This is a genomic window from Zhihengliuella halotolerans (genome assembly GCF_004217565.1).
GTDB classification, from domain to species: Bacteria; Actinomycetota; Actinomycetes; order Actinomycetales; family Micrococcaceae; genus Zhihengliuella; species Zhihengliuella halotolerans.
Genome location: NZ_SHLA01000001.1, coordinates 230,687 through 287,412, shown reverse-complemented (window position 1 = coordinate 287,412; position 56,726 = coordinate 230,687). Strand labels below are relative to the sequence as shown.

The following is a 56,726-nucleotide window of genomic DNA, read 5'->3' as shown; positions in this document are numbered from 1 at the left end:
CGCGGGGAGTATCCGCCCGGGTCCTTCGAGATGCCTGGCATCACGACCCAGTCCCAGCCGGCGGGGCACGGATACCCCGTCGCCGACCGTTCGCCCGTGATCAGCAGGCCGGACACGCGATGCCCGGTGACGGCTGGCAGTTCGCGTGAAAGCGCGTGGGCGATCGCGAGGTTGCGCCTCGTGTGACCGAGCCCGACGGAATCGTGCGAGTACAAGACGACCCTGAGGCCGGGTCTCTGATCCGGTGCGGCCATGGTTTGCTCCCCTCTTCCTCCCCCGGGGTCCATGGTGCAGGTCCTCGATGAGCGGAGCATGAGGTCGGAATGAGAAGGCTCTCATCCAGCCGCCAGCCAGCCGCGTGCGTGCGGTTCGTCCCTAGCCGGCGACGTATTCGGCGAGGTGGCGGCCCGTGAGCGACGATTCGTGGCGGACGAGGTCGGCGGGTGTGCCCTCGAAGACGACCGTGCCGCCGTCGTGCCCGGCGCCGGGGCCGAGGTCGATCACCCAGTCGGCATGCGCCATGACGGCCTGATGGTGCTCGATCACGATCACGGTCCGTCCGGCGTCCACGAGCCGGTCCAGCAGCCCCAGCAGGTTCTCGACGTCCGCGAGGTGCAGGCCGGTGGTGGGCTCGTCGAGGACGTAGACGTCGCCGTTCTCCCCCATCTGGTTGGCCAGCCGGATGCGCTGGCGCTCGCCGCCGGAGAGCGTGGACAGCGGCTGCCCGAGCTTGAGGTAACCGAGCCCGACATCGTGCAGGCGGCCCAGGATCTTCGCGGCCGCCGGGAGTTTGGCGTCGAGCGAGGTGAAGAAGTCGCGCGCCTGGTCCACGGGCAGGTCCAGGACCTCGGTGATGTCCTTGCCGCCGAGCGTGTACTGCAGCACCTCCGCCATGAAACGCTTGCCGCCGCAGTCCTCGCACGGGGTCTCGACCGTGTCCATGAAGCCGAGCTCGGTGACGATCACGCCGGCGCCTTTGCAGCTCGGGCAGGCGCCGGCAGAGTTCGCGCTGAACAGTGCGGGCTTGACGCCGTTGGCCTTGGCGAAAGCCTTCCGGATCGGCTCGAGCAGCCCTGTGTAGGTGGCCGGGTTGGAGCGGCGGGATCCCTTGATGGCGGTCTGGTCGATCGCGACCACCCCCTCGAGCGGGGAGACGTACTGGTGGATCAGTGAGCTCTTGCCGGATCCGGCGACGCCGGTCACCACCGTGAGGACGCCGCGCGGGACGTCCACGTCGACATCGCGCAGGTTGTTGGCGGTGGCGCCGCGGATCTGGAGGCTGCCGGCGGGCTCGCGGACGGTGTCCTTGAGCCGGACCCGGTAGTCCAGGTGCTGCCCGGTCACCGTTCCGCTGGCCTTGAGCCCGGCCAGGTCGCCCTCGAAGCAGATCTCGCCGCCGTGGCTTCCCGCGCCCGGCCCGAGATCCACGAGGTGGTCGGCGATCGCGATCACCTCCGGCTTGTGTTCGACGACCATGACGGTGTTGCCCTTGTCCCGCAGGCGGCGCAGCAGGGAGTTCATCCGCTCGATGTCGTGCGGGTGCAGGCCCGTCGTCGGCTCGTCGAAGACGTAGGTGACGTCCGTCAGCGGGGATCCGAGGTGGCGGAGCATCTTGATGCGCTGCGCCTCGCCCCCGGAGAGCGTGCCCGAGGGCCGGTTCAGGCTCAGGTATCCGAGGCCCAGGGTCACGAACGAGTCCAGCATGTCGCCGAGCCTCGTCAGCAGGGGCCCGGCCGCGGGCAGGTCGAGCCCGCGCACCCAGCCGGCGAGGTCGGAGACCTGCATCCGGCTGGCATCGGCGATCGAGACGCCGTCGATCAGGCTGCTCCGCGCCGCCTCCGTCAGCCGCGTCCCGTCGCACGCCGGGCAGGAGGTGAAGGCTGCGACGCGCTCCACGAAGGCGCGGATGTGCGGCTGCAGTGAGTCCACATCCTTGGAGAGCATGGACTTGGTGATCTTGGGGATCAAGCCCTCGTACGTCATGTTCATGTCCAGCGCGCGGATCTTGGTGGCCTCTTTGTAGAGGAAGTCCTGGCGCTGCTGCTCCGTGAACGTCGAGACCGGCTGATCCGCCGGGAAGAACCCGGACTCGGCGAAGCCCTTCACCATCCAGCCGTCGGGGGTGTAGCCCGGGACCTTGATGGCGCCGTCGAGGAGCGATTTGGACTCGTCGACGACGGCGGCCAGGTCGACGTCCGAGACAGTCCCGCGGCCCTCGCACTCCGGGCACATGCCGCCCAGATAGACAGCGTCCTTGACGATCTTCTTCTCGCCCTTGGCGCTGGTCATCACGCCGCTGGCCTTCTGCGTCGGGATGTTGAACGAGAAGGCGGTGGGGCCGCCGATGTGCGGGTCCCCCAGCCGGCTGAACAGGATGCGCAGCATCGCGTCCGCGTCCGTCACCGTCCCGACCGTCGAGCGGGGGTTGGCGCCGAGTCGCTCCTGGCCGACCGTGATCGCCGTCGTCAGCCCCTCGAGGAGCTCGACGTCCGGGCGGGGCACGGACGGCATGAATCCCTGAACGAACGCACTGTAGGTTTCGTTGATCATGCGCTGGGACTCGGCGGCGATGGTCGAGAAGACCAGGGAGGACTTGCCGGATCCGGAGACTCCCGTGAAGACCGTCAGCCGACGCTTCGGGACGTCCAGGTCGACGCCACGCAGGTTGTTCTCGCGGGCGCCGCGGACGCGGATCGTGTCGTGCGTGTCGGCGGCGTGGCCGGCGGATTCCGATTCAGTGCGGCTCATGCAGTCATTGTGCACCATGGTCGTTAAATGGCGCAGGCGCCCACGCTGGTGCGTGGGCGCCTGCCGGCGGGGATCCGCCGTGGGAGGACTAGTTGCTGCGGTCCTCGAAGTTGCGTCCGGTGCGCGGCTTGCGCGAACCGGCGCCGGCGCCGTGATCCTTGCGGAAGCCGCCGGTCTTGCGGGGGCCGTCCTTGCGGAAGCCGCCCGACTTGCCCTTGTAGCCGCCGCCACCGCCACCGCCGCCTTCGCCTTCGCGGCGGGGCTTGCGGCCGGAGTCGAGCTCGAGCTGGATCAGCTCGCCGCCGATGCGGGTGCGCGAGAGAGCGCGCCACTGATCCTTGGACAGGTCGGCCGGCAGCTCGACGAGCGAGTGATCGCTGCGGATGTCGATGCCGCCGATCTCGGTGGCCGTGAAGCCGCCCTCGTTCGCCAAGGCGCCGACGATCGAGCCCGGCATGACGCGCTGGCGACGGCCGACGGCGATGCGGTACGTCGCGTTGCCCTCGGTGAGCGCACGTGTCGGGCCGCGGGAGCCGAAGCCGTCCTTGGCGCCCTTGGACATGCGGACCTGCTTCGCCGGCGGGGTCGGCAGCTCCTCCATGAGCAGCGGGCGGCCGCCCTGGGCCATGTGCGCCAGTGCGGCGGCGGCCTCGACGGCGGTCACGTCGTTGTCCTCGACGTACTTCTCGACGAGGTTGCGGAAGACGCTCAGGTCCTCCGACTCGCGCGTGGCCGTGATGCGCTGCGCGAACTTGTCGAGGCGCTTGTCGTTGACGATGTCGACGCTCGGCAGCTGCATGAGCTCGACCGGCTGGCGGGTCGCCTTCTCGATGGCCCGCAGCAGGTACTTCTCGCGCGGGGTCATGAAGAGGATCGCGTCACCGGTGCGGCCAGCGCGGCCGGTGCGGCCGATGCGGTGCACGTACGACTCGGTGTCGTGCGGGATGTCGTAGTTGATGACGTGGCTGATGCGCTCGACGTCGAGGCCGCGGGCCGCGACGTCGGTGGCGACCAGGATGTCGATCTTGCCGCCGCGCAGGTTCTCGACGGTGCGCTCGCGCTGCTGCTGCGGGATGTCGCCGTTGATCGCGGCCGCGGTGAAACCGCGGGCCTTGAGCTTGTCGGCGAGGTCCTCCGTAGCCATCTTGGTGCGCACGAAGGTGATGACGCCGTCGTGCTCCTCCGACTCGAGGATGCGGGTCATGGCGTCGAGCTTGTGCGGGCCCATGACCTGCGCGTAGCGCTGGCGGATGTTCTTGCCGGTCGAAGTGCTCGACTTGACGGTCACTTCCTGCGGGTTGCGCAGGTACTGCTTGGAGATGCGGCGGATCGAGCCCGGCATCGTGGCCGAGAACAGCACGACCTGCTTGTTCTCCGGGGTGGCCTCGAGGATCTTGTCGACCTCTTCGGCGAAGCCCATGCGCAGCATCTCGTCGGCCTCGTCGAGGACGACGTACTGCAGGTCGGAGAGGTCGAGGGAGCCCTTGTTGATGTGGTCGATGACGCGACCCGGGGTGCCGACGACGACCTGTGCGCCGCGGCGGAGGCCGTTCAGCTGCGGGCCGTACGGCGAGCCGCCGTAGACCGGCAGGACGGTGACGTCCTCCATGTGCTTGGTGTAGGAGCTGAATGCCTCGGCGACCTGGAGCGCGAGCTCGCGAGTCGGAGCGAGGACCAGGACCTGGGTGTTGCGGGTCGGGCCGTTGAGATCGGCCAGCTCCGCCATCCGCGACAGGGCGGGGACGGCGAACGCGGCGGTCTTGCCGGTGCCCGTCTGGGCGACGCCGACGACGTCGTTGCCTGCGAGGAGGAGCGGGATGGTGGCGGCCTGGATCGGCGACGGCTTCTCGTAGCCGACGTCGCTCAGCGCGGCGAGGACACGGCCGTCAATGCCGAGTTCGGCGAACGTGACGGTGTTCTCTTCGTCGGTCGCGTCGTTGTTGGTGGAGTTGTTGGGCACGTCGGAAGACTGCTGCTCAGAAGACACTGAGTAAAACCTCGTTCATTAGGGGAGGCGGTGCAACCGGACGGCCCCGTTGGGCGGTCCCGGCAGTGATGCACCGCGGCACATTCGGACTCGATCACTTCGGCCCGGCGACTCCCCTATGGCACTGTCCCGCGAGGCTGCAACACTCGAGATTCAACTCAGGCAGCGAGCGGATAACACACACGACACGGAAAGGCTCTTGCCTCAAAAATTGGGCAGGATGCGAGGGAAACCGGAATCAGTGAACACTCCATTGTAGCCCGTCCGCGGCAGTCGTGGGGCGACGGGGGTTGTGCGCTTGGGCACAGGGCCGGCTCGCCGTGCGCAGTGCGCCCTTAGCGCGCGAGCACGCGCTCGATCTCGCGGACGACCTTGGCTGTCAGCTCCCACTCCCCGGCCTGCTGGCCATCGCGCAGGGCCGCGGCCTGGGCGGGCGTCGGACCGACGAAGAGCTCGCGCACCGTGACCCCGTGGCGCGGACGATGCATGACGGCGACCGCGTCACCCGCCGCGATCCGGCCCTTGCGCACCACGCGTAGGTAGCAGCCGGTGTCCGCCTGCTCGGTGAAGCGGCGCACCCAGCGTTCCTCCCCCATGCGGCGGGCGAAGGTGGCGCACGGCGTCCGCGGGATCGTGACCTCGAATTCGGCCTCCCCGACGACCCACCGCTCGCCGATCACCGCGTCGGTGACGGCCAGACCGCTGACGCGCAGGTTCTCGCCGAACAGTCCGGCCGGGATCTCGCGGCCGAGGCGCTCGCCCCAGGCGTCGGCCTCCTCCTGCGCATACGCGTAGACGGCCTGCTCCTCGCCGCCGTGGTGCTCGCGGTCGGCCTGCACGTCAGCGTAGACACCGAGCCGGTTCACCTTCACGGCGGAGGCAACGGGCCGCTTGTCGATCGCCGTGACGCCTACCGAGCCGGCGTCCGGCTCCAGCTGGTGCACGCGGCACACGGCGTTGAGGCGACCCACCGCGAGTGGTGCGCCCGCAGCGGCGCCGGCCGCAGCGGCGCCGGCCGCCGTCGTCGTGCTGGAGGTTGCCGTGCCCGTGCTCGAATCCGTCATACCGACAGGCTACCCAAACGCGGCGCGGCTTCGGCGGTAGGCTCGAATCGTGAACAAGAAGCGCGAGACGACCCCGCCGACCACCTCCGACGGCTCCGGCACCCCCGGTCGCCGGTTCGGGGCGTGGGCTTCGCTTCCGGGCACCGTCAAGGCCGCGGTCTGGTGGTGGGGTGCGATGACAGTGATCGTGCTCGGCTTCTCGATCGCGGCGTTCGGCAACTTCGGACTCGTCCCCGGCGGCGGGGACCGCGTCGGACTGCTCATGATCGGCATCCTGCTCGCCGCGCTGACCCTCATGATCGGCTGGGGCACCGGCCGGCTGTGGCTCGGTCATCTTGCCGGGCGCGCGCTGCTGACGACCTTCGGGCTGATCGGCGGCCTGCCGCTGCTGCTGCGCGGGCCGCGCCTGATGCTGCCCGCACTGGGACTCCTGATCGGCGTCGTGCTGCTGTGGCTGCCGGCGTCACAGCGGTACTTCAAGCCCCAGGCCAAGGCCGCCCGCTTGGCCCGCAAACGCATGAAGCCGTAACCGCCCGCTGCTGACGCGGGCCGGTGGGACGAGTAGGGTCGGGATCACACCAATCTGAAAGGACTGCTGAATGAGCTCCTTCTCCATCGTCAACGCCCACGTCCTCCCGATCGAGGGCGCCCCGTTCGACGGGACCGTCGTGGTCGAGGACGGCAAGATCACCGCGGCCGGCCCCGATATCGAACCCGTCGGCGAAGTCATCGACGCCGCCGGCCAATGGCTGCTGCCCGGCCTCATCGACGCCCACGTGCACCTCGGCATGCACCCCGAGGGCGAGGTCGGCTCCACCGCCGACGTCAACGAGGCGACCGATCCGGTGACCGCTGCCGTGCGGGCGATCGACGCCGTCGACCCCTTCGACCCCGGCTTCGACGACGCCCTCGCCGGAGGCGTGACCACCGTGAACGTGAACCCGGGATCGGGGAACCCCATCGGCGGCCTGGCCGTCGCAATGCACACCCACGGGCGCCGGATCGATGAGATGGTCCTGCGCTCCCCCAGCGGGCTGAAGTCGGCCCTCGGCGAGAACCCCAAGCGGATCTACGGCGAGAAGAAGCAGACCCCCTCGACCCGGCTCGGGACCGCGATGGTCATCCGCCAGGCGTTCATCGAGGCGCAGAACTACCTCACCAAGCAGGAGAGCGACGGGGCCGGCGAGCGCGACCCCAAGCTCGAGGCCCTGGCGATGGTCCTGCGCCGCGAGATCCCCTGGCGCCAGCATGCGCACCGCGCGGACGATATCGCGACGGCGCTTCGCATCGCCGACGAGTTCGGCTACGACCTGGTGCTGGACCACGGCACCGAGGCCCACGTCCTCGCCGACGTGCTCGCCGAGCGCGGCACGCCGGTGCTCATCGGGCCCCTGTTCACGACGAAGTCCAAGGTCGAGCTGCGGGCGCGTTCGCTCGCAAACCCGGGGAAACTGGCGGCCGCGGGCGTCGAGATCTCGATCATCACCGACCACCCGGTGGTGCCGATCGACTTCCTGGTCCACCAGGCGACGCTGTCCGTGAAGGAGGGGCTGGACCCGGTGACGGCGCTGCGCGCACTCACCATCAACCCCGCCCGCGTACTCGGCCTGGCCGAGAGGATCGGTTCGATCGAGGTGGGCAAGGACGCGGACCTGGTGCTCTGGTCCGGGGACCCGCTCGATGTCATGCAGCGCGCCACGCGCGTGTTCATCGGCGGCAAGACCGTCATGCAGTACGACGACGCGGCGCGCGCCCCGCGGGTACTCGCCCGCTCCGCCGCTTAGGCGTCTCGCGCCGCCACCAGCGGAACGCCCCGTGAGACGACGTCGTTCAGCGCGGGCTGATCGGACGATTCCTCACGGGGCGTCGTCGCGCTGGCGACGACGACGGCCGCCGGAGGGGTCGAACGTTTCTCCGGAGAGCGGCGCGTAGGCGTACAGCCGGGACTTCGACCCGACACCGGGGCGCCACCGGGGATACAGGTCATCCGCCGCCTCGGCTTCCAGCGCCTCGAAGGCGGCGACGACGGCGGGCGTCCCCGGCCCATCAGCGACTAGGAGGACTTTACGGCGGCGCAGAATAGCGCGGCCCGGCCGCCGCGGAGCGTCCACCTCAACGCTGTAGCCCGACCCGAGATGCTCCGCGACGCGAAGCGACAGGCCAATCAGCAGGCGCTGCTCATCAGCCTCCGCGACTGGGTCATGTGCGCGCAGACCGTCCATCTCTGCGCTCGCACGGCCTTCCCAGCGCGCCTCCCAGTCCATCAACTCGACAATGAGCTCAGCTGGCAGTGCAGTGTCGACGTAGTCGACGGGGTGCGGCCACCACAGCAGGGTCCCAGCCCATCCAGGGAAGCACCGCAGACGTGGCCGCGCAGGCTCGCCCGCATCTGGCCGTCCGGTGACCTGACGACGCACGACGCGCTTGAACTGCAATCTGGTCACAGGCGCGGACTACGCCAGTTTTGCGAAGGCCTGCTCGAGGTCGGCGATCAGGTCCTCGGCGTCCTCGATGCCGACGGACAGGCGCAGCAGATTCTCCGGCACGGCGAGCTCGGTGCCCTTCACGGACGCGTGCGTCATCTCCGAGGGATAGTTCATGAGCGACTCGATGCCGCCGAGCGACTCGGCCAGGGTGAAGACACGCGTCGCCTCAGCCACGGTGCGCGCGGCCGCAGGGCCGCCGACGAACTGGACGGAGACCATGCCCCCGAACCGCTTCATCTGCCGCTTGGCGAGCTCGTGGCCCGGGTGCTCCTCGAGCCCCGGGTAGAGGACCTTCTCCACCTCGGGCCGGCCCAGCAGCCACGCCGCGACCTTCTCCGCGTTGTCGGAGTGGCGGTCCATGCGCACGCCGAGCGTCTTGAGGCCGCGGGTCGTCAGGAAGGCGTCCATCGGCCCGTTCACGCCGCCGACGGCGAACTGCATGAAGCCGATCTTCTCGGCCAGCTCATCGTCGGAGGTGACGACGGCGCCGCCCACGACGTCGGAATGCCCGCCGATGTACTTGGTGGTCGAGTGCACCACGACGTCCGCACCCATCGTCAGCGGCTGCTGGAGGTAGGGCGAGGCGAACGTGTTGTCCACGACGAGCAGCGCGCCCGCCGCGTGGCTGATCTCGGCGATCGCGGCGACGTCGGCGATCTTCATCATGGGGTTCGACGGCGTTTCGAGCCAGACGAGCTTCGCGCCGTGCGCGGCCACTGCGCCCCTGACGGCCTCCGCGTCCCCCATGTCGACGGCCGTGTGGGTGATGCCCCAGTCCCCGAAGACGCGGCTGATCAGCCGGTAGGTGCCGCCGTAGGCGTCGTTGCCGAGCACGATGTGATCGCCCGGGCGCAGGACCGCGCGGATGATCGCGTCCTCGGCGGCGAGCCCGGAGCCGAACGTCAGGCCGTGTCGGCCGGATTCGAGGGCGGCCAGCTGCTCCTGCAGCGAGTCGCGGGTCGGGTTGGTGCCGCGGCCGTACTCGTAGCCGTTGCGCAGCCCGCCGATGCCGTCTTGGGCGTACGTCGTCGAGAAGTGCACGGGCGGCACGACGGCGCCGGTGTGCGGCTCGAAGGCCTGGCCGGCGTGGATGGCGCGCGTGTTGAATCCGGAGGTGTTCTCGGTGCTCATCGAAGTCCTTTGCGTGCGTCGTGTTCGGGGATCAGGAGGTGCGGGTCGCGGCGTCGACGAGGTCGGCCCGCGTGAGCACGCCGACCACGTCCCCGTCCTGCGTGACGACGACGGCCGGTTCTGTTGTCAACGCCGCGCGGGCCGCGTCGATTCCCTGCCGGGCCCCGAGCATCGCCGGGAGCGGCTCGAGGTGCTCGCGCACGGGGGCCTCGAGCCCGGCGGCCCCCGAGAGCACGACCTCCGACAACCCGTGGTCGGTCACGAACCCGAGGACTTCGCCCAGCCGCACTGAGGATTCGGGACTCTCGGGCACGGCGGAGAGCACGGGCAGCGCCGGCAGCCCGGTCGACCGGAGGAAGGAGAGCGCCCCGCCCACGGTCGCGTCGGCCCCCACGTGCGCGAGCTCGCGCCGGCCGCCGGCCGCGGAGGCGAGCAGGTCGGCGACCCGGGGGCCGCCGTCGTGCGCCTCCTCCGGCAGGAAGCCATGCCGGGTCATCCACCCGTCGTTGAAGATCTTGGCGAGGTAGCCGCGGCCGCCGTCGGGCAGGATCACGACGACGACGTCGTCGGCCGTGAGGTGCTCGGCCGCGCGCAGGGCGGCGGCGACGGCCATGCCGGAGGAGCCGCCGACGAGCAGTCCCTCCTCGCGGGCGAGGCGGCGCGTCATCGCGAACGACTCTGCGTCGCTGACCGAGAGGACCTCGTCAGCGACGGCCGGGTCGTAGTTGGCCGGCCACATGTCCTCGCCGACGCCCTCGACGAAGAAGGGCCGGCCGGAGCCGCCGGAGTAGACGGAGCCGTCCGGGTCGACGCCGATGATCCGCACGGGCCCGGACGCGCGGTCGGCGGAGATCTCCTTGAGGTAGCGCCCGGTGCCGGTGATGGTGCCCCCGGTGCCGGCGCCGATGACGGCGTGCGTGACGCGGCCGTCGGTGTCGCGCCAGATCTCCGGCCCCGTCGAGGCGTAGTGGCTCGCGGGCGCGGCGGGGTTGGAGAACTGGTCCGGCTTGTAGGCGCCGGGGATTTCGCGGGCCAGTCGGTCGGAGACTCCGTAATATGACTCGGGAGATTCGGGGGGAACGGACGAGGCCGTGACCACCACTTCGGCGCCGTACGCGCGCAACACGTCGCGTTTCTCCTCGCCGACCTTGTCGGGCGTGACGAAGACCGTCCGGTACCCCTTCTGCTGCGCGACCATAGCCAGACCCACGCCGGTGTTGCCGGACGTCGGCTCCACGACGGTCCCGCCGGGCGCGAGATTCCCGGCCTTCTCGGCGTCCTCGATCATCCGCAGCGAGATGCGGTCCTTGATGGAACCGCCGGGGTTCAGGTACTCGAGTTTGACCAGAATCGTGGCCTCGATGCCTTCGGTGACCCGGTTGAGCTTGACCAGCGGGGTGTTGCCGATCAGGTCCAGGACGGTGTTCGCGTATTTCATGCCTTCGACTCTACCGGCGTAACGTGACGGTTCATTAAGGATTGTTAACCTGAGTTCATGCTGGCGGCCCCGCACTGGCGGGCAGGCCGAGCGGAATGCGTCGGGCGGGGGCATCATGGTGGGCATGACCGGATCCCTGCGCGCGCCCGCGGCCGAGGGCGAATGGCGTCCGCAGGGCCCGTATTCGCTGCCGCAGACGCTCGGCGTCGTCCAGCGCGGCACGCACGACCCCACGATCCGCGTCGCCGGGCCCGCGGCCTGGCTCTGCTTCCGGCACGACGGCGGCCCGGTCACCCTGCGCCTGGACCTCGCCAGCGCGCGCGGCTCCACCACGGAACCGGTGCCCGCGGTGCTGCGGTGGCGGGCCTGGGGCGAAGGCGCGCAGCACGCGGGGTTCGCGGACGCCGTCGTTCGGCTCGCGGGCGGCGACGACGATTGGGCGGAGTTCGACGCGGCGGACTTCGCTGCCTCCCTGCCGCCGCGCGTGCGGCGGGCCCGGAGGGATCACCCAGGCCTGCGGCTGCCGGCGACGGGGCGTGTCTTCGACGCGCTCATGCCGGCCGTCCTCGAACAGAAGGTCACCACGATCGAAGCCCTCTTCGCGTGGCGGTACATCGCCGGCCGTTTCGGGGACGAACCGCCGTCTCCGGCGGTGGCGCACGGCGGCGATTCGGTGCTGCCGGAGGGCATGCGCCTGCCGCCGACGCCGCACCAGCTGCGACGGATCCCCTCATGGGACTGGCACGCGGCGCGCGTCGACTCCGCCCGGAGCCGGACCCTACTGCGGGCCGCCGAATCGGCGCCGGGCCTGGCCCGGCTCGCGGAGCAGAAACTGGAGGCGCGGCCAGGCGTCGCGCTCCAGTCGCTGCCGGGCATCGGACCCTGGACTGCCGCAGAGGTACTCCAGCGCAGCCACGGCGACCCCGACTCGGTGTCAGTCGGCGACTACCACTTGGCCGGATTCGTGGGCGAGGCGCTAACGGGAAAGCGGACCGACGACGCCGGCATGCTCGACCTCCTGCGCCCGTGGCACGGCCACCGGCAGCGGGTCGTGCGCCTACTCGCCGCCTCGGGGTTCCGCAAGCAGGCGCGCGGGCCGCGGCTGGCCCCGCGCGACTACCGTCGGATCTAGGATCGCAGCCGGGGCTACTGGCCCTGCTGCTCCGGTTCGGCCTCCTGCGCTGCGACCTTCGCGTGCACTTCGTCTATGTCGAGCGCCTTGACGGCCTCGACGAGCTCGGTCAGCTGCGGGGCACCGACGGCGCCCGGCTGCGCGTACACGAGCACCTTCTGCCGGAAAGCCATGAGGGTCGGGATCGAACTGATACCGGCCGCGGCAGCCAGCGAGCGCTCGGCTTCGGTGTCGACCTTCGCAAACGTGATGTCGGGGTTCTCCTCGGAGACCTTCTCGTACACGGGCGCGAACTGCTTGCACGGGCCGCACCATTCGGCCCAGAAGTCGACGAGGACGATCTCGTTGTCCTCGAGCGTCTGCGGGAAGTCTGCTTCGGTGATATCTACGGTAGCCATGTCCCTACCGTAGCCGTGCCCGCCGCCGAGTGCTCGTCCCGCGAACGCGGTGTGGACAACCAATGCGGAGCGCGCCGTTTGTCCACAGATCGCCTCGCGCCGGTTCCTGCAGCGCCGTTGTGGGCCTAACGTCCTCGGAAACGAGCCGGCCAGCCCGGACCGACCAAGGAGGAACCTTGACGCAGTGTTCGCTGTTGATGATCATCGAAGACCACGACCTGCCCGCGGCCGTCGAGCATTGCGCCGACCTCGCCGACGACTACCGGCGCAGCTTCGCGCCGGGTCCGCTTGTCGCCCGTCAGGAGCTGTACGCGTTCGGTGCGGCCGGGCGCATCCAGGAGAAGATCCGGCCGCCGCGCCGACGAAACTCGAGCGACGCCGCCGACACGGAACTGGGGCCCGTGCACGCGATCTGGGTCTCCGGCCGCTGGCTGAGCCCCGGGTCGTGCCCGCCGGCCCCGGCGGAGGACAACGGTGCGACCGCCTGGCAGTGGACTCACTACGACGCCGTCACGGGAGCCTCGCCGGCAGCCTGGCTCGTGCTGTGGGACCTGGAGCTGGCCGAAGAACTCGCCGCCTGAAGCTGCGCCGCCGGCTCGCCTAGAGGCCCGTCTGGTCCACCCCGTACGTGGCCTGCTTCTGAGTGAAGCCTTCGAAGAGCAGCTGGTCGATCAGCCCCTGGCGGGAGAACGCCATGAAGTCGAGATAGTTCTCAGCGGACTCTGCAGCCTGTTCGTTCCAGTCGACCTCGACCCGGTCGACGGCCCACGTCGCATCGCCGGTCGAGTAGTCCTCGAACTTAAGTTGCTCGATCAGGCCCGTGCGCGAGAAGGCCGCGAAGTCGAGATAGTTCTGGGCGGACCGCAGCGCGTTCCGCTGGCTGACCGTCCCGGCCTCAGCTTCGGCCTCGGCCTCGGCTTCAGCCTTCGCCTTCTTTTCCGCCTTCGCCTTGGCCTCCGCTTCGGCTTCCGCCTCTGCTTCCTTCTTCGCCTGGGCTTCCGCTTCGGCTTCCGCCTGGGCTTCCGCTTCCGCCTCTGCGGCGGCTGCCTCCGCCCGCTCGTCGGACTCGGTGGCCTCCTTCTCCTCCTCGGCCGCAGCCTCGGCCGACGCGTTTTCGTCGAAGAGGGTCACGGACTCCTCCGCGTGGCTGCCGGGAGCGGAATCGACGGACGTCGGATCGGCACCACCGCAGCCCGCGAGACCCACGGCGACGAACACCATGGCAGCGCCCGCCAAGAACGGGACGCGCCTCCTGCGAGGCGTCAGTCCCCGGTGCGCCTGTTTCCCTTGAAGTTCCGGACGTTGCGCGGAGTCCTCAGCCATGAGAACCGCCTCCTCGAATCGCTTCACGATGTGGCTGACCAGATTCAAGGTGCGTTGCTGCGGACGTCCGCAATGCCCGGCAAGAACTGCAGCTCCCCAAAGCCGCTCACGTCCTGCGAGCCTACGCCGACGATCGCCGGAGCGGAAGGCTTCCCGGGCATGCGAAAAGGGCCCGAATCCCTCGCTGACGAGGTATTCGGACCCTTTTCGTTCGGTGGCAGATGAGGGATTCGAACCCCCGTAGGCATTGCCAGCTGATTTACAGTCAGCCCCCTTTGGCCGCTCGGGTAATCTGCCGAACGTTCCCTGCGGAACGAAAAAATACTCTACAGAACTTTCCCTCAAGAATCGAATCGAGCACTTCCCGGTAGGCTGGACGAAAGACATCCACCAACCCAGGAGGTACATCGATGGCTAGCGATTCTACGTTCGACGTCGTCAGCAAGGTCGACAAGCAGGAGGTCTCGAACGCGCTCGTCCAGGCGCAGAAGGAGATCGCACAGCGCTACGACTTCAAGGGCGTCGGCGCGGAGATCGACTACAGCGGAGAGTCGATCCTGATGAAGGCTTCCACCGAGGAGCGCGTCAAGACCGTGCTCGACGTCTTCCAGTCCAAGCTCGTCAAGCGCGGCATCTCGCTCAAGTCCCTCGACGCCGGCGAGCCGTTCGCATCCGGCAAGGAGTACCGGATGGAGGCCACCATCAAGGAGGGCATCGCCCAGGACGTGGCCAAGAAGATCAACAAGCTGATCCGCGACGAGGCGCCCAAGGGTGTGAAGTCGACCATCCAGGGCGACGAACTCCGGGTCTCCTCCAAGTCCCGCGACGACCTGCAGGCGACCATGTCGCTGCTCAAGGGCTTCGAGGACGCTGACCTCCAGTTCGTGAACCTGCGCTGAGTCCCGGACGCACTCCGGTACGACGACGGCCACCCCACCTGACGCAGGTGAGGTGGCCGTCGTCGTACCGGGGCCGGTCGGCCGCGGATCAGTAGCCGAGCGGGCGTCCGGCCATCCGCTCGAGCCGGGCGATGCGGTCGTCCATCGGCGGGTGCGTTGCGAAGAGCTTCTTGGCCCCACCCAGGAACGGGTTGGCGATCATCAGGTGCGACGTGTTCACGAGCCGCTGGTCCTCGGGCAGCGGTGCCCGCTGCACACCCATCTCCAGCTTGCGCAGGGCGGACGCGAGCGCGAGCGGATCTCCCGTCAACTGCGCGCCGTCCTCGTCGGCGTCGTACTCGCGGGTCCGGCTGACGGCCATCTGAATCAGCGAAGCGGCCAGCGGTGCCAGCAGGGCCATGGCGATCATGGCGATCGGGTTCGCGTTGCGGCGATCCCCGCCGCCGAAGAACAGCATGAACTGGGCGACCGACGTCACGACGCCGGCCACGGCCGCCGCTACGGACGAGGTGAGGATGTCGCGGTTGTAGACGTGCATGAGCTCGTGGCCGAGCACCCCGCGCAGCTCGCGCTCGTCCAGAAGCTGGAGGATGCCCTCCGTGCAGCAGACCGCCGCGTTCTCCGGGTTGCGCCCCGTCGCGAACGCGTTGGGCGCCATCGTCGGAGAGACGTACAGGCGCGGCATGGGCTTCTGGGCGGAGATCGAGAGTTCCCGGACGATCCGGTACATCTGCGGCTGCTGGGCCTCCGTCACCGGGTAGGCCTGCATCGCGCGGATGGCGAGCTTGTCCGAGTTCCAGTACCCGTAGGCCGTGGTCCCGACCCCGATCAGCGCGAAGAGCCAGATGAACATCGACTGACCCGTGCCAGAAGCGATGAGCGAGCCGATGAGCAGGAGCAGGCCGAACATGGCCCCCAGCAGGAGCGCCGTCTTCAGTCCGTTGTTGTGTTTATGCACAGTCTCAGTTTACCGGCGCTTGGCGCCCCGGATGCCGGATTCGCCACCGGCGCAGAGCATGCACACCCTCTGCACAGCCGGCGCTCAGCCGCCCCGCCGCCGGACGGGCTCAGAACCGGATCGCGTCGACGATCCGCACCCGCGCGGCGACGAGGGCGGGCAGCACACCCGTCAGGGCGCCGACGGCGACGGAGATGCCGAGGCCGAGCAGGGCAGCCTCGAGCGGGAAGCCGGGCATCTCGTCGATCCCGCCGAGCGGCAGGGCCTCCGCCACCCAGGGGCTCGAGATGATCGCGATCGAGAGCATGACCCCGACGAGCCCGGCCAGCGCGGTGGCGACGACGCTCTCCATCATGACCGAGAAGAAGACTCGGCCCGTCGTGGCGCCGAAACTGCGCCGGATGCCGACTTCCCGGACCCGCTGCTTCATCGTCACCATCGCCACGTTGAGCAGGCTGAGCGAGCCCAGCAGCAGAATGATGGCGGCGATCGCGCTCACGGCGAGCGCCATCTGGTTCAGCGATTCCTCCTGGCCCCACGCCATGTAGTCCTGGCGGAACGCGTCGACCTGCAGCCCCGGGACCTCCGCCTGCATTGCGCGCGCGAACGACATGGCCAGCTCCTCCGAGCCCTCGATCGGGACCCACAACCGGAACTCGGCGCCCTCCAGCGGGGCCTCGACGCCGAACCACCGCTGGTACGTGTCCGGCAGCATCCAGAGGCTGCCGGCCTCCCCGTACCCGTGGCGCGGGACGGAACCGACGACGGTCGCCGTGACGGTCGACGCGGACTCGAGGTCGATGGTTAGCGGCAGCTGCGCGCCCTCGAGGCCGAGCTCCTTCAGCAGCGTCTCGTCGACGACGACGGCCGGCGACATGTTGCGTGAGTCCTCGGCCTCGAGCCACCTCCCCTGCTGCGTGACGAGCCGGTGCATTGGCGCGTACTCCGGGTCGACCACGCTGAGTTCCGGGGTGACGGAGACGTCTTCGCGCCCCGCACGGATCCCCCATGCGCTTCCGACCATGGACGAGTACGTGACGTCGAAGCGCTCTGCAGTCGTCTCGAACGCCGAACGCGTACCCTCCGACACCCCGCCGGGGCCGATGGCGGACGGGTCGTAGGCGTTGACCACGATCAGGGCCGGCCGCCCCTCGCTCTCGAAGTTCTCCTTGACGACCTGCTGGGCGATGCCCGCCCCGGCCAGGGCCGTCGTCAGCGACGCGACGGCGACCGTGACCCCGATGAGGGAGAGCAGCACGCGCAGCCGGTGGATGCGCAGCTCCTGCCATGCCTCGACGATGGCGGCGATGAAGCCGGTGAAAAGTCTTCCGATTCTGTTCACAGCGCGGCCTCCACTTCGAGCGGGTGCAGCCGGCCGCCGTCGAGCTGGAACTGGGCGCGCGCCAGCGCGGCGACGTTGCTGTCGTGCGTGATGGTGATGAGGGCGGAACCGTCCTCGCCGGTCGCGGCGTCGAGCAGCTCCATCACGGCCCGCCCGGTCGCGACGTCGAGCGCGCCAGTCGGTTCGTCAGCGAGCACGACGCGCGGCCGCCGCACGAGCGCACGAGCGATGGCGACGCGCTGCTGCTCGCCCCCAGAGAGAGTTTGCGGCATTGAGTCGAGCCGGTCGCCGAGGCCGACCCGCTCAAGCGACTCGGTCGCGAGCCGCCGCCGCTGCCAGAAGTCGCGTCCGGTCGAATACATGAGCGGCGCCATGACGTTCTCCAGTGCAGTGCGTCCCGGCAGCAGGTTGAACTGCTGGAAGACGAATCCGAGGTCGCGGCCGCGGATGCGTGCGGCACGCCGGGCACTCAGTCGCGAGGCGTCCGTACCGGACCACGTGAGCGTGCCAGAAGTGGGCGTGTCGAGCAGTCCAAGGATGTTCAGCAGGGTAGATTTTCCCGTCCCGGAGCGGCCGACGATGGCGATGTGATCGCCCTCGCTGACCGTGAGGTCGATGCCCGAGAGGATCTGCAGTTCGCTGTCGTCGGGCAGCTGGACGCTGCGCGTCACTGCCTCGAGCTTCAGGAGCTCAGCGCCGCTCATTCGTAGTAGCCCATCTCCTCGAACCCGGGCTCAAGCTCCGGGTCCGAGCCAGGCACGAAGCGCAGGACCTGGTCGCCGGGCTTGAGACCCGAGGTGACCTGGACCATCTTGCCGTCGGTGACGCCAAGGTCGACGTCGCGCTCCGTCTCGTTCCCGCTGTCATCCACGCTCCAGACGGTGCCGGCGCCGACGAGGCCGCGCACGGCGGTCACAGGCACGACGACGGCGTCGTCGACCGTGCCGGCGTCGATCTCCATGGACATGCTGAGGCCGTCGAAGACAGTGACGTGTCCCGGCACGCGGCAGCTCACAGAACTGCCGTTCTCGCCGCCGGGCTCCTCGCCCATCATCTCCTCTTCGGCCGTCGGCTCCGGGGGCTTCTCGGAGGCGGCGTCGCTGAAGACGAGGCGGTCGCAGCCGAACGGTTCGGGTCCCCCCTCGATGGTCACGACCGCCGACAGCGAGGCGTCGAGCAGCCGGTAGCGGTCGAGTGGGTTGATCGTGCCCGTCGCAGTGAAGGTCTCCGGCTGAATCGTGGCGAGCTCGTCGTCCTTGGCCACCTCGTCTCCGAGGTGGATCGCGAAATCGGCGAGCTTGCCGTCGGCCGGCGCGTAGACGTCGGTGTAGGTCACCCGCGGCTCCGGGGCCGCGGGCACCAGCACGACGTCGTCCTCATCGCCGAGCGGCGCCTCGTCCGCCGGTTCCGGGAGCACCTCGCTGCGCACCTGCAGGATCCGCTCGCCCTTTACGACGCGGTCGCCCACAGCCACGAAGGCGTAGTTGACCTCACCATCGGCGGGCGCGAGCGCCTTCTCCGCGGAATCAAGCGTAATCGTCCCGTCGATGGCGAGGCTGTTCTCCACCGTTCCCGTCTCCACCGAGACCGCCTCCACCGGGATCTGCCCCGTGGGGTACAACGCATCGTCGGCGGCTCCGACCGCGCCGTCGAAGAAGGCGAGCTTCACAAGGCTCACGGCGATCAGGAGGCCGATCGCCAACCACAGGACCGCGACGACTGTGCGGCGCACGGCACGACTGCTACTCATTCAGGTACTCGTTTCGCAAGGATCAATTCCGGTGTTTGAACTCGCGATTCTGGCGGGAAAGGCCTAATCACCGCCCAGAAGTCGCCAGACGATCCTACGTGTACGGGTACACCGTGATACATCATCCCGAGGGATGATGTATCAAATCCCGCGGGCGGTTTAGGCCCGGCGGGAAGACAGCCGGTGCTCGGCCCAAATCCCGACGCCCACAAGGGCGGCGCCCGCAACGGCGAGCGCGATGGCCGGCCAGAGGCTACCGGGTTCGACGGCGACGATGTTGCGGGCCTCGTCCTGCCACGGCCACAGGGCGCGCAGACCTCCGGCCATGAGGCCCGTGACGACGACCATCGTCACGTGGTGGCGCGTGCGCAGAAGGCGCCGCAGGCCCAGGACGATCACCACGCCACCGGTGGCGGCGCCGACGAGGAACAGGCCGAGGTAGCCGAAGTCGCGGTTATTCACGGCCTCCAGCGTCGGCTCGTACATCCCCAGTGCTAGGAGCAGGAACGATCCGGAGAGACCAGGCAGGGCCAGCGCACAGACGGCGATCGCCGCGCACCCCATGATCGTCAGCGGGGTGATCTCCAGCGGCGCCGACGGCAGGCTCACCGCAATCGCGGTCACGACGCCGGCGACACCGAAGTACAGCCAGTCGCGCACACGCCAGTCCCCGGCCATACGGATGGGGATGAGCAGCGAGACGAGCACCATGCCGAAGAACGCGGCCCGCATGAGCGTCGGGTGGTTCTCGACGAGGGACTCCATCACATGCGACATGGTCAGAATCGCCGCCCCCATGCCGATCACGAGCGGAAGGATCAGGAGCCAGTCGACCTCGCGCAGCCGGTTCAGGCCGCGGCGGCGCACCTCGGCGCCGCGGAACAGCCCCGTGGCGAGGAGGAAGAACCCGGCGATCGCCGCCGAGGCCGACGCGATGAGGCGCTCGTAGATCATGACGACGAGCGCGACCGTGCCGCCGCTGACGCCCGGCATGACCTCAACGGCGCCGATCAGGCCGCCGCGCAGGACGTTGGCGACGACCTGAGGCACCGCGGCGCGGCGCTCGAGCGAAGGAGTCTGCTTGGGAGTGGTCACGGCACCCTCGCTTTCAACCGGTCGCTGACTCATGCGTCGGCGTTCGCTACGGCCGGGCTTTGCTGGGAGACGCGGACCATCTCTTCGCGGGGGACAACCTTGATGCGCTCGCGGGTGATCTCGCCGGCGTCGGTCGCCAGCGTGCCCGCGGCCTCGCCGAGGGCGCGCTCGTGCGCGTCGAGGGCCAGCCAGCCCTCCCACGTCGTGTACTCGATGCCGCGGCCCTGAAGGAAGTCGAGGATCGCCTGCTCGTCGGGTTCGGAGGCAGCCGGCAGTTCGGTGCGGTCCTCGAGGAGGTTGCCGACCGTCTCTAGGGCGTCGCCCTTAGTGTGGCCGATGAGGCCGATGGGGCCGCGCTTGATCCAGCCCGTCGTGTAGATCCCGGGCACCGGGGCGCCGTCCGCGTCCAGGACGCGGCCGCCGTCGTTCACGATGACGCCGCGCTTGGCGTCGAACTCCAGCTCGGGCAGTTCGGAGCCGAAGTAGCCAATGGCCCGGTAGACGGCCTGCAGCGGGTACTCGACGATCTCGCCGGTGCCGCGGACGTTGGCGGTGCCGTCGAGCTCGTTGCGCTCGAAGCGCATGCCGGTCACGCGGCCGTCCTCGCCGACAATCTCGACCGGAGTGTGCAGGAAGTGAAGGTGCAGACGGCGGCTGGCCGGGGCGTGCTCCGGATTCTCCTCGCGGTCCTCCTGCTCGACAAGCCAGTTCGTGAGCGTGGAGACCATCGTCTTGACCTGGTTGTTGGTCTTGATCGCCTCGTCGGAGGCGGCGTCGAAGTCGAAGTCCTCCGGGTAGAGCACGATGTCGACATCGCGGCTGTGGGAGAGCTCGCGCAGCTCGAGCGGGGTGAACTTCACCTGGGCGGGGCCGCGGCGCCCGAACACGTGCACGTCGGTGACGGGCGAGGATTTCAGGCCCGAGTAGACGTTGTCCGGGATTTCCGTGGACAGCAGGTCGTCGGCGTGCTTGGAGAGAACGCGGGCGACATCGAGGGCGACGTTGCCGTTGCCGATGACGGCGACCTGCTCGGCGTCTAGCGGCCACTCACGCGGCACGTCGGGGTGCCCGTCGTACCAGGAGACGAAGTCGGCGGCCCCGTAGGACCCTTCGAGCTCGACGCCGGGCACGTTCATTGCGGCGTCCTTGATGGCGCCGGTGGAGAAGATGACCGCGTCGTACATCGCGCGGATGTCGGAGAGCAGCAGGTCGCGGCCGTAGGTCACGTTGCCGATGAAGCGGATGTCACCGCGGTCGAGCACTTTGTGCAGCGCTTTGACGATGCCCTTGATGCGCGGGTGGTCCGGGGCCACGCCGTAGCGGATCAGCCCGTAGGGCGCCGGGTAGGCGTCGAAGAGGTCGATCGAGACCTCGAAGTCGCGCTCGGCCTTGGTCAGGATGTCCGCAGCGTAGACGCCGGCGGGGCCGGCGCCGATGATGGCGACGCGCAGCGGGCGGTTGGCCGGAGCGGCGTCGACGGCCGCGGTCTCGACCTCAGCAGGGTTGGACACGTGGTTTCCTTCCGGAGGGTTCGCGGGCACGCGGGAGTATTAGCGCACGGCACACTAGTCTAATTGCCAGTACGACGCCGTCTACACCTATGTGCCCGCGCTCACCTTACCGGCAGGTTGCGGGGCCGAACGGGATTCAGATGCTGTCGATGATGTTGCCGACCTTGCGGCCGGCGCCGACCGCCGTGACCTGGTTCTGCTCGAGGAGCTTCCGGATGCGCTGGACGAGCGCCAGCGTGTCCTGGCCGGCGGACATCCACGCCTTCTCCTTCGCGTCGTAGCCCTCGCGGTTGTTGGCGTCATCCCAGTTGTCCTGGACGAACTTCGCCTGCTGCTCGCGGTCGCCGATGATGGATTCGATCCGGCCCGCGATGCGCAGGACGGTCCCCTCCATCTGCGCCGCGCTGGCGGTATCGAACTGAATGACGTCGCTGTTGCCCTTGCCCATGTCCTGTGTCCTTTGCCTGGTGTCTGTCGTTCGCTGGTTCGCCGTGCGGCGGGCCTAGCGGCCGCCGAGGTTGAAGCCGGTGTTGCCGGAGGTAGCCGAGGCGACGGAGGCTGCGTCGCGGCCCTCGCCCTCCATCTCGGCGTCCATGTCCAGGTAGGCCTTCGCGGTTTCGGCCTGGCCGGAGGAGATCGACGCGAGGGCTGCGATGAGCTCGCCCTGAACGCGGGATCCTTCGTTGATGACCTGTACGAATTCGGCGGCTGCGGCGCCCTTGAACGTGGTCTGCAGCTCCTCCACACCGTCGAGCATCTCCTCGACCAGCTTGATGAGCGTGAGGCCGGAGTCCTCCGACTGCTTCGACGCGTCGGCCACCGAGCCGACGCTCATGCGTCCCTTGAAGTCACCCATGGGGTCTCCTCTGTGTTCGATATGTTGCGCGGCGAAACCTCGTGGTCCGCTCGCTGTCACCCGCCTGCCGGGCGTATCTCCATCCAACGGCGCAAGGAGGCCCGGGTCAAGGCCGGCGGATGGGGAGAACTACCCATCATGGCGGAAATTCACGCCGTCTTCACCCCCGACCTGACATGATGGACCGCAACGAGCACACCCGCCCAGCACGCCCGAGGCACCGAGAGAGGACCGCATGTCATCGGAGTTCGACGCGCAACTCATCGAGTCCGTCACCGTCCGCCGCGCTCGGCTGACGGATGCGCTCCTCTACGGGAGCAACCCGACGGAGCGGCGCTGGAAGTCGCCGCTGAAGCTCTTCCTCGTGAGCATCGTGATCGCCGCCCTCGTCGCGGCCGTCTGCGTCGGCGTCTCCTTCATCACGAACATCTTCGCGCAGCAGGCCGCGGAGAAGGAGAAACTCCGGGCCGCCGTCGAACTCGTCATCGACGCCCCGTGGGCGCTGGAAGCCTGAGGCAGGACATGAGCCAAACGATCGCAACAAGCACCTACACCCGCGTCACTCTGGCCGGCGAGCACCGGCGCCTGGACCTGCTGCTGCCCTCGACGGCCGAAGTCGGGACGCTGATGCCGCAGATCCTGCGGCTGCTCGGCGACGCCCCGGGCGAGCGCGTGGCCTCCAAAGTCCTGCTCACGGACACGGGTGAGCCGCTGCCGGCCAACTCTTCACTCGCCGCCGCCGGCATCGTCGACGGGTCGACGCTGAGCCTGTTCAGCAACGACGAGGCACCGCCGCCCGCAGTCGTCTACGACGTCACGGACGCGGTGGTCAACGAGGCCGAGTCCGTCGGCGGAGCGTGGCGGGATCGCGACGTCGTGATCGGCTCCGGCGTCGCCGCCGGACTCGCCACCGTCTTCGGCGCCTGGCTGCTGACGAGCGAGTATGCCGGAGCGGGCATGTGGTGGATCCTGCTCGCGTGCGGCTCCGGCATGTTGGCCACGGGCGCGGCACTGGTGGCGGCCTCGCGTCCGATCGCGGCCACGCTCCAGGTCACCGGGGCGGCCCTGGCCGTCGTCGGCCTGTGGCACTGGGAGTGGCTTCCGGCCTACGGGTTCGCGCTCCTCGCCGCCGCCGTCGTGGTGGTGCTCATCGCGGCGCTGGCCGGCGTTTCCTACCGGCCGGGAGCCGTCCTGACGACGGCAGGGGTCGCGGGAGCGCTCGCCGCCGTTTGGGCGGGCGCGTTCCCACTGGCCGGCTGGGCGACCGCCGAGTCGGCCCCGTCCGGGCCCGCCGTCGCGGCCATCGGCGCGCTCGGCTCCGTCGTGGTGCTCGGGCTGCTGCCGTCGATCGCGCTGTCCGCGTCGGGCCTCGCCGGGCTCGACGACGCCCGCGCCGAGGGCGCCACGATCATGCGGTACGACGCCGTCGCCGCCATTCACGGCGCCCACGGCGCCCTGCGCTACTCGACGGTGGCGGCCGCAGTCTCGTCCGGTCTGGGCCTCTGGTTCCTGGCCGAGTCCGGGCGACCGGAATGGACGATGCCGCTGCTGCTGTGCCTGACGGTCGCGACGGTGCTGCGCGCGCGGGCCTTCCCGCTGGCCATTGAACGCTACAGCCTCTACGCGGCCGGGGCCGCCGGCGTCGTCTCCGGGTGCCTGCACCTCATCGACGTCGCGGGCCCGCTCGCGTGGATCGTCCCGATCGCCGTGCTCGCCGCCGCCGTCGGCGCCGGGCTGGGCCTGACCGTCCGGCTGCCCGAGCACACCCAAGCCCGGCTGCGGCAGCTCGGCGGGCGGATCGAGTCCCTCGCCGTCGTCGCCACGATCCCCTTGATCGTCGGCTACTGCGGCGTCTTCGCCCTGCTGTTGAAGTCCTTCTAGAGACGAGGAAGCGACCGATGACGTCGACGAACGACCCCCGCACCGGCCCCGAGGCGCAGCAGCTGCGCGTCGTCGACCCGTGGGCCCCGGCGCCCTCGCGCGCTTCCCGGCGCGCCGAACGCGACCCGGCACCGCGGCGGCCCGCCCCGCCCGCCGGCGGCCGCGTGGACCCCGCCGTCGGACAGGCGCTGGGCTTCGACCTGCTGCGCCTCTCGCACGTCTCCGGCGCCTCGGGCGGTCTCGGGCGCACCCTGCGCCGGATCTTCGGCTCCGACACCTCCGCCGCGGACCTCGCGGCCTCCGCGGCCGAGGCCCAGGCACCCGTCACGACGGGGCGACGCATCGCGGTCTTCTCGACGCGCGGCGGGGCCGGCACGACGACCGCCGCCGCCCTGCTGGCCCGCCTCTACTCCGCGGTCCGCCAGGACACGGTCGCGGCACTCGACCTCGCGCTCGGCCACGGCACGCTCGGCCTGCGCCTCGGCGTGGACGCCCAGGCGACCGCGGCGACGTTCGCCCAGCTCGTTCCCGAGACCACCGGGGGGCGCCTGCCGAGTGCGCACGACATGCGCGCGATGCTCGCCCCGGTGCGCGAAAACCTGCTCGCCACCGCAAGCGCGGGTGCCGCCGACGGCCCGCCCCCGGCCGGGTCCCTCGTACGCGAGACATGTGCGAGCGTCTCCCGCTACTTCCCCATCACCCTGCTCGACTGCCCCGCCGGCGTGAACCAGCCGACGACGGCCGCGGCACTCGCCGACGCCCACGCCGCGCTGTGGGTGGTTCCGGCGACGATGAGCGGCATTGAGGATGCCGTCGCCCAGCTCTCCGGCCCCTACCTGCGCCGGCTCGTCGCCGCCGGCCGCGTCGTCGTGCTGGTCACGCAGCTGGACCGGCGTTCCCCGCTGCCGGCGACGCAGCAGGCCGAGCGGCTTCGCGCGCTCGGCTACGAGGCGCACGCCCTCGACTACGACGCCCACTTGGCAGCCGGCGCCCGCCTGGGTCTCTCCCGGCTCGGCACCGAGCGCCGGATGGGCGTCGCCCACCTGGGCGGTCGGCTGCTCACGGTCGCCAACGAAGCGCAGTCCCGCCTCGGCGGCCAAGGTGCGGGCGAGCGCCGATGAGCCAGCGCATCGTCCACCGCCCGGCACGCACGACCCCTCCCCTGCGCGAGTTCCGCCCGTTCTCGATCGATGCACCCCCGCCCGTCGAGGGCGAGACGCAGGGCATGAACCTGATGGCGATCGTCCCGATGCTCGGCGGCGCCGTCTCCATGACCGTGATGATGATGTTCCGCAACTCGCCGTTCGCGGCAGTCGGGGCGATGATGATGGTGCTCACCGTCGTCGTCGGCATCGCGATGATGTTCTCCCAGCGGGGCAAGGCGCTCAAGCAGCGGCGCCAGGCCCGCGACCTCTACCTGCGCTACCTCGAGCGCACGCGCGTGAAGCTGCGCGCCGACGAGCACGAGGCGCTCGCGACGGCGCGCACGGCCAGCCCGGACCCGGCCGCCCTGTTCGACGTCGTCCGCGACCCGCTGCGGCTGTGGGAGCGCCGGCGCTCGAGTGAGGACTTCCTCGACGTCCGCCTCGGCACCGGTGAACGCCCGTGCCGGCGGCTCGCAGTCGCCGAGGCCACCGCCCCGGGCCAGCTCGAGGACTCGTTCATGGCCGCCGAGGCCGAGATCCTGCGCCGGCGCTACGCGAAGAGTCCGTCCATGCCGGTCGCCGTTCCCCTGAACGCCGTCGGCAACGTCTCCGTCGTCGGATCCCGGGATTTCGCTCTCGCCGTGTCCCGCAACCTGCTCGTCTCCGCCGCCGCCCTGCACTCGCCCGAGGACCTCGAGCTGGGCCTGTCGGTTCCGCGCGACGCCGAGAACGACTGGTCCTGGGCGCAGTGGCTGCCGCACCTCGCCGACCAGCGCCAGGCAACCGAGACCGGCCCCGTGCGGCGGATCGGCCGCAGCCTCGACGACCTGGCCGACGTCATGGCCTCGGACCTGCAGCACCGGACGAAAATCGCGGCCGAGGCCCGCAAGTCCGAATCGGGGGCGCTGTCGGTGCTCTCGCGGCTCGTGCTCGTCTCCGACTCGCACGGCAAGCAGGCGGAGGACTTCCCCCTCGTCGACCGCTACCTCACCCCGCAGGGACTCGGCATGACGGTCGTGCACCTCGTCGCCACGCGCGGGGACGAACCGTCCGAGATCGGCATCCGCATCACCGAGACCGAGGACGGGTTCCGGCTCGAGGACTACCGGCAGGACCCTGCAGCACCCGTGACGACCTCGGGCGGGCTCGACGACCTGCCCGTCGCCACCGCCTCCGCCCTGGCCCGCGAGCTGGCCCCGCTGCGCCTCTCCGCCGATTCGCTCGAGCACGGCGGCGGGGGCGAGGGCGCCCAGTCGTTCATCGAAATGCTGGGCCTGACCCCGGCGCTCGACCGCGCCGACGTCGAACGCACGTGGCGCCCGCGCTCCGACGCCGACTTCCTGCGCGTCCCCCTCGGCCCCGACGACCGCGGCCGTCCGGCGACGCTGGACCTCAAGGAGGCCGCCCAGTTCGGCATGGGCCCGCACGGGCTGTGCGTCGGCGCGACCGGCTCCGGCAAGTCCGAGATGCTGCGCTCGATGGTCTTCGGCCTGCTCGCCACCCACTCCCCCGACGTGCTGGCCATGGTCCTCGTCGACTTCAAGGGCGGCGCCACGTTCGCCCCCTTCGAGGGCGCACCCCAGGTCACGGGCATCATCACGAACCTCTCCGACGACCTCTCGCTCGTCGAGCGCGTCTACGCGAGCCTCAACGGCGAGATCCTCCGCCGCCAGGAGGTCCTCAAGGCCGCCGGCAACATCGCCAACATCACCGACTACCAGGTCCACCGCGCCGAGCGCCTGGCCCGCGGCGAGCACATGGACCCGCTGCCGCACCTGGTGATCATCATCGACGAGTTCGGCGAGCTGCTCACCGCACGCCCCGACTTCATCGACCTGTTCCTCTCCATCGGCCGCATCGGCCGCTCGATCGGCGTGCACCTGCTGCTGTCCTCGCAGCGCGTCGAGGGCGGCAAGCTCAAGGGCCTGGAGACCTACCTGTCCTACCGCATCGGCCTGCGCACGCTCTCCGAAGCCGAGTCGAAGACCGTGCTCGACACCGGCGACGCCTTCCACCTCCCGCCCGTGCCCGGCTACGGTTACCTCAAGGTCGACACGACCGTGTACACCCGCTTCAAGTCCGGGTACGTCTCGGGGGCCGTCGAGGCCGAGCGCACCACGGACGACGCGCCGGCCGCCGGCGCGAGCGCCGACGTCGTGCCCCTGCGCTTTTTCGCGACGGACTCCGCGGATGCGGCCACCGGGGACGACGACGGCGCCCCGAAGAAGTCGGCGCCCGCGCGGACCACCGGCCCGACCGTGATGTCCACGCTCATGGACACGCTGCGCACGTTCCCCCGCTCCGTGCAGGAGATCTGGCTGCCGCCGCTGCCGTCCGCGATTACGCTGGACGCGAGCGTGGGCCAGGTGCGGCCGAGCGAGCACGGGCTGCGGCTCGAGGCCGGCGGCAGGCTGCGCGTGCCCGTCGGCCTGCTCGACGACCCGGCCAAGCAGTGGCAGGGCCTCTGGGAGGTCGACTTCGCCTCCGGCGGCGGCAACCTGATGATCGTCGGCGGGCCGCAGTCGGGGCGCAGCACGCTGCTGCGCACGATCGTCGCCTCGCTCGCGCTGACCCACCGCCCGAGCGAGGTCGGCGTGTACGGCATCGACCTGCTCGGCTCCTCGCTCCTGCCGCTGAGCGGGCTGCCGCACGTCGGCGGAATCGCGATCCGGACCAACCGCGAGGTCGTCCGCCGCACGATCGAGGAGCTGCTGGGCATGCTCGTGCACCGCGAGCAGCTCTTCGAGCACCGCCAGATCGACTCGCTCGCGACGATGCGCCGCATGCACGCCGCCGGGGATCTGCCCGAACTGCCCAGTGCCGACGTCTTCCTGCTGATCGACGGCTACGCCCAGATCAACGACGACTTCGACGAGATCGCCGACGCCGTCACGACGCTCATCATGCGCGGCGGCGGCTACGGCATCCACCTCGTCACCACGCTCAACCGCAGCGGCGAGATCCGCATGGCGCAGCAGGGCTTCTTCGGCAACAAGATCGAGCTCGCGCTCGCCGACCCGGGCGACTCGATGATCGACCGCAAGGTCGCCACCGGCGTGAACGCCGATGTCCCCGGCCGCGGCCTCTCCGACGCGAAGCTCATCGGGCACGTCGCTCTGCCCCGCATCGACGGCGAGGCGGACCCGGAGACCCTCTCCGAGGGGTTGCGCTCGCTCGTCGCGGAAGTCGCGGCCTCCACGAGCGAGACGGCGATGAAGGTGCGTGTCCTGCCCGCCGAGGTCTCCGCGCGGGAGGCGCCGGCCCTCGCCGCCCCGGGCCACCTGGCCATCGGCCTCCGCGAGGTCGACCTGGGCGCGCACGTGCTCGACATGACCACGAAGGACCGGCACCTGCTCATCATGGGCGACGAGGGCTGCGGCAAGTCCAACGTGCTGCGCCAGGTGATCCGCACGTTCGTCGACCAGCACACGCCCGAGGAGCTGCTCTTCGCCGTGTACGACCCGCGCAAGGACCTGGACGACGTCGTGCCCGACGACTACCTCGGCGGGTACGCCGGCAGCGCGGCGGTCGGCGAGCAGCTGAGCGCGGCCCTCGTCAAGGAACTCGAGCTGCGGCTCAACGGCGGCACCGAGGACGAGAAGCCCGGCAGCGCGCGGCTCGTCGTGCTCGCCGACGACTACGACGTACTGACCGCGGGTAACAACTCGCCGCTGAGCCGCCTCGCGAACTACCTGCCGATGGCCGCCGAACTCAACCTGAACGTCGTCCTCACGCGCAAGGTCCGCGGGGCGAGCCGGGGAATGTACGAGTCCTTCTTCTCGACCCTGCGCGATTCCGGGACCGCGGCCCTGATCATGTCCGGCGACCGCTCCGAGGGCGCGCTCGTGAACAACGTGCGGGCCCGCGCGCTGCCGCCGGGCCGCGGCCAGCTGGTGCAGACGGGCAAGCCGCTGCAGACCGTGCAGACGTTCCGCGACCCGGACACCCCCGAGGCCGAATCCGGCGTATGATTCCGCGGGTGAAATCCTCGGGAAACGCCATGTTGAAACCCGCCGGAGTCCCGCGCAGCGAGCAGAGCGCCGGCGTCGCCTTCGGGATCGCCGCCTACGGCCTGTGGGGCGTGCTGCCCCTGTATCTCGCACTCGTCGCGGCGGCCGGCCCGGTGGAGATCCTGGCGCACCGGATCGTCTGGTCCCTGCTCGTCTGTGCCGCCCTGGTCACGCTGATGCGCCAGTGGCGGCCGCTGCTCCTCCTGCTGCGCACCCCGCGGGCCATGGCATGGCTCACCGCGGCGTCGCTGCTGATCGCGGCCAACTGGCTGACGTTCGCGTACGCGGTCCTCAACGGCCGGGCGCTCGAATCGGCGCTGGGCTACTACATCAACCCGCTGCTCTCGATCGCCCTCGGCGTGCTCGTCCTCGGGGAGCGCCTCTCCCGCCTGCAGTGGGTCGCCATCGCCATCGCGACGGCCGCCGTCCTCGTCATGTCCATCGGGTACGGGGCCGTGCCGTGGATCTCGCTGGTCCTGGCCACGACGTTCGCGCTCTACGGATACGCCAAGAACCGCGTCGGCAAGCGGACGACGGCGGTCACGTCGCTGACCGTCGAGACGACGATCCTGTTCGGGCCGGCCCTGGCCTGCCTCTTGGTCCTCGCCGACCGCGGGTCCGCGACGGCCCTAGCTCTCGGCCCAGGCCACTTCTGGCTGCTGGCCGGGCTGGGCATCATCACCGCGACCCCGCTGCTGTTCTTCGGCGCCGCCGCGTCGCGGCTGCCGTTGTCGGTCGTGGGCAGCCTGCAGTACATCGCGCCGACGGCGCAGTTCGTGATCGCCCTCCTGGTCTTCGGCGAGCCCATGCCGCTCGAGCGCTGGATCGGCTTCGCGCTGGTATGGGTCGCGATCGTGATCCTCTCCGTCGACCTCTTCCGCCGGCGCCCGCGCACCGCGAGCGCCCGCAACGACAAGCGGCGCTCCGGCACGGCGGCTTGACCGCCACTCGTCGCGGCGCGCGCACACCCCGACGAGTGACGGGGACACGCAGAACGACGACGGCCCCGCCGACCCGCGAGGAGAGATCCTCGTGCGGGCCGGCGGGGCCGTCGTCGTTCTCGCCGCGCGGCGAGTTAGAGCTCGGGTGCGGCTCCGGTGGGGAGGTCTTCCTCCGCCTCGGGGTGCCGGCTGAGGTTCGCCAATGCCAGGGCCAGTCCGCCCCAGACGGTGAGCAGGGCGATGATCATCATGATGATCGCTGTCGCGGTCATGTCTAGTCCTCCTTCTTGCTCTGGTCAGCCACCGGGAGGCTCCCGGTCAGCTGGTCCTCGTGCGCCTTGATGGCGACGTACTCCGGATCGTCGTGCAGCAAGGACTTCCTGCTCCACGGCAGCATCGTGATGATCAGCGCCAGGATGACGATGCCCGCGGCCATGCCCCAGCCGAAGGTATTAAGCATCCACGCCGGGTAGCCCTCGTACGGCTCCGACAGGAACGTGTTGAACGCCTGGATGGAGATGTAGCCGAGGACGACGGGGCAGACGACGCCGATCAGCAGCATCCAGACCCGGCGCATCTTGACCGACCCGTACAGGTTGAGGTGGTCGGAAAGGATCGGCAGCTTGCGGAACACCCAGGCGACGAGGACCGTCGCGATGAATGCGCCGAAGAGGATGCCGAACTGGTTCACGAATGCGTCGGCGATGTCGAGCACGTACAGGCCCGTCGAACTCGCGAACAACAGGATAGAGATCAACGCCATCGGGATCGTGACCACGAGTGCCGACGTCCGGCGCGCCCAGCCCATCTTGTCCTTGACCGCGGAGATGATGACCTCGACGATCGACGTCAGCGACGTCAGTCCGGCGAAGACGAGCGAGCCGAAGAACAGGATGCCCAGCACGGAGCCGAACGGTGCCTCCGAGATGATCGTCGGGAAGGCGATGAATGCGAGCCCGATGCCCGCGGAAGCGGATTCGTCGACGGTGGACCCCGCGGCCGCGGCCATGAAGCCCAGCGCTGCGAAGACGCCGATGCCGGCCAGGATTTCGAAGCCCGAGTTGGCGAACGCGACGACCATGCCGGAGCCGGTCAGGTCCGTCTTGCGCTTCAGGTAGGACGAGTACGTGATCATGATGCCGAAAGCGATCGACAGCGAGAAGAAGATGTGGCCGTACGCGGCCGCCCACACCGCCGGGTTGGCCAGCGCCTCCCAGTTCGGCGTGAAGAAGGCGTTCAGGCCGTCGACGGCGCCGGGCAAGAACAGCGAGGAAATGACCAGCAGCACGAACATCACCACGAGCAGCGGCATGAAGATGCCGTTGGCGCGGGCGATGCCGCGGCGAACGCCGGCAACGAGGATCACGATCGCGATGAGCCAGACGGCGATCAGCGGCCACAGGACCTGCGGTACGTAGGACGTCGAGACTCCCGGATCACCGATTTCGAGGAACTCACTGAAGAAGAAGCCCTCGGCGTCGTCGCCCCACGACTGCCGGATGGAGAACCAGGCGTACATGCCGGCCCAGCCGATGATGACGGCGTAGTAGACGGCGATGATGAAGCACATGAGGACCTGCCACCAGCCGAGGAACTCAGCGGGGCGACTCATGCGCCGGTAGGCGAGAGGTGCGGAGCCACGGAACTTGTGGCCGATCGCGTAGTCGAGGAACAGCAGCGGGATGCCCGCGGACAGCAGGGCTGCCAGGTACGGGATCAGGAAGGCGCCTCCGCCGTTTTCGAACGCGACGTAGGGGAAACGCCAGATATTACCCAGTCCGACCGCCGATCCGATGGCGGAGAGGATAAACAGCTTGCGCGAGGAAAACGTCTCGCGCACGGCGGCTTTAGATTGGCCGCGGTGGCTAGGTGCAGTGCTCATACCTCTCAACGCTAGACGCGAGTGCGACGCCTCACATAAACATTTCACTTTAAGAAGCGTCACATTTCTACAACGCTCTGGGCGGTGACCTCTACAATCACCTATTCGGTGCACGTTCTCGCGCGCAATATTTGGCGCGTGCGCCGGTCCGACGGCCCTCGATTTCCGGATAGGATCTAGGTATGGCAGAGATGTTCGTGGACAAGTTCCGCTCCCTGGTCCCCAAGTACCTCGATGACCAGTGGGTGGCCGAGGACGGCCTGACCCCTGCCGAACTCGACGAGGCCCTTCAGGAGGCCGGCGTCGAGATCCCCCTTGTTCTGCGCGAGTTCTACCTCTCCCTCGGCGGCTGCGAAGACCTCATGGAGGCCTACCACTACTTCTGGGATCCCGAGGAGCTCGAGTACGACGACGGCTACCTCCTCTTCATGGAAGACGAGGAGGAGAAATACGTCTGGGGCATGCGTGTCGACCAGCTCGACGTTCCGGACCCGATCGTCTACCGCCGCAACAACCGCCGCAGCGCATGGCGCAGCGAGGAGGGGACGTTCAGCGAGTACGTCCTCGACATGTTCGACTGGGTCTTCGAGGAGCTCGAGCCCGAGCTCGACAGCTGAGCCGTGCCGCAGCAGTTCTGGGAATCGCACGCCCCCGCGGGCTACGAGTGTCCGTTCTGCGAGCTGCTCGCCGGCGAGATCATCTCGCCGTCCAATCTCTGCGCTCTCACGGATCTCGTCTACCGTGACTCTCTGGTCGCCGTCATCATGGCGTGCGACGGTTTCGGCCCCTACGGCGGGCACGCGATGGTCATCCCGGTCGATCACCTCGAGTCGCTCTACGACCTGCACGACGACGTCGGCGCGGCGGTCATGCGCGCGACCCGGGCCACCGCGCTCGCGATGAAACTCGCCTGGGATCCGGAGGGCACCTCCACCCGGCAGCACAACGAGCCCTCGGGCAACCAGCACGTCTGGCACTACCACCAGCACGTGTTCCCGCGCTACGGCGACGACATGCTCTACCGCCAGCTGCGCCACCGCGTGCCGGTCGAGGAACGCGCCCGCAAGGCCCGCGAGCTGTCGGCAGCGCTGGACCGGCTGGACTTCAGCGGCTGACGCCCTCGGCGAGAAAGGTCCGCACGGCAACGAGCGGTGCGGTCCTGCCCGCGCTCCGGAATCGGACGTGGTGGGAGAACTCGACGCATCGCAGCTCGCCGTCCCCGCCCGCGATGACGAGCCGGCCCGTGCAGCTGGCCAGCCGGCCGTGGGTGATGATGTCGTCCAGTTCGAGCCGTTGCACGGCCTCGTCCGGGCGGATGCGAGCAGCCAACGACCCGGCGCCCGGGTCCGCCCCGACGACGGTCCACAGCGCCGTTTCGGCGGACAGCCCGGCCAGCGCCGCGTCGTCGTTCCGGGCCCAGGCCGACACGATGTCGGCGACGACGAAGACCCGCGGCGCGTTGCCGCAGCCGGCGGGCAGCACCGTTTCCACGAGGCTCAGACTTCGCGGGTGACGACCGCGTCGGCGAAGGCGGCCAGGGAGGCCTTGACGGTGCCTTCGGGCAGTGGCGCGAGCGCCTCGACCGCCTTGCCGGCCCATTCATGGGCGACGTCCCACGCCTGCTGCGTCGCCGGGTGCGCCGCGACGGCCGCCACGGCGGCCGCCAGCGCCTCGTCGCTCGTCAGGTCACCGTCGACGAGTTCGAGCGCGGCGACGGCGGCATCGTCGCCCGCCGCGGCGGCCTCGCGCAACAGCAGCACGGGCATCGTCGGCACTCCCTCGCGCAGGTCCGTGCCCGGCGTCTTGCCGGAGCTGGCCGTGCCGCCGGTGAGGTCGATGACGTCGTCGGCGAGCTGGAAGGCCACGCCGACCCGCTCACCGTACTCGGCCATGATCTCGACGGCGCTGTCCACGCCCCCGAACATCGCGCCGAAGCGGCCCGACGCCGAGAGCAGCGACGCCGTCTTGTCCGCGATGACCTGCAGGTAGTGCTCGCGGGGGTCGTCGCCCTCGCGGGGTCCGATGGTCTCGTGCAGCTGGCCGAGGCACAGGCGCTCGAACGTGCGCGACTGGATCTTCACGGCCTCCGGGCCGAGCTCGGCGCCGGTGATCGAGGCGCGCGCGAAGATCAGGTCGCCCGCGAGGATGGCCACGGAGTTGCCCCACACCTCGTGCGCGGTCGGTGCGCCGCGGCGGTAGGGCGCGGAGTCCATGACGTCGTCGTGGTAGAGCGTCGCCAGGTGCGTAAGCTCGCAGACCGCGGCGGCCTTGACGACGTCGTCGTTCACCCCCTCCCCCAGCAGCGAGGACAGGATGACCAGCAGCGGACGGATGCGCTTGCCTCCGGCCTCGACGAGGTGGCGGCTCGTCGCATCGATGAGCGGATCCGAGTTGGCGACGGCGTCGCGCAGCAGCTTCTCGACGCGGGCCATGCCCTGGGAGATCGCGGGGCCGAAATCCGGGTCCTCCGCAACGGCGCGGAACCCGGCGGGCAGCTTGATGGTCGCGGCCAGCGCGGCCGTCTCCGGGTGCAGGTCCAGCTCCGTCGGCACCGAGTGCCCGGCGGAGGTCCAGTTGCTCTGAGCTTCAGTCACGTGTTTGCTGCCTCGGGATGTGAGTCTGGTGGCTTCGGTGGCGCCGCCCGTCGGGGTCGCCACCGTCCTCCACTGTAGTCGTATCGGCGGACCTTGCGGCCATCCGCCCGCTTCGCGGCGGGGCCGGAACGGTTCAGTAGCTCCTGCGGGAGGCGCGGCGGCGCAGGAACGCGGAGGCGCGGGCCGCGCGCTCCGGATCGGCCGCCGTCGTGCCCGGCTTGACGGCGCGGTGCACCGCGACGATCCCGCCGCTGAGATTCCGGTAGCGGCAATCGCGCCATCCGGCCTGCTCGATCCACGAGGCGAGCCGGTCCTGATCGGGCCAGGCGCGGATGGATTCGGCGAGGTAGACATAGGACTCCGGGTTGGAGGAGACCTTCTCCGCGATCGCCGGCAGCGCCTTCATCAGGTACTCCGTGTAGACAGTGCGGAAGGGCGCGAACGTCGGGTGCGAGAACTCGCACACCACGAGCGTGCCGCCCGGCTTCGTCACACGCGCCATCTCGCGCAGCGCCAGCTCCGGGTCGGAGACGTTGCGCAGGCCGAAACTAATCGTCACGGCGTCGAAGGTCTCATCGGCGAAGGGCAGGTTCGTCGCGTCGCCGGCGACGAAATCGATGTCGGGGCGGCGGCGCTTGCCGACCTGGAGCATGCCCAGGGAGAAGTCGCACGCCACGACGTGCACGCCGGCGTCGGCGTAGGGCTCCGACGAGGTGCCCGTGCCCGCGGCGAGGTCGAGCACGCGTTGGCCCGGTTCGGCGCCGACGGCCTCCACGACGATCTTGCGCCAGCGGCGATCCTGCCCGAGGGAGAGGATGTCATTGACGAGGTCGTAGCGCGGGGCCACGTCGTCGAACATGGCTTGTACTTCATCAGGGCGCTTCTGCAGCGTTGCTCGGCTCACGTTCTACATTGTCGCAAAACTGTCGGCCAGCAGGAAACGGCCCGTCTTCCCGGGCCCTGCGGGCCCCTCGCGGTACGACGGCGGCACCCCCGCCGCGCCCGGGCGCATCGAAACTCTGAAGTAGGCTTGGGGCACCATGACCCATGTTCTGTCTGCCGCGCTGCCCGATGAACAGCGGCACGCCCCCACCCTGCGCAGCGTCACGTTCGAACGCCCCGCGATGGCCGACGGCGGGCTCCTCGACTACGTCGTGAGGGGCGATTCGCTCGTGTGGGGCCGCCGCGGCGACGGCAAGGTCGGTTTCGGCGAAGTCGCCCGCTTCAGCGCGCGTGGCGCCGACCGGTTCGCGCGGGCGCGCGCGTGGTGGTCCGCCGTCGCGCAGTCAGTCGAGTCCGCCAACCCGATCGGGATACCCGGCACGGGCGCGCAGGCTTTCGCCTCGTTCGCGTTCGACGAAACCAGCCACTGGGTCTCCACGATGATCGTGCCGCGCCTCGTCGTCGGACGCCGCGGCGAGACGAGCTGGCTGACGATCATCAGCGCCGACCCCGCCGAGGAACTGAGCCTGCAGGCCGCCGAGGAGGAGCTCGCGGCGGAGCTCGACGCCGTCGACGAGGAGAGCGAGCTCTCGAGCGGCGGTTCGCTGGGCCCCGGCGTCGTCAGCGAAGAGGACTTTCGCACGGCCGTTACCGCCGGCGTGCGCGCGATCGAGTCGGGCGAGCTGACCAAACTGGTCCTGGCCCGCGATGCGGTCGCCGACCTCGACTCGCCGATCGCCGTCGCGCAGGTGCTGCGCGAGCTCGCGATGCGCTACGGCGACTGCTGGACCTACAGCGTGGACGGCCTTATCGGCGCGACGCCGGAGATGCTGGTCAGCGTCGAGGGCGCGACGGCGACGGCCCGCGTGCTCGCCGGCACCCTCGACCGCCGCTCGGCGCCCGCGGACCCCGAGTACCCGCGGCGCGTGCTCGCCGGCGACGAGAAGCAGCGGCACGAGCACCAGCTCGCGATCGACTCGCTCACGGCCGAGCTCGGACCGCTCGTGTCTCAGATGGTCGCGCCCGCCGAACCCTTCGTCCTGCAGCTGCCGAACGTCTGGCACCTCGCCTCGGACGTCGAGGCCCACCTGAACCCGTCCTACGACGGCCGCACGCCGACCGCGCTGGATCTCGCCGAGGTCCTGCACCCCACGGCCGCCGTGTGCGGGACGCCGACCCCTGCGGCCGCGGCAGCGATCCGCGAGTTGGAGGGCATGGACCGGGGCCCGTACGCGGGCCCGGTCGGCTGGGTCGACACCGACGGCAACGGCGAATTTGGGATCGCGCTGCGCGGCGGCGTCGTCGAATCCCCCACCCGCGTGCGGCTCTTCGCCGGTTGCGGCATCGTCAGCGCGTCGGAACCGGACGCCGAGCTGGCCGAATCGTGGGCGAAGATGCGCCCGATGCGTGAGGCTCTGAACCTCTAGCGAGACGAGCCCGAAATAGGGAGTTTTCCAAATAGAAAACTTTTAACCCTTCACAGTGAACTAGATCACGTCTATGCTCTACTGGAGGCAGTTTATTGCACGGCCCTACTGTGACCGCCGCTATAGAATGCCATGATCGGCGAGACCCGCCGCTCTCCCCAGCACCGACGAAAGACATCACACTCATGAAGACCTCTCCTCGCACTCTGAAGAGCCTCGCCGTCCTCGCGGCTGCTGGCCTGGCACTGACCGCATGTTCCTCAGGCGGGTCCGACGCAGATCCCTCGGAGGGCGGGGAAACGGGCCTCTCCCTCGTCAGCGAAGGTCAACTGACGGTCTGCTCGGAGATTCCCTACGAGCCGTTCGAGTTCACGGATGAGAACGGCGACATCGTCGGCTTCGATATGGATATCGCCACTGAAATCGCTGCGGATCTCGGACTCGAACGCGAGATCATCGCCGATTCCTTCGAGTCGATCCAGTCCGGACTGTCGTTCGGCAAGTGCGATATCTCCATCTCCTCCATCTCCATCACGGAGGAGCGCAAGGGCAATATGGACTTCTCCGACCCCTACATGGCCGATGACCTGACCCTCATCGCCGCCTCCGGCAGCGACGTCACGGACCTCGACAGCGCCAAGGACAAGAAGGTCGGGGTCCAGGACGGCACCACCGGAAAGAAGTACGCCGAGGAGAATGGCATCTCCCCCGTCGGCTTCGAAAGCACCGGCCTGCTGCTGCAGGCCCTCAAGTCCGGCACCGTGGACGCCGCCCTCGGCAACGCGTCCGTGCTCGGCTACGGCATCAAGGACGAGGCCGACATCAGCCGTGTCGAGGACTTCGCGACCGGCGAAGAGCTCGGCGTCTCGATCGAGAAGGGCGACGCCGCGATGCTCGAGGCAGTCAACGGAACTCTCCAGCGTTTGACCGATTCCGGGGAGATGGACGAGCTCAAGGCCAAGTGGTTCGGCGAGACCGAGTAATTCCGCGAACAACGAGTTCTATCGGCGTGGGGGTTCGCGCCTGCAGTAGCAGGTGCGAACCCCCACGCCACGATCGAAAGGCATTCCCATGGCGATGACCGCCCGTCAGCGCGCCAAAACCAGCAAGATCATCCAGATCGGCATCTTCGCTGCCGTCCTGCTGGTCCTCATCTTCACCATCGACTGGACCGCCACGGTTCGCGCATTCTTCGACTTCCCGGCGATCGCCGGCATGTTCCCGTCGGTCATTCTGATCGGCTTGAAGAACACCATCGTCTACACGCTGGTGTCCTTCGCCTTCGGACTCGTCCTCGGACTGCTCCTGGCCCTCATGAAAATGGCGAGCTTCGCCCCCTATCGCTGGATCGCCACCGGCTACATCGAGTTCTTCCGCGGCATCCCCGCACTGCTGGTGTTCATCACCTTCGGCCTCGGTGTTCCCGCGGCCTTCCCGGGAACCAGCTGGCCCGTCCTGATTGTGGTCATGGTCTCCCTCGGCCTCGTCGCGGCCGCTTACATCGCCGAGACCCTGCGCGCCGGACTGCAGGCCGTGCCGCGCGGGCAGTACGAAGCCGCCCGCTCACTCGGCATGCCCGGCTGGCGGGCCATGCTCACCATCATCATCCCGCAGGCCTTCAAGATCGTGCTGCCGCCCTTGACCAACGAGTTCATCCTGGTCACGAAGGACACCTCGCTGATCTACGTGATCGGGCTCGCCGCAAGCTACTACGACCTGACGAAGTTCGGACGCGACGGCATCACCCAGTTCGGTGCCGGCATCACGCCCCTCGTCGTCGCGGGCGCAATGTACCTGATCATCACCCTGCCGCTGAGCCAACTCTCGCGGAAGTTCGAGTCCCGTTCCGCCCGGACGAAGCGCTAGGAACGAGGAGGAATCATGAACGAAACCATCGACAAGCAGTTCCAGGCCGCCGGCGTCGTCATCGACGGGCTGCGCAAGTCCTACGGCCCGGTCGAGGTCCTCCAGGGAATCGACCTCGAGGTCGAACCCGGTCAGGTCGTGTGCCTCATCGGCCCGTCGGGCTCGGGCAAGTCGACGCTCCTGCGCTGTGTGAACCTGCTGGAGAAGCCCAACGGCGGGCGGATCGACGTGGGCGGGTACGACGTGACGGATCCCGATGTCGACGTCGACGAGATGCGCCGGCACGTGGGCATGGTGTTCCAGCAGTTCAACTTGTTCCCACACCTGACGGTGTTGGAGAACTGCACCGTCGCGCAGCTCAAGGTCCTCAAACGCAAGAAGTCAGAAGCCGAGGCGATCGCGCACAAGAACCTGACGAAGGTCGCGCTCGGGCATTTGGCCGACCGCTACCCGGATCAGCTCTCGGGCGGTCAGCAGCAGCGTGTGGCGATCGCGCGTGCCCTCTCCATGGACCCGAAGCTGATGCTCTTCGACGAGCCCACCTCGGCCCTCGACCCGGAGACCGTCGGTGAGGTCCTGTCCATCATGCGCAACCTGGCCAAGGACGGCATGACCATGCTGGTCGTGACCCACGAGATGGCATTCGCGCGCGACGTGGCCGACCGGGTCGTCTTCATGGACGGCGGCGTCGTCGTCGAATCCGGACCGGCCGCCCAAGTCATCAACAACCCGCAGACACCGCGCATGCAGGACTTCCTCAAGCGCGTGCTCGACCCGACCCACGTCGAGGTCGACGAGTAGCCTGCACGCTCACACGGCCAGGGCCCGTGCGACGGCGGCCGCGATCCGCTGAGCACGGGCCCTGACGTCTTTCCGGGACATCAAGACGTCGATAATGCGCCGCCCGGCGCCCCGCGGCGCCGACAGCACCGCGGCGAGCTCCGCCGTCGTGCGAACGGGTACGTAGGCGACGCCGTAGGCGGCCGCGATGGCCGCCAGATCGACCCCGTGCGGGGTCGCGAAGAACCGCTCGACCGCGTCGCCGTACGCGCGCGCCTCGTCGACCGCGCCGTGCTCCAGGGTGGAGAAAATCGCACCACCGGCGTCGTTGAGCACCACGACGTCCAGGTCCGGTTCCGCCTCGCCCGCGCCCAGATGGAGGCCGCCGACGTCGTGCAGGAAGGTCACGTCGCCAACGAGGAGCGTGGTCCGCTCCCCCGAGGCGATCGCGACGCCGGTGGCGGTCGCGAGCGTGCCGTCGATCCCGGCGAGGCCGCGATTGGCGAAGACGCGACGACCAGCGGTGACCGCCGCCGGGTCCGCCCAGAGGTCGGCGTCGCGCACCGCATTGGAGGAGCCGATCACGAGCGGGCCGCCATCAGCCGCCCAGACCGCGCGCGCCAGTCCCAGCCCGGTGAGGCCCCCGTCCTCGAGGTCGCCCGCGATGACGCGTGCGGCGACTCCGGCCGCGTCGCGCCACGCCTGCAGCCAACCCGGCGGCGCCGTCCCGGCGAACTCGGAGAGGCCGCGCAGGTCCGCGACGATCCGCTCGCGCCGCCGCCCCGGTTCGAACCACGCGACCGGCCCGGGCGCGTACAGTGCCGCGGGGACCGCCGGGTCGCCGAGCAGCCGCGCGACCGGGCGGCTCAGCGTCGGCCGGCCGAACACCACGACGGCCTCGATCGGCTCCGCCGCGCCGGAGAAGTGCCCGATCAGCAGCCGGTACGGGCCGATCGCGTGCGGGCCCGAGCGCGCGTTGGAGCTCGGCTCCGCGAGCAACGGCAGCCCGTGCGCCTCGGCGAAGCGGGCGGCCAGACTGCCGGCGTCGTGCCCGGCGATGACCACGGTGCGGCGGGCCGGGCCCCCCCGTGACACCGCGACATCGTGACGCGTCGCGCCCTCCCCCGCAGTGGAGGGAGCATCGCTCGGAGTGGGCACCCGCATCGATTCCCCGGGCTCGGGGGTGAGCGGGTCTCGAAACTCGAGATCGATCTGGACCGGACCGCGCGGCGCACCCAGCGCCGTCGCGGCCGCCCGCTGCACGGGACCGCGCGGGTCCTGGCCTGCCGGCACGACGACGGCGGTGCGCACGTGCGCTCCGAAGAGGCCGGCCTGCTGTGTGGTCTGGTTGGCGCCCGTTCCATGCAACTCGGCTGGCCGGTCGGCCGAGAGCACGATGAGCGGCACGGCCGCATGGTTGGCCTCCATCACGGCCGGCAGCAGCTCGCCCACCGCAGTGCCCGAGGTCGTCGCGACGGCCGCCGGCGCACCCGAGGCGAGGGACAATCCCAGGGCGGTGAAGCCGGCGTCGCGCTCGTCGATGCGCACGTGCACGGTCAGCAGGCCCGCAGCCTCTGCCTCCGCGGCCGCGTAGGCGAGGGGCGCGCTGCGCGAGCCGGGTGAGAGCACCAGGTGAACCACGCCGGCGGCGCGCAGCGTGTCGAGGACGGCACGGGCCGCCGCCATCGAATCGACGGCTGCTGGCGGGGCGGGACGGTCCGGTTCCATGGCTCCAATCCTAGGCGGGCCGGCACCGAGCCCGGGAACGGGCGCGGCCCCGCACCGGTCGTGGTGACCAGTGCGGGGCCGCTACCCGCCCGCGCCGGCGTCCGTGCGGACCCGTACGCCAGCCGGATGGCCGGGCGGCTACTTCTTGCGCGGCAGCGACTTGGCCTTCGCAGCGCGCTTGGCGTGCCCCACGCCCTTATTCCCGCGCGTGCTGAACACCTGCACGACCGACGGGCGCGGCCCGTAGAACTCGCCGGCGCGGACGTCCTCGCGGGAGGCCTTGAAGTCCGGGAACAGCGAGTACGGCTCGGCGTACGTTCCACCCTCGCCCGGGTGCTGGACGGCGACGAAGACCGAGTCTTCGCGGTCGTGGATGACGGGGCCGCAGGCCTCGGCGCCGGCCGGGACGGCCAGGAACTGCTCGACCTTTCCGCGCTCCGGCCCCGTGAGCTGCACCTTGTGGATCGCGTCACAGTAGCCGATCTTGCCCGGGGCGCCGTCCGTCGAGATCCAGAGGTTGCCCCGCGAGTCGAAGGCCAGATTGTCCGGGCAGGAGATGGGCGAGACCTTCTCGGGCGGGAAGCCCGAGAAGTAGGTCGTGTCGCTGACGGCCGGGTCGCCGGCGACGAGCAGGATGTTCCAGTCGAACGTCAGCGCGGCTGCGTCGTTGCCACGCTCGGTCAGCTCGATGATGTGGCCGTCTCGGTTGCCGTTGACCGGGTTCGCCTCGTCAGCGGGTGCGTTTCCTGCCTTGCCGCGATTGGAGTTGTTGGTCAGCGCGATGTAGAGCTTGCCCGTCGCCGGGTTCGGCTCGACGTCCTCCGGGCGGTCCATCTTGGTGGCGCCGGCCTTGTCGGCCGCGAGCCGGGTGTAGACGAGCACCTCCGCGACGCTCATCCCCGCGATGCGGGACGTGCCGTTCTTGACGAGCGGAAGCCATTCGCCGCCGCCGTCGAACGCGCCGTCGGACGGGACCGCGCCGGAGCCGTCGATCTCGGCGGCGCTGGTCTCGCTGAACTTCGCAACGTACAGGTCGCCCTCGGAGAGCAGCGTCATGTTGTGGGCCTTGTCGCCCTCGCGGTATTTGCCCTTGGAGATGAACTTGTAGACGTAGTCGAAGCGCTCGTCGTCACCCGAGTAGGCGACGACGCGACCGTCGGCGGCGATGTTGATGTTCGCCCCCTCGTGCTTGAAACGGCCCAGGGCGGTGTGCTTGACGGGCGTCGACGTCGGATCCTGCGGGTCGATCTCGACGATGTAGCCGAAGCGGTTGGTCTCGTTCTCGTACCCGGGGTTCTGCGCGCTGAACCGGGGGTCCAGCTTCTCCCAGCCGCGGCTGGGCGCGCCGGTGCCGATGCCGTAGCGGGCCTCCTCGGCCGTGCCGCGGCCCTGGAAGTACTGGTTGAAGTTCTCCTCGCCGGAGATGATCGTGCCCCACGGGGTGGTGCCGCCGGCGCAGTTGTTGTTGGTGCCCAGGACGGTCAGCCCCTCGGGATCCGCAACGGTCTTGACGAGGTCGGAACCGGCCGCGGGTCCGTCCAGGCGGAACGGCGTGGTGGCCGTGATGCGACGGTTGCGGGCGCCGCCGACGACGTACTCCCACTTCTGTCCCGCCTTGGCGCGCTTCAGCTCCACAACGGAGAAGCCGTGGGCAGCCCAGGCGATGCGGCGGGCCTCGTCCGCGTTCTCCGCCTGCCAGGCCGGGTCGAACATCATGTACTCGTTGGTGTACTCGTGGTTGCAGACCAGCACGCCGGTCCGTCCGTTGCCGCGATCGGCCAGGATGTTCAGGTAGTCGTTGTTGTACCCGAACTGCTGCTCCTGCGCAGCCGCCGTCTGGTTGGCGCCGTCGAAGACGGGAGCGTCGTGGAAGAGCGGGTCGCCCCAGCGGATGATGGGCGCCCAGTCGTACCCCTCGGGAACGGTCACGGTGTCGACCGTGCGCTCCACCGGGTCGATGGCGTTGAACGACAGCTTGCCGCCGCCCTTCCCGAAGCCGCCGAAGTCAGCGGAGGCCGACGGCGCGTTCGCGATCTGCGGGCCGACGACGACGGCCGCAGCGGCGACGCCGCCGAGCCCGAGCGCGGCGCGGCGGGACATGGCCTTGTCGGCGATGTCCCGGAAGTAGGAGTTGGAACTGGTGTTGCAGACGGCCTGGGCGCAGGCGTCGCCGCACTTGAAGTGGCAGGTCATGGCGTCACGGTTGCCACGCGTGTGACCGGCCATCGGCAGGAGCTGGAGGAAGTTGCGGGGGAGGCTCATTCGGTGGTCCTTCTCAGAGATGCTTGGTGATTGGTGGCCAGCCCAAGGTCGCATCTTCAAGATAAGCGCAGGTCACCGCGACATGAACCGCAGCCCCCGATCAATTCACCAACAGTTCATGACACCGCCGCAGTCGCTCCAGCCACCACGCGACCCGCTCCGGTGGAGCCGCGTGGAGCCGCAGCAGATCCGGGTCCGCCGCCACGCGGCGCAGGTCCAGCTCCCCGCCCCGCGCGACGTAGGGATCGGCGACGACGTCGCCGCCGAAGAGGGAGACGGTTGCGAGGCCGCACGCATACGGCAGTTCGGGAAGCGCGGCTGCGAGCGCCGCGCCGGCCCGCGTCCCCACCGACGTGTCCAAGGCGGAGCTGACGACGGCGGGCAGCCCCGCGTCCGCGACGATCCGCAGCGCCCGCGTCACTCCCCCGAGTGGCTGAGCCTTGATGACGATCAGATCGGCGGCGCCGATGCGTGCCACGCGCAGCGGATCGTCTTCCTTGCGCACAGCCTCATCGGCAGCGATCAGCACCGGCAGTTGTCGCCGTTGCAGTTCCACGCGCAGCTCGGCCAGCGGCTCGACTCCGGGGACCGGCTGCTCGGCGTACTGCAGCGTGAATTCGGCCAGCGCCTCGAGCGCGGCGAGCGCCTCGTCGTGATCCCACCCTCCGTTGGCGTCGATGCGCAGGTGCGCCGACGGCAGCAGGCGCCGCACCTCGGCGACGCGGGCGACGTCGTCGTGCAGGCTCTGCCCGCGCTCGGCCACCTTGACCTTGACGGTGTGTGCGGCGTCGTAGCGCCCGAGCACGGAGGCGACGTCGGCGGTTGCGACCGCGGGCACGGTCGCGTTGACGGGGACGGCGGCGCGCACGGGCTCCGGGAAGCCGGACCAGCCCGCCTCGAGCGCACAGCGCAGCCACGCGGCGGCCTCGGGGTCGCCGTACTCGAGGAACGGGGAGAACTCGGAATCACCGGCGGGGCCGCGCAGGATCACCGCCTCGCGGTGAGTGACGCCGCGGAAGCGGACCTTCAGCGGCAGGGTCACGACGTGCGCTGCGGCCAGCACCTCCGACAGCTCCGGGAGCGGCTGCGCGGGGCTCGGCTTCTCCTGAGGCATGCCCCACACTCTATCGGCCGCTACCGCGATACGGGTTGAACTCGTGGCATGCTGAGGTCGATGAATCACGTCAGTCAGGTCCGCGATGACGCCCGCATCGCCAGGCCGTTGGGTTGGTTGGTGGCGCTGGTCTTCGCCGGTGCCGCGTTCGCCGCCGTCTACGCGTTCTTTATTCTCAGCCCCGTGGGGCAGCAGATTGACGAGAACGCGCTCCTCGGCGCGCACCGGTACCTCGAGCAGCAGGACATCGCCCGCGAGCCGGCCATGGTCTTCTTGGGCAAGCTGCCGCAGATCTCGGCCCTGCTGGGGTCGATCGCCCTGCTGGTCTCGGCGGTCGTGCACCGCTCGGTGGCCGCCCCGCTGATCACGCTGGCGGGGATGGGCGCTGCCGTCCTGTGCACCCAGATCCTCAAGCATGTGATCCTCGACCGCCCGGACATGGGCATCTCCGCGGCGACGATCAATTCCTTCCCCTCGGGGCACACGACCCTCGCAACCGCCTCCATGGTGGCGATCTTCTGCATGGTCACCCCGCGGTGGCGGCCCCTCATCGCGTGCCTGGGCGGCGTCTACGCGGCGCTGGCCGGAGCCGCGACGCTCGTCCTCGGATGGCACCGTCCGGCTGATATCGTCGGCGCGTTCCTGATCGTCCTCTGGTTCTCGCTGGTCACCGGCTGGGTTCTCACGCTGGCCGTTCCGCGCTGGAACCGGTGGCGGACGCTGCGCTTCTGGGGCGCGGCACGCGGCTGGCGCGCCGCGATGCACGTGCCGGGGCTGCTGGCCCTCGCGGCGTCCATCGTGCTGTTCGCCGTGCTCCCGCCGGTCGAGACGGGTGAGAACTACCGGCTGCTGCTCGGCTTCCTCGGCGGGGGCGTCCTCATGATCGGCGGCGCCGCACTGACCTTGTTCGGGCTGATGAACGAGGTCTTCATGTATCAATCGCGCGAGCGCGGCAGGAAGTAGGCGAAAACGCCCGTGCCGACGAAAGCGGCCGCGGCGACGACGAAGATGCCCGCCCCGAGAGTCGCGACCGCCGTCACGGCGGAAAGCGCGACGGGACCGGCCATCATGCCCGCGTCCGTCAGCAGGCGCCAGATGCCCAGGAACTGGGGCCGTGCATGGGCGGGCGCGTAGTCGGCGCCGAGCGTCATGACGATCCCCGTGCCGAGCCCGTTGCCGAACCCCATGAGCGCGCCGACCCACGCCAGCGCCTGCACATCGGCCGCCAACGGCAGCAGCGCCAGCGCGACGCCGAGTAGCAGCAGGCACGGCACCGCCGAGTAGATCCGGCCGAACCGGTCCATCACGTGCCCCGCAGGGTAGAAGACGATCACGTCGACCGCCGCCGAGATGCCGTAGACGACGGCGGCCATCGTCGCGTCGAGGCCGAGGTGGTCGGACCAGAGCGGCAGCACGACGTTGCGCGTGGCGCGCACCGCAGCGAGCACGAACACTCCGATCCCGACCGTCGCGTACGTGCGCGCGTGCTCGCGCGCGATCCGGCGCATCGACTCCGGCCGCGGCGCACCCGCCGGCGCGCCAGAAGCGGCGCGGACCACCGTCGTCGTGCCGGTTCCCCCGGCGCGTGCCGGCAGGTCGGGAACGGCGAACCCGACGACGGCGGCACCGGCCATCGCAACGAAACCCACCCAGTAGGCTCCGGCGAGGCCGAGCGGAACCATCACGGCAGCCGACAGGAACGGCCCCACGAACGCCCCGATGCGCAGGGTGCCACCGAGCGTCGACATGGCGCGGGCGCGGAAGTAGGCGGGGACGGCCTCGGCGAGGTAGCTCTGGCGGGCCAGATTGAACACGGAGCCGGCCATACCGACGAGCAGGACGGCGCTCGAAAGCACCCACAGATTCGGTGACACGATGGCGGCGACCATGGCGACGGCGGCCACCGCGGCGGCAACGATCATCGACACCCGCTCGCCGAACCGGGACGTCAGCAGAGCCGCGGGCACGTTCATCACGAGTGAGCCCACGCCCACGAGCGTGACGACGAGTGCGGAGGCCGAGACGCTCGCGCCGGCGTCGAGCGCGCTCAGCGCGATGACTGGCATGATCGCGCCGAGCCCCAGGGCGTACAACAGGGACGGCCCGTAGACCCTCAGTCCGAGGTCGCGGAGACCGAAACCACCCGTGCCCGGCACGGGGGTCAGTGCGGCATGATGGTGTCCGCGGGAGTCTCCGTCGCTTTGAGTCGCAGGATGAGATGGCGTGACTGGGTTGGCCCGTACGGCAGGACCGGGACGGCCTTGGTGTAGTCCACGGAGGCCTCGTGGATGGCCGTGTTGCACATCCGGATCGCCTGGCGGAGGTTGCGCAGCTGCGAGCGCACGTAGTCCTGGTCGACGACGCGGCCGTGGCCCGGGACGACCACCGAATAGAGCTCGTCGATGGCGATCATCTTGCCCAGGGTCTTGCGCCACTCGTACGGGTAGGAGTCCTCGAACTCGGGGTGCGTGCCCTCTTCGACGAGGTCACCGGCGAAGAGCACATTGCCCGAGCCGATGAGCAGATCGCCGGCGGTGTGACCGCGGCCGAGGTGGAAGAGCGTGACTGTGTATCCGCCGAGGTCGAGATCGACGGGTTCGTCAGCCACGGTGCAATTCGGCAGGCGCAGCTCGGTGTGCTCGCCCGCGGCGGCGGCCATGTCCGGCTCGCTGCCGGCGACGAGCGCACGCTGCTTCTCGCCGGTCGCCTCCATCGCCTCGACGGCGGCCGCGTGGGCCCAGATGTCCTCGACGCCGTGCGCCGCGAAGTACGCGTTGCCGAAGAAGTGGTCCGCGTGCGCGTGGGTGTTGACGGCAACGAGGGGAAGGTCCGTGATCTCACGAACGGCGGCGTGGATGGTCGCGGCCTCACCCGGACCGGCTCCGGTGTCGATGACGACGGCCTTCTCATCGCCGATGACAAGCCCGATATTCGCCTTGAACGCCGGCAGCGTCAGAACATACGTCCGATCGCCGACGCGCTCCCAACTCGATTCCGTGGGCCCCTGAGTCATCGTTGTCCTTCCGCCGCGCTGAAATCCTTGAGTTCCAGCCTAACGCTTCGGACACATGGCGCGCTGTCATGACGCCACACGCGCCGAACGACGACGGCCGGCGGGCCGCGGGTCCATCTCCCGCCGCCCGCCGGCCGGCGGTGCTCTCCATTTGACGACACAACACCGCGGGCCTGGCGAGCCGCCCGATGCCGGTATCGTTCCCCGCCAGACTACTCGACGACAAAGAATTACGAAAGGGCTTTACATCTTAATCAGGTAAGGCTAGGCTAAATCTTGCTTGGTAAGTGGTGATGCTGGCGGTTCGAGCCTCTCTGCGGCCATGGGCTTGGTACCCCGTGGTCGCCCCACCTTCGCAACGAGTCCCCCACAACGGCGGGGCCGCGAAGGGTGGGAATCGAGAACTCGGGCCGCCAGCAGTTTTTAAGTCCCGGCGTTCCGGCGAGGCCGCCTATGCTGGGTGTCAGAACGTTCCTCGTCAAGGAGTTGCCATGTCACGCATTATTTCCACGGGCCTCGTGAAGGCCGGACTGCTCATGGGCTACAAAGTCGCCAGCGAGACGGGCGACCGCCAAGCCGGCGGCACCGTCCTCGCCGCCTGCGGCGTCGCGGCCTTCACCGTATGGCAGCGCGACGCCGGCACCGCCCGTGCCGCCGCGCTCACCGGGACGTACGTCGCAGCCTTCGGACTCTCGCACCCGCTGGCCAAGAAGATCGGCGCCCGGCCCGCGGTCTTCGCCGTCACGGGCGCCACGGCTCTCGCCTCGATGATCTTCGGCGGGCGGAAGAAGACGCGCGAGACGCGCTGACCTGCGCCTGACGCCCGGGACTGCCAATCAGCGGGTGCCGGCGCGTAAGGTTCGGACCACCACACACAAGACACGGGGGTCCGATGTTCTTCTCGTCCGCCTCGGGACGGCTCGTCTACTCCGCCAGCGACCTGGTCACGGCCAGTGCCTGCGAGTACGCCACCCTCGTCACGCTCGACGACAAGCTGGGCCGGCGCCCCGCTCCCGCCGTCGAACGGGACGAGATGCTCGAGCGCGCCGCCGCGCTCGGCGACGAACACGAGCACCGAGTGCTCGCCTCGCTCGTCGACGAGTACGGACGCTGGGAGCCCGGCGGCACGGGTGGCGTCCTCGAGCTGCCCAGCCCCGGCGACACCTCCCCCACCGTGCTCGATGCGCGGCGGCGGGAGACGCTGGACGCGCTGGGATCCGGCGCCGACGTCGTCTTTCAGGGCACCTTCTGGGACGGATCCTTCGTCGGCTACGCCGACTTCCTGGTCAAGAACGACGACGGCCGCTACGCGGTGTGGGACACCAAGCTGGCGCGCCACGCCAAGGCGACCGCACTGCTGCAGATCGCCGCGTACGGGGACCAGCTCGTCGCCGCGGGCCTCACCCCCGCGGATGAGGCCGTGCTGGTGCTCGGCGACGGCGAACACTCGGTGCACCCGCTCGGGCCACTGATGTCCGTCCTCCGCGAGCGCCGCGCGCGCTTCCTCGCGCTTGTCGAGGAGCACTTGCGCCGCGACGCACCCGTCGAGTGGGACCAGCCGGGTGTCTCCGCGTGCGGCCGGTGCGACTACTGCCGGCTCGAGGCCGAGGCGCGCGACGATCTGCTGCTCGTCGCGCGCATGTCGCTGCCCCTGCGCAAAAAGCTGCGCGCCGCCGGCGTCGAAACCGTCGCGAACCTAGCACAGCTCGGCGATCACGCGTTCGGCGGCGACCGGCTGCCCGGCCCGGTGGAGCGGCTGCGCGAGCAGGCGCGCATGCAGTCCGGTGCCGATCAGGGGGACGGGCACGCCCCCGGCGACGAGACCCTGCGCTACCGAGTGCTCGAGCAGCACACGATCGGGCGCCTGCCCGCGCCCGATACCGGTGACCTCTTCTTCGACTTCGAAGGCGACCCCATGTTCCAGGACGGAACGGACGGCTCGTGGGGCCTCGAGTACCTCTTCGGCGTGATCGAGGACGACGGCGCCGCGCCAGTCTTCCGCCCCTTCTGGGCGCACAGCCGGAGTGAGGAACGCCGGGCGTTTCTGGACTTCGTCGCCTACGTCGAGGACCGGCGGCGCCGCTTCCCCGGCCTGCGGATCTACCACTACGCCGCCTATGAGAAGACGGCGCTGCGCAACCTCGCCGCACGGCACGGGACGTGCGAGGACACGATCGACGAGTGGCTGCGCACGGGCCTGCTCGTCGACCTGCTCGAGACGGTGCACGGCTCGCTGCGCATCAGCGCCGACTCGTACTCGATCAAGCGGCTCGAGCCGTTTTACATGGGTGACGAGCACCGCGTCGGGGACGTCACCAACGCCGGCGCCTCCGTCGTCGCCTACGCCCACTACACCGCGGCCCGCGACGCGGGCGACCGCGACGGCGCGGCCGGGGTGCTCGAGTCCATCCGCGCCTACAACGAGTACGACTGCGTCTCCACCCTGCGGCTGCGCGACTGGCTGCTCACCCTCGCAGACCGTGCGCCGTCCGCCGAGGGCGCCGCGGACGTCCCGGAATCCACCGCGGCTCCCGGGGAACCGGACGCCGAGCCCACCGCCGAGGAGCTGCGCCTCGCGGACTACCTGGCGCAGCTGCCGCGAGACGCCGTGCTCGACCCCCGACAGCAGGCCGTCGCCATGGTCGCCGCGGCGACCGGATTCCACCGGCGCGAGCGCAAGCAGTACTGGTGGGGGCACTTCGACCGGCTCGAAACCGACCCGATGACATGGCAGGACACCCGCGACGTCGTCGTCGTGAATTCGGCCCGCGTGCTCGAGGACTGGGAGAAGCCACCGCGCAAGCGCACTTTCGCGCGCCGGCTGAGTCTGCGCGGGGCCGCGGCCGAGGGCTCGGACCTGCGGCCCGGCTCGACGTGGTTCGCGATGTACGCCGCGCCCGCCCCGGCCGAGCTCGCGGATCCGGGACAGCCGTACGACGCCGGCGCCCGCGGTGGCGCCTTCGGCCTGCGTGTGGACGAGGTCCTCCGCCACGCCGACGGCTCCGTGACCCTGACCTGCACCGAAAAGACCAAGTCCGGGCGGGAGCCTCACGGGGCGCTGCCGATGGCCCTGACACCCGACCAGCCGATCCGCACAGCGTCGATCGAGGAGGCCCTCGCGGAGGTCGCCCGCGACGTCGGCGCCGCCCTGCCCGCGCTCCCGGGCACGGCAGCCCTCGACATCCTCACGCGCACCCCGCCGCGCCTCGCCGGCGGTGCTCCCCTGCCGGAAGCGGCTCCGACCGTCCGCGGGCACGACTACATCAGCGCCGTCACCGCGGCGGTCCTGAGCCTGCGGGACTCCTACCTCGCCGTCCAGGGCCCGCCCGGGACCGGCAAGACGTACCTCGGTTCGCACGTCATCGCCGCCCTCGTCGAGCGCGGGTGGAAGATCGGCGTTGTTTCGCAGGGCCACGTGACCGTGGACGGGATGCTGGCCAAGGCGATCGACGCCGGGGTGGACCCGGGACGGGTGGCGAAGAAGCCGAAGGACCCGGCGGCCCTGGTTCCGTGGGAACACACCGACCCCAAGCGAATCACCGCGCTGCTCGCCGAACCGGGGGGCTGCCTGATCGGCGGCACCGCCTGGACCATGACGGGGAGCTCAGTGCCTCGCGGCGGTCTCGACCTCCTCGTCATCGACGAGGCCGGCCAGTTCTCCCTTGCGAACACGCTGGCCGTCGGGCAGGCGGCGAAGAACCTGCTCCTGCTCGGCGACCCGCAGCAGCTGCCGCAGGTCACCCAGGGCACCCACCCCGTGCCCGTCGACACGTCCGCCCTCGGCTGGCTCTCCGCCGGGCACCCCACCCTGCCGCCAGAGTTCGGGTACTTCCTCGCCGATTCCTGGCGCATGCACCCGGCACTCTGCGCCGCCGTGTCCCGCCTGAGCTACGACGGCCAGCTCGCCTCCGCCCCCGCGGGTTCCGAGCGACACCTCGACGGCGTGGCGCCCGGCGTCGAGACCGTCCTCGTCGACCACGAGGCCAACACCGTCTCCTCCGCCGAGGAGGCCGATGTCGTCGTCGACCAGATCCGCAGGCACCTCGGCCTGCTGTGGCAGGACCGTCCCGACGAGCCGGCCCGCCATCTGGCAACGGAGGACATCCTCGTGGTCGCCGCCTACAACGCCCAGGTCGCGATGCTGCGCGAGCGGCTCGCCGCGGCGGATCTGCCCGGGGTGCGGGTCGGCACCGTCGACAAGTTCCAGGGCCAGGAGGCTCCCGTCGTGATCGTGTCGATGGCGTGTTCATCCGCGGCCGACGCGCCGCGCGGGATGGAGTTCCTGCTCAACCGGAACCGGCTCAACGTCGCCGTCTCGCGCGGTATGTGGCGGGCGGTCATCGTCCGGTCCCCAGAGCTGACCGGCTTCATGCCGACCACCCCGGAGGCGATGGTCGAGCTCGGGGCCTTCCTCCAACTCAGCCCGACGGCCGCCGTCGTGCTAGAACAGAACGCATGAGCCAACAACGCGCACTCGCCCACGCCCGCGTGCGGCCCACCGGCTTGGGTTGCATGAACGTCACCCACGGCTACTCGTCGTTCCCCAGCCGGGACGACGCAGTGGCCCTGTTCCGGGCGGCGTTGGATAGCGGCGTCGATCACTTCGACACCGCGACGCTGTACGGGCACGGGGCCAGCGAGGAACTTCTCGGCGAGGCGCTGGGCAACCGCCGGGACGAGATCTTCCTCGCCAGCAAGTGCGGATTGCGGCGGAACGAACGCGGCGAGACCGTGATCGACGGCGAGCCCGCGTCGATCAAACGCCAGGCCGAGGCCTCGTTGCGGCGCCTCGGCACCGAGACCATCGACCTCTACTACCTGCACCGGCTCGACCGGAAAATCCCGATCGAGGAGAGTGTCGGAGCGCTGGGTGAGCTGGTGTCCGAGGGCAAGATCCGCTCGATCGGACTCTCCGAGGTCTCCGTTGCGACGCTCCAGCGCGCCGAAACCGTGCACCACGTCGCCGCCGTTCAGAACGAATACTCGCTCGCGACGCGCAACCCGGAGCTGGGCATGATCGAGGCCTGCCGGGCGAACGGGACGGCCTTCGTCGCCTTCTCCCCGCTCTCCCGCGCCCTACTCGCCGGCACACTCGAACGCCCGTGGGAGCTGCCCGAGTCCGACATCCGCAGCTTCATGCCGCGTTTCACGTCCGAGAATTACCCGCAGAACCTGCGCCTCGTCGACGCCCTGCGGCCCGTCGCCGAGGCCGTCGGCATTTCACTCGCGCAGCTCGCGCTCGCCTGGGTGCACGCCCAGGGCGAGCACGTGCTCTCCATCCCGGGCACCGCGAAGCGCGCCCACCTGCTCGAGAACAGCGGGGCCGACGACGTCGTGCTCGACGCCGAGACCGTCGCGGCGTGCTCGGCGATCATCGACCAGACGACGGTCCACGGTGCCCGCTACACGGAAGGCCAGCTGTCCAGCGTCGACTCCGAGGTCTTCGCCGGCTGAACAACAGCCGGCTACTTCGCCGGCGCGGCCTCGTCCTCCGGGAAGATCTGGCCCACGGGCTCGCGCTTCTCCGCCTGGAAGGCGTCCTCGGCGCGGCCGTACGCCCAGTACGCCGAGAGGGACATGCGCTTGCGATCGACCCCGCGGACGTCGGTCAGGTGGGCGCGCAGCTGCTTCATCGACTCCCGCTCGCCATGCGCGAAGACCTGGACGTCGCCGGCGTGCCAGTCGCCCTCCACGACGGCTCCGACGAGTTCCGTGGTCTGCGGCGTGAACGCCGCACCGCGGTGCAGCCAGTGCACGCGGATCCCGGCAGGGGCGTCGAGCTCGAGCTCGTCCTCCGCCGAGGCGACCTCGAGGTAGGCCTCGCCACGGGCGGCGGGGTCCATGGCCTCGAGCGCCGTCGAGATCGCCGGCAACGCCGATTCGTCTCCCACCAGCAGGTGCCAGTCCGCCTCGGGATCCGGGGCGTACATGCCGCCCGGGCCCATGAAGCAGACTACGTCTCCGGGCGCCGCGTTCGCGGCCCACGGGCCCGCGAGGCCCTCGTCGCCATGGATGACGAAGTCGACGTCGATCGTGCCGGCGGCGTGGTCGACGCGGCGAACCGTGTACGTGCGTCGGACGGGCATCTGCTCCGGCGCCAGCCGGGTGGCGAGCTCCTGCATGTCGTACGGCGGGGTCAGCTCGAGCGCCGGATCCGCGAAGAGCAGCTTGATGTACTTGTCGGTTGCCGGCTTGTCCTGGAAGGACGCGAAGCCGTCGCCGCCGAGCGTGAGCCGGACGAAGTGGTCGCCGAGCCGGCGCGCGGCGACGACCTCCATGACGACCTGAGGCTTGGGGCCGCGGGTCTGCCGCTGATCAGCCATGTGTTCGATTCTCCTTCGTCGACTCGTGCCCCATTGAAGCACACCTGAGTTAGGTTGCCCTAAGCGTATTTCGATTGCAAACGGGTGCCAAATCCGACCCGGCTCCGGCGGCGAATCGGGATGCGGCTATAGTGGGATCAGCTTCACGAGAGGCGGCCAAGACACGGGCTCCGACCCGGCCGCACACCAACCCCATGCTCGAAGAAGTCTCCGGTCCCCGCCGGCCGTCCCGGCCGCGGTGGGCCCTCGTGGGTGGTTCGGATGACGAAGCGGCCTGGCGCAGACCGCGTCCGGGCAAGAGCAACGGAGGAACCTCTCATGTCCCTTGTCTTCGCCGACCGTTCCGAAGCGGCATCGCCCTGCTGCTCGACCGACCCCGGCCACGACCTCGCACCGCTCGCGATCGTCGCCGTGATCGAGGCCGCCATCAACCACCGCCACAGCACGGTCCGCGCAACGATCACGGGCCTGCACCGGGGGAGCGGCCGGATCGACGTCCTCCTCGCGTGCGGAGGGGCGATGAGCGTCTACCACCACCAGCTGGCCGAGGTCGCCGACCACTTGCCCCTCGGCAAGCCTTGCCGCTGGGTGCCCGGGGCTCGAGCGCTCATCGGCCCGCGCGTCGGACGCGGCCGCGAGCGAACGCGCAGGGTGCTCAACGTCGCGCCGGGGCCGCTCGCGGTGTGCCAGCCGCGCCCCGCGGACGATCCGGTCCGGCGGGCCGCCGTCGCCACCGCCCTGGCCGGATGATCAGGTGAAGAGCGGGTCGCCGAGGAACTCGCGCAGTGCGTCGCGGTGTTCCGCTGGGATCCGCAACAGCCGCTCGTCGACGGCGGAGAAGAACGCGAGCGTCGTGGACGCGCGCACGCACTCGTGCCCGTCGACGGGGTCGCGAAACAGGTAGCTCAGCTCGAACGTGGCGGGTTTGACCGCGGAGACCCAGACGTCGACGATCGCGGGCACGTTGCGATAGTCCAGCGGGCGCACGTAGCGGACCCTGTGCTCGACGACGAGGGTCTGCGTGTCGTCGCCGACCCTCGAGAAGAGGTCGACGGCGGGGTCGACTCGCGGTAGACCGGTCCCCCCGGGCACGCCGAAGGCGCCGATGCGCGCTTCCTCCATCATGCGCACGAGGTTCACATTGTTGATGTGGCCGTAGGCGTCCATGTCGGCCCACCGCATCGGCACCTCGACGGTCAGTCTGCGTCCCGTCATGCCCTCCCCTTCCGGCGGCGTCGGCGCGCCGCGTTCCTAGATGACGCCGAGTCGGCGCAGCTGCGAGCAGATCGTGTGCCCGTCCGGGCCGTAGACCCACGGCACCCCGGGCGTCGCGTTGACCGTGTGGTCGGAGCGGCCGCCCGCAAGCACGGCCTCCGACGGCGTGAGCTGGCGGATCACGATCGCGCGCACCTGGTCGGGGTGGCGCTTGGCGAACTCCGCGTAGATCTCGGGGTCGTGCTGCCCGTCGTCTCCGATGAGGATCCAGCGCACCGCGGGGAATTCCTCCGCGAGGCGCCGCAGCTCGTCGACCTTGTGCTGCATGCCCGAACGGAACCAGCGGTGCTCGGTCGGGCCCCAGTCGGTGAGCAGGAGGGTTCCCTTGGGGTACAGGTTGCGGCTGAGGAAGCGGGTCAGCGTCGCCGCCGCGTTCCAGGCGCCGGTCGAGAGGTACAGCACCGGGCCTCCCGGGGCCTTCGAGACGAGCCGCTCCATCATCACGGCCATCCCGGGCGTCGCGACGCGGGCGTGCTCGGAGAGCACAAACGAGTTCCAAGCCGCGAGCAGGGGCCGCGGCAGCGCGGTGACGACGACCGTGTCGTCGACGTCGCAGATGATCCCGGACTGGGCCTTCTCATCGATGACCTGTACGGCCACGGTCGCGGGCTCCGAGCCCTCGGAAATCAGCACGACGTCGTGCCAGCCCGGCTCGAGGTCGACGGCGATGCGCACGTCGAGCACGCCGCCGCGGTCGGCGTCGAGGTAGAACGTCTTCCCGCCCACCCGCGCCTCGACCTCGGCGTAGGGGATCGGAGGGGAGATGAAGTTGCGCCAGCCGCGCACGCCATCGGCGACGACCTTGGAGTGGCGCAGCCCGTTGAAGAAGGCGCCCGGGCGGGCGAGCACCACGCGGGCGAGGATGCGTACCCAGCCGTGCGCGCCGTCGTCGCCCGCTGCGTGATCGGCGGCGACCGTCGGGAACGAGGACGCGTCCACGCGCCCGCTGACCCCGTAGCCACGGAACGGGGTGACGGTCGGGACGTGGCCGCGCGACCGCGAATGGCGTTCGCGGAAGGCGTGCCAGGAGTTCTCGAGGCGAAACCCGACGTGGTCCCGTTGCTGGGAGTCATCCCCGGCGTTGCTGGTTGCGGACATGGGCTCAGTCTTTCACGTCAGCAAGCCCGCCACGAGTCCGCCGCTCGCTTCTGCCGCGGCCGCACAGAAGCCGATAGGGTGGTCTCGTGCCTGAGCAGACTTCTTCTCCTTCGCCCGCCTCCGTCCAAGAATCCGCTCACCTCCGCCAGAGTGCAGAAGACGCCGCCCGCGGTGTCGGCGATCTGCTGCGCAAAGCCTTCCGGTCCGGCCTCTCAGCCGACACGAAGCGCAACCACCACGACCTCGTGACCGAGTATGACCACGCCAGCGAACGCCGCATCACCGAACAACTCTCCGCCGCAGTCCCGGACAGCCGGTTCCGGGGCG

At 69.8% G+C, this 56,726-nt stretch carries 52 protein-coding genes and 1 tRNA gene (2 of these 53 running past the window's edge); 22 read left to right on the top strand and 31 right to left on the bottom strand.

Annotated elements, in window-relative coordinates; translation table 11 throughout:
* The 4 genes from EV380_RS01250 to EV380_RS01235 all read right to left on the bottom strand — a co-directional run.
* Window positions 1–254: the 5' end (the start) of a glycosyltransferase family protein gene (locus EV380_RS01250; protein WP_130448806.1), read on the bottom strand. The gene continues 979 nt to the left of window position 1, outside the view; the window shows 254 of its 1,233 coding nt (coding positions 1–254); the start codon lies at window positions 252–254; its stop codon lies off the left edge, out of view.
* A gap of 121 nt (window positions 255–375) precedes the next feature.
* Window positions 376–2,748, bottom strand: coding sequence for an ATP-binding cassette domain-containing protein (locus tag EV380_RS01245; protein ID WP_130448804.1), 2,373 nt, complete (start codon window positions 2,746–2,748; stop codon window positions 376–378).
* A gap of 88 nt (window positions 2,749–2,836) precedes the next feature.
* Window positions 2,837–4,708: a DEAD/DEAH box helicase gene (locus EV380_RS01240; RefSeq protein ID WP_130448802.1), complete on the bottom strand. Its 1,872-nt coding sequence runs from the start codon at window positions 4,706–4,708 to the stop codon at window positions 2,837–2,839.
* Between the two features lie 362 nt (window positions 4,709–5,070).
* Window positions 5,071–5,799 (bottom strand): MOSC domain-containing protein, encoded by a 729-nt coding sequence (locus tag EV380_RS01235; RefSeq protein WP_130448800.1) that lies wholly within the window; start codon window positions 5,797–5,799, stop codon window positions 5,071–5,073.
* 49 nt (window positions 5,800–5,848) lie between these two features.
* Here EV380_RS01235 and EV380_RS01230 point away from each other — a divergent pair, with 49 nt between their 5' ends.
* Together EV380_RS01230 and EV380_RS01225 are read left to right on the top strand one after the other, a co-directional pair.
* Entirely contained in the window at window positions 5,849–6,328 is a 480-nt protein-coding gene (locus EV380_RS01230; RefSeq protein ID WP_130448798.1) for a hypothetical protein, read from the top strand.
* Window positions 6,329–6,398: 70 nt separating this feature from the next.
* Window positions 6,399–7,583: an amidohydrolase gene (locus EV380_RS01225; protein WP_130448796.1), complete on the top strand. Its 1,185-nt coding sequence runs from the start codon at window positions 6,399–6,401 to the stop codon at window positions 7,581–7,583.
* A gap of 72 nt (window positions 7,584–7,655) precedes the next feature.
* Here EV380_RS01225 and EV380_RS01220 read toward each other — a convergent pair whose 3' ends face one another.
* The 3 genes from EV380_RS01220 to EV380_RS01210 are packed head-to-tail and all read right to left on the bottom strand — an operon-like array spanning window position 7,656 to window position 10,854.
* Complete coding sequence (locus tag EV380_RS01220; RefSeq protein WP_130448794.1) at window positions 7,656–8,243, bottom strand: hypothetical protein; 588 nt, start codon at window positions 8,241–8,243, stop codon at window positions 7,656–7,658.
* A gap of 9 nt (window positions 8,244–8,252) precedes the next feature.
* Window positions 8,253–9,416 (bottom strand): cystathionine gamma-synthase, encoded by a 1,164-nt coding sequence (locus EV380_RS01215; protein ID WP_130448792.1) that lies wholly within the window; start codon window positions 9,414–9,416, stop codon window positions 8,253–8,255.
* Between the two features lie 31 nt (window positions 9,417–9,447).
* Window positions 9,448–10,854, bottom strand: a complete 1,407-nt coding sequence (locus EV380_RS01210; protein ID WP_130448790.1) for a cystathionine beta-synthase — start codon at window positions 10,852–10,854, stop codon at window positions 9,448–9,450.
* A gap of 124 nt (window positions 10,855–10,978) precedes the next feature.
* Between EV380_RS01210 and EV380_RS01205 the strand changes: the two genes are divergently transcribed.
* Window positions 10,979–11,986, top strand: a complete 1,008-nt coding sequence (locus EV380_RS01205) for a DNA-3-methyladenine glycosylase family protein (RefSeq protein WP_242607460.1) — start codon at window positions 10,979–10,981, stop codon at window positions 11,984–11,986.
* 14 nt (window positions 11,987–12,000) lie between these two features.
* On the opposite strand, the gene trxA is transcribed toward EV380_RS01205, so the two are convergent.
* A complete protein-coding gene (gene trxA / locus EV380_RS01200) occupies window positions 12,001–12,384 on the bottom strand; it encodes a thioredoxin (RefSeq protein ID WP_130448786.1) in 384 nt (127 codons plus the stop codon).
* Between the two features lie 176 nt (window positions 12,385–12,560).
* On the opposite strand from trxA, the gene EV380_RS01195 reads away from it, so the two are divergent.
* Window positions 12,561–12,965, top strand: coding sequence for a hypothetical protein (locus tag EV380_RS01195; RefSeq protein WP_130448784.1), 405 nt, complete (start codon window positions 12,561–12,563; stop codon window positions 12,963–12,965).
* 19 nt (window positions 12,966–12,984) lie between these two features.
* Here EV380_RS01195 and EV380_RS01190 read toward each other — a convergent pair whose 3' ends face one another.
* Window positions 12,985–13,707: an Ltp family lipoprotein gene (locus EV380_RS01190; RefSeq protein ID WP_242607459.1), complete on the bottom strand. Its 723-nt coding sequence runs from the start codon at window positions 13,705–13,707 to the stop codon at window positions 12,985–12,987.
* Window positions 13,708–13,922: 215 nt separating this feature from the next.
* Window positions 13,923–14,004 (bottom strand) — tRNA-Tyr (locus tag EV380_RS01185).
* A gap of 113 nt (window positions 14,005–14,117) precedes the next feature.
* On the opposite strand from EV380_RS01185, the gene EV380_RS01180 reads away from it, so the two are divergent.
* Window positions 14,118–14,606 carry a YajQ family cyclic di-GMP-binding protein gene (locus tag EV380_RS01180; RefSeq protein WP_102159039.1) on the top strand — a complete coding sequence of 163 codons (489 nt, stop codon included), beginning with the start codon at window positions 14,118–14,120 and terminating at the stop codon, window positions 14,604–14,606.
* An 88-nt stretch (window positions 14,607–14,694) separates the two neighbouring features.
* On the opposite strand, the gene htpX is transcribed toward EV380_RS01180, so the two are convergent.
* The 8 genes from htpX to EV380_RS01140 form a co-directional block, all read right to left on the bottom strand.
* A complete protein-coding gene (gene htpX / locus EV380_RS01175; protein ID WP_130448782.1) occupies window positions 14,695–15,564 on the bottom strand; it encodes a zinc metalloprotease HtpX in 870 nt (289 codons plus the stop codon).
* Between the two features lie 109 nt (window positions 15,565–15,673).
* Window positions 15,674–16,906 carry an ABC transporter permease gene (locus EV380_RS01170; protein ID WP_130448780.1) on the bottom strand — a complete coding sequence of 411 codons (1,233 nt, stop codon included), beginning with the start codon at window positions 16,904–16,906 and terminating at the stop codon, window positions 15,674–15,676.
* The gene (locus EV380_RS01165; RefSeq protein ID WP_130448778.1) at window positions 16,903–17,610 is read right to left on the bottom strand and encodes an ABC transporter ATP-binding protein; all 708 of its coding nucleotides are present in this window, start codon (window positions 17,608–17,610) and stop codon (window positions 16,903–16,905) included. Before EV380_RS01165 ends, EV380_RS01170 begins: the two co-directional genes overlap by 4 nt.
* On the bottom strand, window positions 17,607–18,656 hold the full coding sequence (locus tag EV380_RS01160) for a permuted SH3 domain-containing protein (RefSeq protein WP_130448776.1): 1,050 nt from the start codon (window positions 18,654–18,656) through the stop codon (window positions 17,607–17,609). The genes EV380_RS01165 and EV380_RS01160 overlap by 4 nt, the downstream gene beginning before the upstream one ends.
* Before the next feature lie 159 nt (window positions 18,657–18,815).
* The gene (locus tag EV380_RS01155; RefSeq protein ID WP_242607458.1) at window positions 18,816–19,751 is read right to left on the bottom strand and encodes a DUF368 domain-containing protein; all 936 of its coding nucleotides are present in this window, start codon (window positions 19,749–19,751) and stop codon (window positions 18,816–18,818) included.
* Window positions 19,752–19,780: 29 nt separating this feature from the next.
* Window positions 19,781–21,262: an FAD-dependent oxidoreductase gene (locus EV380_RS01150; RefSeq protein ID WP_130448771.1), complete on the bottom strand. Its 1,482-nt coding sequence runs from the start codon at window positions 21,260–21,262 to the stop codon at window positions 19,781–19,783.
* 136 nt (window positions 21,263–21,398) lie between these two features.
* On the bottom strand, window positions 21,399–21,710 hold the full coding sequence (locus tag EV380_RS01145; protein ID WP_130448769.1) for a hypothetical protein: 312 nt from the start codon (window positions 21,708–21,710) through the stop codon (window positions 21,399–21,401).
* Window positions 21,711–21,764: 54 nt separating this feature from the next.
* Window positions 21,765–22,118, bottom strand: coding sequence for a WXG100 family type VII secretion target (locus tag EV380_RS01140; protein WP_130448767.1), 354 nt, complete (start codon window positions 22,116–22,118; stop codon window positions 21,765–21,767).
* 235 nt (window positions 22,119–22,353) lie between these two features.
* Here EV380_RS01140 and EV380_RS01135 point away from each other — a divergent pair, with 235 nt between their 5' ends.
* Genes EV380_RS01135 through rarD form a run of 5 tightly spaced genes read left to right on the top strand, consistent with a single transcriptional unit; the run spans window position 22,354 to window position 30,095 of the window.
* Window positions 22,354–22,632 carry a hypothetical protein gene (locus EV380_RS01135; RefSeq protein WP_130448765.1) on the top strand — a complete coding sequence of 93 codons (279 nt, stop codon included), beginning with the start codon at window positions 22,354–22,356 and terminating at the stop codon, window positions 22,630–22,632.
* A gap of 8 nt (window positions 22,633–22,640) precedes the next feature.
* Window positions 22,641–23,999, top strand: a complete 1,359-nt coding sequence (gene eccD, locus EV380_RS01130) for a type VII secretion integral membrane protein EccD (protein WP_130448763.1) — start codon at window positions 22,641–22,643, stop codon at window positions 23,997–23,999.
* A 17-nt stretch (window positions 24,000–24,016) separates the two neighbouring features.
* Window positions 24,017–25,120, top strand: a complete 1,104-nt coding sequence (locus EV380_RS01125; RefSeq protein WP_130448761.1) for a hypothetical protein — start codon at window positions 24,017–24,019, stop codon at window positions 25,118–25,120.
* On the top strand, window positions 25,117–29,115 hold the full coding sequence (gene eccCa / locus EV380_RS01120) for a type VII secretion protein EccCa (protein WP_130448759.1): 3,999 nt from the start codon (window positions 25,117–25,119) through the stop codon (window positions 29,113–29,115). The genes EV380_RS01125 and eccCa overlap by 4 nt, the downstream gene beginning before the upstream one ends.
* Before the next feature lie 29 nt (window positions 29,116–29,144).
* Window positions 29,145–30,095 (top strand): EamA family transporter RarD, encoded by a 951-nt coding sequence (rarD, locus tag EV380_RS01115; protein WP_242607457.1) that lies wholly within the window; start codon window positions 29,145–29,147, stop codon window positions 30,093–30,095.
* Between the two features lie 134 nt (window positions 30,096–30,229).
* Here rarD and EV380_RS01110 read toward each other — a convergent pair whose 3' ends face one another.
* The gene (locus tag EV380_RS01110; RefSeq protein ID WP_102160616.1) at window positions 30,230–30,367 is read right to left on the bottom strand and encodes a methionine/alanine import family NSS transporter small subunit; all 138 of its coding nucleotides are present in this window, start codon (window positions 30,365–30,367) and stop codon (window positions 30,230–30,232) included.
* Between the two features lie 2 nt (window positions 30,368–30,369).
* Entirely contained in the window at window positions 30,370–31,977 is a 1,608-nt protein-coding gene (locus EV380_RS01105) for a sodium-dependent transporter (protein ID WP_102160618.1), read from the bottom strand.
* A 182-nt stretch (window positions 31,978–32,159) separates the two neighbouring features.
* On the opposite strand from EV380_RS01105, the gene EV380_RS01100 reads away from it, so the two are divergent.
* Complete coding sequence (locus tag EV380_RS01100) at window positions 32,160–32,594, top strand: SMI1/KNR4 family protein (protein WP_130448755.1); 435 nt, start codon at window positions 32,160–32,162, stop codon at window positions 32,592–32,594.
* A 3-nt stretch (window positions 32,595–32,597) separates the two neighbouring features.
* A complete protein-coding gene (locus EV380_RS01095; RefSeq protein ID WP_130448753.1) occupies window positions 32,598–33,092 on the top strand; it encodes an HIT family protein in 495 nt (164 codons plus the stop codon).
* Here EV380_RS01095 and EV380_RS01090 read toward each other — a convergent pair.
* From EV380_RS01090 to EV380_RS01080, 3 genes are all read right to left on the bottom strand, one after another.
* Window positions 33,082–33,468 (bottom strand): hypothetical protein, encoded by a 387-nt coding sequence (locus EV380_RS01090; protein ID WP_130448751.1) that lies wholly within the window; start codon window positions 33,466–33,468, stop codon window positions 33,082–33,084. The two genes, EV380_RS01095 and EV380_RS01090, sit on opposite strands and share 11 nt — an antisense overlap.
* A gap of 5 nt (window positions 33,469–33,473) precedes the next feature.
* Window positions 33,474–34,571 carry a polyprenyl synthetase family protein gene (locus EV380_RS01085; RefSeq protein WP_130448749.1) on the bottom strand — a complete coding sequence of 366 codons (1,098 nt, stop codon included), beginning with the start codon at window positions 34,569–34,571 and terminating at the stop codon, window positions 33,474–33,476.
* A gap of 133 nt (window positions 34,572–34,704) precedes the next feature.
* Window positions 34,705–35,475 (bottom strand): demethylmenaquinone methyltransferase, encoded by a 771-nt coding sequence (locus tag EV380_RS01080; protein ID WP_102160630.1) that lies wholly within the window; start codon window positions 35,473–35,475, stop codon window positions 34,705–34,707.
* Window positions 35,476–35,611: 136 nt separating this feature from the next.
* Between EV380_RS01080 and EV380_RS01075 the strand changes: the two genes are divergently transcribed.
* The 4 genes from EV380_RS01075 (at window position 35,612) to EV380_RS01060 (ending at window position 39,607) form a co-directional block, all read left to right on the top strand.
* Window positions 35,612–36,940: an isochorismate synthase gene (locus tag EV380_RS01075; RefSeq protein ID WP_130448747.1), complete on the top strand. Its 1,329-nt coding sequence runs from the start codon at window positions 35,612–35,614 to the stop codon at window positions 36,938–36,940.
* Between the two features lie 185 nt (window positions 36,941–37,125).
* Window positions 37,126–37,923: a substrate-binding periplasmic protein gene (locus EV380_RS01070; protein ID WP_130448745.1), complete on the top strand. Its 798-nt coding sequence runs from the start codon at window positions 37,126–37,128 to the stop codon at window positions 37,921–37,923.
* An 88-nt stretch (window positions 37,924–38,011) separates the two neighbouring features.
* Window positions 38,012–38,806, top strand: a complete 795-nt coding sequence (locus EV380_RS01065; RefSeq protein WP_130448743.1) for an amino acid ABC transporter permease — start codon at window positions 38,012–38,014, stop codon at window positions 38,804–38,806.
* 15 nt (window positions 38,807–38,821) lie between these two features.
* A complete protein-coding gene (locus EV380_RS01060) occupies window positions 38,822–39,607 on the top strand; it encodes an amino acid ABC transporter ATP-binding protein (protein ID WP_130448741.1) in 786 nt (261 codons plus the stop codon).
* Window positions 39,608–39,616: 9 nt separating this feature from the next.
* On the opposite strand, the gene menD is transcribed toward EV380_RS01060, so the two are convergent.
* The 3 genes from menD to EV380_RS01045 form a co-directional block, all read right to left on the bottom strand.
* Window positions 39,617–41,314: a 2-succinyl-5-enolpyruvyl-6-hydroxy-3-cyclohexene-1-carboxylic-acid synthase gene (menD, locus tag EV380_RS01055; protein ID WP_130448739.1), complete on the bottom strand. Its 1,698-nt coding sequence runs from the start codon at window positions 41,312–41,314 to the stop codon at window positions 39,617–39,619.
* A gap of 138 nt (window positions 41,315–41,452) precedes the next feature.
* Complete coding sequence (locus tag EV380_RS01050) at window positions 41,453–43,576, bottom strand: PhoX family protein (RefSeq protein ID WP_130448737.1); 2,124 nt, start codon at window positions 43,574–43,576, stop codon at window positions 41,453–41,455.
* A 100-nt stretch (window positions 43,577–43,676) separates the two neighbouring features.
* Window positions 43,677–44,690 carry an o-succinylbenzoate synthase gene (locus EV380_RS01045; RefSeq protein WP_130448735.1) on the bottom strand — a complete coding sequence of 338 codons (1,014 nt, stop codon included), beginning with the start codon at window positions 44,688–44,690 and terminating at the stop codon, window positions 43,677–43,679.
* Window positions 44,691–44,750: 60 nt separating this feature from the next.
* On the opposite strand from EV380_RS01045, the gene EV380_RS01040 reads away from it, so the two are divergent.
* Window positions 44,751–45,653 carry a phosphatase PAP2 family protein gene (locus EV380_RS01040; protein ID WP_130448733.1) on the top strand — a complete coding sequence of 301 codons (903 nt, stop codon included), beginning with the start codon at window positions 44,751–44,753 and terminating at the stop codon, window positions 45,651–45,653.
* On the opposite strand, the gene EV380_RS01035 is transcribed toward EV380_RS01040, so the two are convergent.
* The gene (locus EV380_RS01035) at window positions 45,626–46,855 is read right to left on the bottom strand and encodes an MFS transporter (protein ID WP_423219037.1); all 1,230 of its coding nucleotides are present in this window, start codon (window positions 46,853–46,855) and stop codon (window positions 45,626–45,628) included. The two genes, EV380_RS01040 and EV380_RS01035, sit on opposite strands and share 28 nt — an antisense overlap.
* Window positions 46,852–47,703, bottom strand: a complete 852-nt coding sequence (locus tag EV380_RS01030) for an MBL fold metallo-hydrolase (protein WP_130448731.1) — start codon at window positions 47,701–47,703, stop codon at window positions 46,852–46,854. The genes EV380_RS01035 and EV380_RS01030 overlap by 4 nt, the downstream gene beginning before the upstream one ends.
* A gap of 491 nt (window positions 47,704–48,194) precedes the next feature.
* Here EV380_RS01030 and EV380_RS01025 point away from each other — a divergent pair, with 491 nt between their 5' ends.
* The 3 genes from EV380_RS01025 (at window position 48,195) to EV380_RS01015 (ending at window position 53,157) form a co-directional block, all read left to right on the top strand.
* Window positions 48,195–48,512 (top strand): hypothetical protein, encoded by a 318-nt coding sequence (locus EV380_RS01025; protein ID WP_130448729.1) that lies wholly within the window; start codon window positions 48,195–48,197, stop codon window positions 48,510–48,512.
* Window positions 48,513–48,595: 83 nt separating this feature from the next.
* Window positions 48,596–52,162 carry a TM0106 family RecB-like putative nuclease gene (locus EV380_RS01020; protein WP_130448727.1) on the top strand — a complete coding sequence of 1,189 codons (3,567 nt, stop codon included), beginning with the start codon at window positions 48,596–48,598 and terminating at the stop codon, window positions 52,160–52,162.
* Window positions 52,159–53,157: an aldo/keto reductase gene (locus EV380_RS01015; protein WP_207219268.1), complete on the top strand. Its 999-nt coding sequence runs from the start codon at window positions 52,159–52,161 to the stop codon at window positions 53,155–53,157. The genes EV380_RS01020 and EV380_RS01015 overlap by 4 nt, the downstream gene beginning before the upstream one ends.
* An 11-nt stretch (window positions 53,158–53,168) precedes the next feature.
* Here the strand turns inward: EV380_RS01015 and EV380_RS01010 are convergent, their stop codons facing one another.
* Window positions 53,169–54,026: a siderophore-interacting protein gene (locus EV380_RS01010; protein ID WP_130448725.1), complete on the bottom strand. Its 858-nt coding sequence runs from the start codon at window positions 54,024–54,026 to the stop codon at window positions 53,169–53,171.
* A 318-nt stretch (window positions 54,027–54,344) separates the two neighbouring features.
* Here EV380_RS01010 and EV380_RS01005 point away from each other — a divergent pair, with 318 nt between their 5' ends.
* Window positions 54,345–54,776 (top strand): hypothetical protein, encoded by a 432-nt coding sequence (locus EV380_RS01005; protein ID WP_130448723.1) that lies wholly within the window; start codon window positions 54,345–54,347, stop codon window positions 54,774–54,776.
* Here the strand turns inward: EV380_RS01005 and EV380_RS01000 are convergent, their stop codons facing one another.
* Window positions 54,777–55,241 (bottom strand): acyl-CoA thioesterase, encoded by a 465-nt coding sequence (locus EV380_RS01000; RefSeq protein WP_130448721.1) that lies wholly within the window; start codon window positions 55,239–55,241, stop codon window positions 54,777–54,779.
* A 36-nt stretch (window positions 55,242–55,277) separates the two neighbouring features.
* Entirely contained in the window at window positions 55,278–56,399 is a 1,122-nt protein-coding gene (locus tag EV380_RS00995) for an App1 family protein (RefSeq protein ID WP_102160664.1), read from the bottom strand.
* Between the two features lie 86 nt (window positions 56,400–56,485).
* On the opposite strand from EV380_RS00995, the gene EV380_RS00990 reads away from it, so the two are divergent.
* Window positions 56,486–56,726, top strand: the 5' end (the start) of a protein-coding gene (locus EV380_RS00990; RefSeq protein WP_130448719.1) for an inositol monophosphatase family protein. 635 nt of this gene lie beyond the right edge of the window; the window shows 241 of its 876 coding nt (coding positions 1–241); it begins with the start codon at window positions 56,486–56,488; its stop codon lies off the right edge, out of view.

Coding starts and splice junctions, on each gene's coding strand:
- EV380_RS01245 (WP_130448804.1), bottom strand. CDS start 2,748: ATGAGCCGCACTGAATCGGAATCCGCCGGCCACGCCGCCGACACGCAC.
- EV380_RS01235 (WP_130448800.1), bottom strand. CDS start 5,799: ATGACGGATTCGAGCACGGGCACGGCAACCTCCAGCACGACGACGGCG.
- EV380_RS01225 (WP_130448796.1), top strand. CDS start 6,399: ATGAGCTCCTTCTCCATCGTCAACGCCCACGTCCTCCCGATCGAGGGC.
- EV380_RS01215 (WP_130448792.1), bottom strand. CDS start 9,416: ATGAGCACCGAGAACACCTCCGGATTCAACACGCGCGCCATCCACGCC.
- EV380_RS01210 (WP_130448790.1), bottom strand. CDS start 10,854: ATGAAATACGCGAACACCGTCCTGGACCTGATCGGCAACACCCCGCTG.
- EV380_RS01205 (WP_242607460.1), top strand. CDS start 10,979: ATGACCGGATCCCTGCGCGCGCCCGCGGCCGAGGGCGAATGGCGTCCG.
- trxA (WP_130448786.1), bottom strand. CDS start 12,384: ATGGCTACCGTAGATATCACCGAAGCAGACTTCCCGCAGACGCTCGAG.
- EV380_RS01190 (WP_242607459.1), bottom strand. CDS start 13,707: ATGGCTGAGGACTCCGCGCAACGTCCGGAACTTCAAGGGAAACAGGCG.
- EV380_RS01180 (WP_102159039.1), top strand. CDS start 14,118: ATGGCTAGCGATTCTACGTTCGACGTCGTCAGCAAGGTCGACAAGCAG.
- EV380_RS01165 (WP_130448778.1), bottom strand. CDS start 17,610: ATGAGCGGCGCTGAGCTCCTGAAGCTCGAGGCAGTGACGCGCAGCGTC.
- EV380_RS01160 (WP_130448776.1), bottom strand. CDS start 18,656: ATGAGTAGCAGTCGTGCCGTGCGCCGCACAGTCGTCGCGGTCCTGTGG.
- EV380_RS01145 (WP_130448769.1), bottom strand. CDS start 21,710: ATGGGCAAGGGCAACAGCGACGTCATTCAGTTCGATACCGCCAGCGCG.
- EV380_RS01140 (WP_130448767.1), bottom strand. CDS start 22,118: ATGGGTGACTTCAAGGGACGCATGAGCGTCGGCTCGGTGGCCGACGCG.
- EV380_RS01135 (WP_130448765.1), top strand. CDS start 22,354: ATGTCATCGGAGTTCGACGCGCAACTCATCGAGTCCGTCACCGTCCGC.
- eccD (WP_130448763.1), top strand. CDS start 22,641: ATGAGCCAAACGATCGCAACAAGCACCTACACCCGCGTCACTCTGGCC.
- EV380_RS01125 (WP_130448761.1), top strand. CDS start 24,017: ATGACGTCGACGAACGACCCCCGCACCGGCCCCGAGGCGCAGCAGCTG.
- eccCa (WP_130448759.1), top strand. CDS start 25,117: ATGAGCCAGCGCATCGTCCACCGCCCGGCACGCACGACCCCTCCCCTG.
- rarD (WP_242607457.1), top strand. CDS start 29,145: ATGTTGAAACCCGCCGGAGTCCCGCGCAGCGAGCAGAGCGCCGGCGTC.
- EV380_RS01110 (WP_102160616.1), bottom strand. CDS start 30,367: ATGACCGCGACAGCGATCATCATGATGATCATCGCCCTGCTCACCGTC.
- EV380_RS01105 (WP_102160618.1), bottom strand. CDS start 31,977: ATGAGCACTGCACCTAGCCACCGCGGCCAATCTAAAGCCGCCGTGCGC.
- EV380_RS01100 (WP_130448755.1), top strand. CDS start 32,160: ATGGCAGAGATGTTCGTGGACAAGTTCCGCTCCCTGGTCCCCAAGTAC.
- EV380_RS01075 (WP_130448747.1), top strand. CDS start 35,612: ATGACCCATGTTCTGTCTGCCGCGCTGCCCGATGAACAGCGGCACGCC.
- EV380_RS01070 (WP_130448745.1), top strand. CDS start 37,126: ATGAAGACCTCTCCTCGCACTCTGAAGAGCCTCGCCGTCCTCGCGGCT.
- EV380_RS01065 (WP_130448743.1), top strand. CDS start 38,012: ATGGCGATGACCGCCCGTCAGCGCGCCAAAACCAGCAAGATCATCCAG.
- EV380_RS01060 (WP_130448741.1), top strand. CDS start 38,822: ATGAACGAAACCATCGACAAGCAGTTCCAGGCCGCCGGCGTCGTCATC.
- menD (WP_130448739.1), bottom strand. CDS start 41,314: ATGGAACCGGACCGTCCCGCCCCGCCAGCAGCCGTCGATTCGATGGCG.
- EV380_RS01050 (WP_130448737.1), bottom strand. CDS start 43,576: ATGAGCCTCCCCCGCAACTTCCTCCAGCTCCTGCCGATGGCCGGTCAC.
- EV380_RS01045 (WP_130448735.1), bottom strand. CDS start 44,690: ATGCCTCAGGAGAAGCCGAGCCCCGCGCAGCCGCTCCCGGAGCTGTCG.
- EV380_RS01040 (WP_130448733.1), top strand. CDS start 44,751: ATGAATCACGTCAGTCAGGTCCGCGATGACGCCCGCATCGCCAGGCCG.
- EV380_RS01030 (WP_130448731.1), bottom strand. CDS start 47,703: ATGACTCAGGGGCCCACGGAATCGAGTTGGGAGCGCGTCGGCGATCGG.
- EV380_RS01025 (WP_130448729.1), top strand. CDS start 48,195: ATGTCACGCATTATTTCCACGGGCCTCGTGAAGGCCGGACTGCTCATG.
- EV380_RS01020 (WP_130448727.1), top strand. CDS start 48,596: ATGTTCTTCTCGTCCGCCTCGGGACGGCTCGTCTACTCCGCCAGCGAC.
- EV380_RS01015 (WP_207219268.1), top strand. CDS start 52,159: ATGAGCCAACAACGCGCACTCGCCCACGCCCGCGTGCGGCCCACCGGC.
- EV380_RS01010 (WP_130448725.1), bottom strand. CDS start 54,026: ATGGCTGATCAGCGGCAGACCCGCGGCCCCAAGCCTCAGGTCGTCATG.
- EV380_RS01005 (WP_130448723.1), top strand. CDS start 54,345: ATGTCCCTTGTCTTCGCCGACCGTTCCGAAGCGGCATCGCCCTGCTGC.
- EV380_RS01000 (WP_130448721.1), bottom strand. CDS start 55,241: ATGACGGGACGCAGACTGACCGTCGAGGTGCCGATGCGGTGGGCCGAC.
- EV380_RS00995 (WP_102160664.1), bottom strand. CDS start 56,399: ATGTCCGCAACCAGCAACGCCGGGGATGACTCCCAGCAACGGGACCAC.